General features: G+C 53.6%; 49 protein-coding genes. 35 read left to right on the top strand and 14 right to left on the bottom strand.

The window, feature by feature from the left end; all coding sequences use genetic code 11:
* Positions 1–81: 81 nt before the first annotated feature.
* On the bottom strand, positions 82–1,191 hold the full coding sequence (locus AAAH10_RS09460) for an S-(hydroxymethyl)glutathione dehydrogenase/class III alcohol dehydrogenase (protein ID WP_343562867.1): 1,110 nt from the start codon (positions 1,189–1,191) through the stop codon (positions 82–84).
* Positions 1,192–1,557: 366 nt separating this feature from the next.
* On the opposite strand from AAAH10_RS09460, the gene AAAH10_RS09455 reads away from it, so the two are divergent.
* On the top strand, positions 1,558–2,379 hold the full coding sequence (locus tag AAAH10_RS09455) for an alpha/beta hydrolase (protein WP_343562865.1): 822 nt from the start codon (positions 1,558–1,560) through the stop codon (positions 2,377–2,379).
* Positions 2,380–2,403: 24 nt separating this feature from the next.
* Positions 2,404–3,189 carry a DUF4197 domain-containing protein gene (locus AAAH10_RS09450; protein ID WP_343562863.1) on the top strand — a complete coding sequence of 262 codons (786 nt, stop codon included), beginning with the start codon at positions 2,404–2,406 and terminating at the stop codon, positions 3,187–3,189.
* Between the two features lie 30 nt (positions 3,190–3,219).
* Here the strand turns inward: AAAH10_RS09450 and AAAH10_RS09445 are convergent, their stop codons facing one another.
* The 7 genes from AAAH10_RS09445 to AAAH10_RS09415 form a co-directional block, all read right to left on the bottom strand.
* Positions 3,220–3,864, bottom strand: coding sequence for an HAD family hydrolase (locus AAAH10_RS09445; RefSeq protein WP_343562862.1), 645 nt, complete (start codon positions 3,862–3,864; stop codon positions 3,220–3,222).
* Entirely contained in the window at positions 3,861–4,328 is a 468-nt protein-coding gene (locus AAAH10_RS09440) for an SRPBCC family protein (RefSeq protein ID WP_343562860.1), read from the bottom strand. Before AAAH10_RS09440 ends, AAAH10_RS09445 begins: the two co-directional genes overlap by 4 nt.
* A 120-nt stretch (positions 4,329–4,448) precedes the next feature.
* Positions 4,449–5,813 carry a TRAP transporter large permease gene (locus AAAH10_RS09435; RefSeq protein WP_343562858.1) on the bottom strand — a complete coding sequence of 455 codons (1,365 nt, stop codon included), beginning with the start codon at positions 5,811–5,813 and terminating at the stop codon, positions 4,449–4,451.
* Positions 5,813–6,352: a TRAP transporter small permease gene (locus tag AAAH10_RS09430; protein WP_343562856.1), complete on the bottom strand. Its 540-nt coding sequence runs from the start codon at positions 6,350–6,352 to the stop codon at positions 5,813–5,815. The genes AAAH10_RS09435 and AAAH10_RS09430 overlap by 1 nt, the downstream gene beginning before the upstream one ends.
* Before the next feature lie 126 nt (positions 6,353–6,478).
* A complete protein-coding gene (locus AAAH10_RS09425; RefSeq protein ID WP_343562854.1) occupies positions 6,479–7,474 on the bottom strand; it encodes a TRAP transporter substrate-binding protein in 996 nt (331 codons plus the stop codon).
* Between the two features lie 239 nt (positions 7,475–7,713).
* Positions 7,714–9,135 (bottom strand): sigma-54-dependent transcriptional regulator, encoded by a 1,422-nt coding sequence (locus tag AAAH10_RS09420; RefSeq protein WP_343562852.1) that lies wholly within the window; start codon positions 9,133–9,135, stop codon positions 7,714–7,716.
* A complete protein-coding gene (locus AAAH10_RS09415) occupies positions 9,128–11,137 on the bottom strand; it encodes a sensor histidine kinase (protein WP_343562850.1) in 2,010 nt (669 codons plus the stop codon). Before AAAH10_RS09415 ends, AAAH10_RS09420 begins: the two co-directional genes overlap by 8 nt.
* Before the next feature lie 391 nt (positions 11,138–11,528).
* Between AAAH10_RS09415 and AAAH10_RS09410 the strand changes: the two genes are divergently transcribed.
* The 8 genes from AAAH10_RS09410 to AAAH10_RS09375 all read left to right on the top strand — a co-directional run bounded on the left by AAAH10_RS09410 (position 11,529) and on the right by AAAH10_RS09375 (position 19,431).
* Complete coding sequence (locus tag AAAH10_RS09410) at positions 11,529–12,965, top strand: sodium:proton antiporter (RefSeq protein ID WP_343562848.1); 1,437 nt, start codon at positions 11,529–11,531, stop codon at positions 12,963–12,965.
* 150 nt (positions 12,966–13,115) lie between these two features.
* The gene (proS, locus tag AAAH10_RS09405; protein WP_343562846.1) at positions 13,116–14,432 is read left to right on the top strand and encodes a proline--tRNA ligase; all 1,317 of its coding nucleotides are present in this window, start codon (positions 13,116–13,118) and stop codon (positions 14,430–14,432) included.
* A 236-nt stretch (positions 14,433–14,668) separates the two neighbouring features.
* On the top strand, positions 14,669–15,331 hold the full coding sequence (locus AAAH10_RS09400; RefSeq protein WP_343562844.1) for a peroxiredoxin: 663 nt from the start codon (positions 14,669–14,671) through the stop codon (positions 15,329–15,331).
* A 208-nt stretch (positions 15,332–15,539) separates the two neighbouring features.
* Positions 15,540–16,091, top strand: a complete 552-nt coding sequence (locus AAAH10_RS09395) for a TetR/AcrR family transcriptional regulator (RefSeq protein WP_343562842.1) — start codon at positions 15,540–15,542, stop codon at positions 16,089–16,091.
* A gap of 35 nt (positions 16,092–16,126) precedes the next feature.
* The gene (locus AAAH10_RS09390) at positions 16,127–17,230 is read left to right on the top strand and encodes a mandelate racemase/muconate lactonizing enzyme family protein (protein ID WP_343562840.1); all 1,104 of its coding nucleotides are present in this window, start codon (positions 16,127–16,129) and stop codon (positions 17,228–17,230) included.
* Positions 17,231–17,244: 14 nt separating this feature from the next.
* Entirely contained in the window at positions 17,245–17,976 is a 732-nt protein-coding gene (locus tag AAAH10_RS09385) for an SDR family NAD(P)-dependent oxidoreductase (protein ID WP_343562838.1), read from the top strand.
* Positions 17,973–18,707 carry an SDR family NAD(P)-dependent oxidoreductase gene (locus AAAH10_RS09380; RefSeq protein ID WP_343562836.1) on the top strand — a complete coding sequence of 245 codons (735 nt, stop codon included), beginning with the start codon at positions 17,973–17,975 and terminating at the stop codon, positions 18,705–18,707. The genes AAAH10_RS09385 and AAAH10_RS09380 overlap by 4 nt, the downstream gene beginning before the upstream one ends.
* Positions 18,708–18,822: 115 nt before the next feature.
* Positions 18,823–19,431 carry an HAD family hydrolase gene (locus AAAH10_RS09375; RefSeq protein ID WP_343562834.1) on the top strand — a complete coding sequence of 203 codons (609 nt, stop codon included), beginning with the start codon at positions 18,823–18,825 and terminating at the stop codon, positions 19,429–19,431.
* A gap of 80 nt (positions 19,432–19,511) precedes the next feature.
* Here the strand turns inward: AAAH10_RS09375 and AAAH10_RS09370 are convergent, their stop codons facing one another.
* Positions 19,512–19,907: a VOC family protein gene (locus AAAH10_RS09370; protein ID WP_343562832.1), complete on the bottom strand. Its 396-nt coding sequence runs from the start codon at positions 19,905–19,907 to the stop codon at positions 19,512–19,514.
* 227 nt (positions 19,908–20,134) lie between these two features.
* On the opposite strand from AAAH10_RS09370, the gene AAAH10_RS09365 reads away from it, so the two are divergent.
* The 24 genes from AAAH10_RS09365 to lpxB all read left to right on the top strand — a co-directional run bounded on the left by AAAH10_RS09365 (position 20,135) and on the right by lpxB (position 47,951).
* On the top strand, positions 20,135–21,529 hold the full coding sequence (locus AAAH10_RS09365; RefSeq protein ID WP_343562830.1) for a cytochrome ubiquinol oxidase subunit I: 1,395 nt from the start codon (positions 20,135–20,137) through the stop codon (positions 21,527–21,529).
* Positions 21,526–22,563 (top strand): cytochrome d ubiquinol oxidase subunit II, encoded by a 1,038-nt coding sequence (locus AAAH10_RS09360; protein WP_343562829.1) that lies wholly within the window; start codon positions 21,526–21,528, stop codon positions 22,561–22,563. Before AAAH10_RS09365 ends, AAAH10_RS09360 begins: the two co-directional genes overlap by 4 nt.
* A 141-nt stretch (positions 22,564–22,704) precedes the next feature.
* The gene (locus tag AAAH10_RS09355; RefSeq protein WP_343562827.1) at positions 22,705–23,952 is read left to right on the top strand and encodes a lipoprotein-releasing ABC transporter permease subunit; all 1,248 of its coding nucleotides are present in this window, start codon (positions 22,705–22,707) and stop codon (positions 23,950–23,952) included.
* Entirely contained in the window at positions 23,945–24,652 is a 708-nt protein-coding gene (locus AAAH10_RS09350; protein WP_343562825.1) for an ABC transporter ATP-binding protein, read from the top strand. The genes AAAH10_RS09355 and AAAH10_RS09350 overlap by 8 nt, the downstream gene beginning before the upstream one ends.
* A 200-nt stretch (positions 24,653–24,852) precedes the next feature.
* Positions 24,853–25,377, top strand: coding sequence for a LexA family protein (locus tag AAAH10_RS09345; protein ID WP_343562823.1), 525 nt, complete (start codon positions 24,853–24,855; stop codon positions 25,375–25,377).
* Between the two features lie 4 nt (positions 25,378–25,381).
* Positions 25,382–26,716, top strand: a complete 1,335-nt coding sequence (locus AAAH10_RS09340) for a Y-family DNA polymerase (protein WP_343562821.1) — start codon at positions 25,382–25,384, stop codon at positions 26,714–26,716.
* Positions 26,717–26,818: 102 nt separating this feature from the next.
* On the top strand, positions 26,819–30,328 hold the full coding sequence (dnaE, locus tag AAAH10_RS09335) for a DNA polymerase III subunit alpha (protein WP_343562819.1): 3,510 nt from the start codon (positions 26,819–26,821) through the stop codon (positions 30,326–30,328).
* Positions 30,329–30,565: 237 nt separating this feature from the next.
* Positions 30,566–31,297 (top strand): response regulator transcription factor, encoded by a 732-nt coding sequence (locus AAAH10_RS09330; RefSeq protein WP_343562817.1) that lies wholly within the window; start codon positions 30,566–30,568, stop codon positions 31,295–31,297.
* Between the two features lie 44 nt (positions 31,298–31,341).
* Positions 31,342–32,811: a sensor histidine kinase gene (locus AAAH10_RS09325; protein WP_343562815.1), complete on the top strand. Its 1,470-nt coding sequence runs from the start codon at positions 31,342–31,344 to the stop codon at positions 32,809–32,811.
* A gap of 212 nt (positions 32,812–33,023) precedes the next feature.
* On the top strand, positions 33,024–33,809 hold the full coding sequence (gene rpsB / locus AAAH10_RS09320; protein ID WP_343562813.1) for a 30S ribosomal protein S2: 786 nt from the start codon (positions 33,024–33,026) through the stop codon (positions 33,807–33,809).
* Between the two features lie 247 nt (positions 33,810–34,056).
* Positions 34,057–34,980: a translation elongation factor Ts gene (tsf, locus tag AAAH10_RS09315; RefSeq protein WP_343562811.1), complete on the top strand. Its 924-nt coding sequence runs from the start codon at positions 34,057–34,059 to the stop codon at positions 34,978–34,980.
* Positions 34,981–35,156: 176 nt separating this feature from the next.
* Positions 35,157–35,900 carry a UMP kinase gene (gene pyrH / locus AAAH10_RS09310; protein WP_343562809.1) on the top strand — a complete coding sequence of 248 codons (744 nt, stop codon included), beginning with the start codon at positions 35,157–35,159 and terminating at the stop codon, positions 35,898–35,900.
* Positions 35,901–35,921: 21 nt separating this feature from the next.
* Positions 35,922–36,464, top strand: a complete 543-nt coding sequence (frr, locus tag AAAH10_RS09305) for a ribosome recycling factor (RefSeq protein WP_343562807.1) — start codon at positions 35,922–35,924, stop codon at positions 36,462–36,464.
* Positions 36,465–36,634: 170 nt separating this feature from the next.
* Entirely contained in the window at positions 36,635–37,354 is a 720-nt protein-coding gene (uppS, locus tag AAAH10_RS09300) for an undecaprenyl pyrophosphate synthase (protein WP_343562805.1), read from the top strand.
* Positions 37,341–38,174: a phosphatidate cytidylyltransferase gene (locus AAAH10_RS09295; protein WP_343562803.1), complete on the top strand. Its 834-nt coding sequence runs from the start codon at positions 37,341–37,343 to the stop codon at positions 38,172–38,174. Before uppS ends, AAAH10_RS09295 begins: the two co-directional genes overlap by 14 nt.
* A complete protein-coding gene (locus AAAH10_RS09290) occupies positions 38,171–39,343 on the top strand; it encodes a 1-deoxy-D-xylulose-5-phosphate reductoisomerase (RefSeq protein ID WP_343562800.1) in 1,173 nt (390 codons plus the stop codon). The genes AAAH10_RS09295 and AAAH10_RS09290 overlap by 4 nt, the downstream gene beginning before the upstream one ends.
* Before the next feature lie 92 nt (positions 39,344–39,435).
* Positions 39,436–40,539 (top strand): RIP metalloprotease RseP, encoded by a 1,104-nt coding sequence (gene rseP, locus AAAH10_RS09285; protein WP_343562798.1) that lies wholly within the window; start codon positions 39,436–39,438, stop codon positions 40,537–40,539.
* A 103-nt stretch (positions 40,540–40,642) separates the two neighbouring features.
* Entirely contained in the window at positions 40,643–42,934 is a 2,292-nt protein-coding gene (gene bamA, locus AAAH10_RS09280) for an outer membrane protein assembly factor BamA (RefSeq protein ID WP_343562796.1), read from the top strand.
* Between the two features lie 16 nt (positions 42,935–42,950).
* Positions 42,951–43,565 carry an OmpH/Skp family outer membrane protein gene (locus AAAH10_RS09275; RefSeq protein WP_343562794.1) on the top strand — a complete coding sequence of 205 codons (615 nt, stop codon included), beginning with the start codon at positions 42,951–42,953 and terminating at the stop codon, positions 43,563–43,565.
* A gap of 19 nt (positions 43,566–43,584) precedes the next feature.
* The gene (gene lpxD / locus AAAH10_RS09270; RefSeq protein ID WP_343562792.1) at positions 43,585–44,625 is read left to right on the top strand and encodes a UDP-3-O-(3-hydroxymyristoyl)glucosamine N-acyltransferase; all 1,041 of its coding nucleotides are present in this window, start codon (positions 43,585–43,587) and stop codon (positions 44,623–44,625) included.
* Positions 44,618–45,088, top strand: a complete 471-nt coding sequence (gene fabZ, locus AAAH10_RS09265) for a 3-hydroxyacyl-ACP dehydratase FabZ (protein ID WP_343562791.1) — start codon at positions 44,618–44,620, stop codon at positions 45,086–45,088. The genes lpxD and fabZ overlap by 8 nt, the downstream gene beginning before the upstream one ends.
* Positions 45,088–45,873, top strand: a complete 786-nt coding sequence (lpxA, locus tag AAAH10_RS09260) for an acyl-ACP--UDP-N-acetylglucosamine O-acyltransferase (RefSeq protein ID WP_343563298.1) — start codon at positions 45,088–45,090, stop codon at positions 45,871–45,873. Before fabZ ends, lpxA begins: the two co-directional genes overlap by 1 nt.
* Positions 45,874–45,891: 18 nt before the next feature.
* Positions 45,892–46,782: an LpxI family protein gene (locus tag AAAH10_RS09255; RefSeq protein WP_343562789.1), complete on the top strand. Its 891-nt coding sequence runs from the start codon at positions 45,892–45,894 to the stop codon at positions 46,780–46,782.
* Complete coding sequence (gene lpxB, locus AAAH10_RS09250) at positions 46,779–47,951, top strand: lipid-A-disaccharide synthase (RefSeq protein ID WP_343562787.1); 1,173 nt, start codon at positions 46,779–46,781, stop codon at positions 47,949–47,951. The genes AAAH10_RS09255 and lpxB overlap by 4 nt, the downstream gene beginning before the upstream one ends.
* A gap of 88 nt (positions 47,952–48,039) precedes the next feature.
* Here the strand turns inward: lpxB and AAAH10_RS09245 are convergent, their stop codons facing one another.
* Together AAAH10_RS09245 and gltX are read right to left on the bottom strand one after the other, a co-directional pair.
* Entirely contained in the window at positions 48,040–49,344 is a 1,305-nt protein-coding gene (locus AAAH10_RS09245; RefSeq protein ID WP_343562785.1) for a citrate synthase, read from the bottom strand.
* A 168-nt stretch (positions 49,345–49,512) separates the two neighbouring features.
* Positions 49,513–50,931 carry a glutamate--tRNA ligase gene (gene gltX / locus AAAH10_RS09240; protein ID WP_343562783.1) on the bottom strand — a complete coding sequence of 473 codons (1,419 nt, stop codon included), beginning with the start codon at positions 50,929–50,931 and terminating at the stop codon, positions 49,513–49,515.
* A 218-nt stretch (positions 50,932–51,149) separates the two neighbouring features.
* Here gltX and AAAH10_RS09235 point away from each other — a divergent pair, with 218 nt between their 5' ends.
* Positions 51,150–53,369, top strand: coding sequence for a ComEC/Rec2 family competence protein (locus tag AAAH10_RS09235; protein WP_343562781.1), 2,220 nt, complete (start codon positions 51,150–51,152; stop codon positions 53,367–53,369).
* Positions 53,370–53,381: 12 nt separating this feature from the next.
* Here the strand turns inward: AAAH10_RS09235 and lexA are convergent, their stop codons facing one another.
* The 3 genes from lexA to rnd all read right to left on the bottom strand — a co-directional run bounded on the left by lexA (position 53,382) and on the right by rnd (position 56,439).
* Positions 53,382–54,083 (bottom strand): transcriptional repressor LexA, encoded by a 702-nt coding sequence (gene lexA, locus AAAH10_RS09230; protein WP_343562779.1) that lies wholly within the window; start codon positions 54,081–54,083, stop codon positions 53,382–53,384.
* A gap of 123 nt (positions 54,084–54,206) precedes the next feature.
* Entirely contained in the window at positions 54,207–55,307 is a 1,101-nt protein-coding gene (locus tag AAAH10_RS09225; protein ID WP_343562778.1) for a M23 family metallopeptidase, read from the bottom strand.
* Entirely contained in the window at positions 55,288–56,439 is a 1,152-nt protein-coding gene (gene rnd / locus AAAH10_RS09220) for a ribonuclease D (protein ID WP_343562776.1), read from the bottom strand. The genes AAAH10_RS09225 and rnd overlap by 20 nt, the downstream gene beginning before the upstream one ends.
* Positions 56,440–56,789: the final 350 nt, after the last annotated feature.

Raw genomic sequence — 56,789 nt, 5'->3', positions numbered from 1 at the left:
TTTTTTTTTTTTTTCTATGTTTTTTTGGGGGGTGTTTTTTTTTGCCCGTGAAAAAAAAACCACGCTCCCTCTGAGCAGATTTTAGTAAAGCACGACAGAGCGGATGGATTCACCGCTGTGCATCAGATCGAAGGACTTGTTGATGTCGTCCAGCGGCATTGTGTGGGTGATGAGATCATCGATGTTGATCTTGCCATCCATGTACCAGTCAACAATTGTCGGAACATCTGTACGTCCGCGCGCACCACCAAAGGCTGTGCCTTTCCAGACACGTCCTGTGACCAGCTGGAACGGACGTGTTGAAATTTCCTGGCCGGCACCGGCCACACCAACGATGACAGAAACGCCCCAGCCCTTGTGGCAACACTCAAGAGCCTGACGCATGGTTGTTACGTTACCAATACATTCAAAGGAGTAATCTGCACCGCCATTTGTCAGATCCATGATGGCCTGTACGACATCACCGTCAATTTCCTTGGGATTGATGAAGTCGGTCATGCCGAACTTCTCAGCCAGGGCCTTGCGGTCGTTGTTCAGGTCAATGCCGATGATCTTGTCAGCGCCAACCATGCGCGCGCCCTGAATGACGTTCAGGCCGATCCCGCCGAGACCGAAGACAACGACATTGGAACCGGGCTCAACCTTGGCTGTGTTGACAACAGCACCGACACCCGTGGTGACACCACAGCCGATATAGCAAACCTTGTCGAAAGGTGCATCCTCGCGGATTTTCGCCAGCGCGATTTCAGGCAGAACGGTGTAGTTGGCAAAGGTGGAGCAGCCCATGTAATGGTGCAGCATCTTACCATCCATGGAGAAGCGGCTTGTGCCGTCAGGCATGAGGCCCTGGCCCTGTGTCGTGCGGATTTTCTGACAGAGGTTTGTTTTCGGGTTCAGGCAGTATTCGCACTCGCGGCATTCAGGCGTGTAGAGCGGAATAACGTGATCGCCCTTTTTCAGGGATGTGACACCGGGGCCCACGTCGACAACAACACCGGCACCTTCGTGCCCGAGGATTGTCGGAAAGAGACCTTCCGGATCAGCGCCGGACAATGTGAAGTAATCTGTGTGACAGATACCGGTTGCTTTAACTTCAACCAGAACCTCACCAAATTTTGGGCCTTCCAGTTGAACGGTTTCGACGGTGAGTGGCTTCCCAGCTCCCCAGGCTACGGCGGCGCGAACATCCATTGGGATTCTCCTTATTTGCCTATTTTGATTGTTATAACGGCGGTTCATCATATAGCAGTTTTTTACGGATTTGTGGACCTGTTGGCGGTTTTTGTCCAGCCCCGGAAAAGCTCTTTGCTGATGAAAAATGCTTTTTTTCCTTTTATGACTTAGCTCTGATCATGCCCGAACAAGATGACTTTATTTTGGGTTGTTCCGTCCCGCTTTTTCACATTCGCGTCATCATCCTGCTTTGTTCGCCGGACTTTTCCGATTCAGGTTGTCATCTGACGCAAAAAAGACAAAATGCTGAAGCACTCTGGCACCGACTCAACAGATTGGGATGGGGGGATGTCATTGACCAATCGTTTGAAGGGGAAAAGATTCTTGTCCTGGCTTTTGCTGCTACCGGCTTTGTATCTGCTTCTGGCGCTTGCGCTGTATCTTTACCAGGACCGTTTGCTGTATCCGGGTGGTCGCGAGCGACCTCCGCTGGAAAGCTACGAGTATATCGAAGGCAGTCAGAGGCTTTCTGAAGTCTCCCTTTTGCATTCCGGAAATGTAGAACTGGTTCACTGGTTTGCTCCACCGCGTGATCCGGCCAAGCCGATTGTCGTGTCCTTTCACGGCAATGCGGGACATACAGGCGACAGGCTCGAAAAGCTGGTCTGGCTGCTGGAACAGGGCTATGGCCTTTTCATGGTTGAATATCGCGGTTATGGCGGTATGCCGGGGCGGGCCAGCGAGGCCGTTTTTCGCGATGATGCGCTGACCGTTCTGGACTGGCTCGAGGAACAGGGGTATCCCGCCGGGCGTCTGGTGACCTATGGCGAATCACTTGGAACCGGCCTGGCGACATGGGTTGCGGCTCAGTTTCCCGTTCAGGCTGTTGTGCTGGAGGCACCTTATGATTCCATCCTGAGCCTTGGCATGCGTCGCTATGGCTTTTTTCCGGTGAAATGGTTGCTGCGCGACCACTGGAGAAGCGATGTCTGGGCCGCTGATGTGACAGCGCCTGTTTTGATACTTCATGGCTCAAGGGATCGCATTATTCCGATTGAGCATTCCCGTCATCTGTTTGAAGCCTTTGCCGGTCCCAAGCAGATGGAGGTTTTTGAAGAGGGGCAGCATATTGATCTCTATGATCATGGTGCTGAAGCGGTTGCAACCAAATTTCTGAACACGCACCTGAAAGCCTTTGCAGGCTGAAGACCGATAGAAAAAGAGAGTAGAATGAAACTGACCAAAACCGCCGTACTGTTTCTTGGCATCGCTTCCGTTTCGCTGACAGCCCCGGCCAGTGCACAAAGCTGGCTGAACAAGGGCCTTGATACCCTGGAAACCCTCTCGGGTTCGGATAACTCCGGGGAGAGTTCAGGGACTTCGTCTTCTGCAGGTTCCGTTCTGGGCGCAGCCCTGAGTGATGGCCAGATTGTTGACGGCCTCAAGCAGGCTCTGGAAGTTGGCACCGATACGGTTGTCAGCCAGATTGGTGTTGTCGGGGGCTATTTCAACGATGACAACATTCGCATTCCCCTGCCGGGATACTTACAGTCTGCCCAGAAGGTGATGCGTGTCACCGGTTTTGGCCAGTATGCGGATGAACTTGAACTGAAGATCAATGAAGCGGCTGAACGGGCTGCACCGGAGGCACGCGACCTGTTTGTTGACGCCATTTCAGGCATGTCGCTGGAAGATGCCCGCAACATTCTCAATGGTCCGGATGATGCGGCAACAGCCTATTTCCAGCGTGTCATGACGCCTGCGCTGACGGAACGTTTCACGCCGATTGTCGAGCAAAGTATGGCCGAGGTCGGTGTTGTTCAGGCCTATGATGAAATGACCGCAGCCTATCAGGCTGTTCCGCAGGTTCCCGATGTGAAAAGCGAACTGTCTTCCTATACCGTTTCCAAGGCTCTGGAAGGGCTGTTCTATTATGTGGCCGAGGAAGAAGCCAAAATCCGCGCCAACCCGGCAGCACGGACAACGGATCTTTTGAAGACTGTCTTTGGCAGTTAGGCTGATTGTGATCGCAGTTGGTTTATGACCTTATGACATAAGCGCTGCCAGACGGGAAATCCTGTCTGGCAGTGAGTCGTAATGGTCAAAATCGTGCGGGCAGTCCAGCGATGTCGGTCCGGAAGGATCAAAGACAAGGGGAAACATTCCCGCAGCCTGTGCGGCAATCAGGCCGGGTTCACTGTCCTCGATGACGAAACAGCGGTCCGGTGTGACTCTCATGCTTTCTGCTGCTGTCAGAAAAAGCTGTGGCTCGGGTTTCCAGGCCCTGACGTCATAGGCACTGAAAAGCCTGTCGGCAAAAAAGCGATCCAGCCCTGTGAGCTTCGTCAGACGCTCCAGCTTTTCCGTGGGCGCATTGGATGCCAGACAGATCGGGTAATCGGAGGAGAGTGTCTCCAGAGCTTCAAAAACGCCCGGAAAAACCTCCAGTTCGGTTTCATAGAGGCTGTTGAGGATCTCTCTGTATAGCGGCACGACCTGATCGGGAATGTCCTTGCCATAGCGGGAGGCCATGTCTGTGAAAATATCACTGACCTTGACGCCCCGATAACGTTTGGCCAGTTCGGTTTCGGATACCGGGAAGGGGCCGAGCAGCTGGACAAAGGCCTTTGCGCAAAGCTTTTCACTGTCCAGAAGCGTGCCGTCCATGTCGAAAATAATACCGATGGTCATGAGATGTTTTGCGCGTCTTTGAGTTCTGTCATCACGTTGTCCAGACGACTGAAAAAATCATTGGCCAGTCTGTCTGCTGTCTTGGTGACCAGTTTGGCTGCCAGCTGGGCGAGTGGGCCGTCAAGAGCACCGCTGGCCTGGAACGACAGTTCGGTCAGTCCCTGATCTGTTTCTGCCAGAGTGACACGGGCCCGGCCAGCGGCCATGTCTGCGAGCTTGCCGGTTCCCTTTGCTGTCATGACATAGCTGTCGGGTGCCTGAACCTCTGAAAGTGAAATATGGCTTTCCAGCCTGAGAGGCAGAATCCCCAGGCGAAACGAAAAAACAGCTCGAAAGTTTGTGTCATCAAGACGGAAGGCATCCTCGCACTTTGGAATGGCCTGCTTCAGGATTTCCGGATCGGTGATGGCGCGCCAGACCTGATCCTTGGGATGAGACAGAGTGTATTGACCAGTGTACTGCATGGATGCCTGTGCGTTCTTTTTGATGAAGTCCCATTCTATATAGGCGCAAGGTCAGGTGGAATCAAAAAAGGCTCTCGCATCTGTTTTGCGAGAGCCTTTTTACGGGAACCTGCGGATGGATTATTGCAGGCTGAGATCAGGACCGTAGACAAAATCCGGCAAGGTCGTTGAAATCGCAGGGATATAGGTCACGAGGATCAGGAAGACCAGCAGGATCATCAGCCAGGGCAGGGCGGCCTTGACCACGTTGAGGATCGACATGCCGGTAATTCCGGCCGTGACAAAGAGGTTGAGGCCGACCGGAGGTGTAATCAGGCCGATTTCCATGTTCACCACCATGATGATGCCGAGATGGATGGGATCAATACCCAGCTCCAGCGCAATCGGGAACAGGATAGGAGCCATGATCAGCAGGATCGCGGACGGTTCCATGAAGTTGCCGGCAACCAGCAGCAGGATGTTCACAACAATCAGGAACATCCAGGGTTCAAGACCGGCGTCCAGAATTGCGTTTGTAATGGTTTGCGGAATGCGCTCTGAAGTCAGAACGTGGGCAAAGAGCATTGCATTGGCAATGATGAACAGCAGCATGATGGTGACTTTTGCCGCTTCAAGAACTGTCCTGTGAATATCGGCATCAAAAATCGACTGGGGCAGAACTGTGATGTAATTCACAGCGCCAAGACCATCACGATCCTTGAGAGGCCCCATGTCACGGTAGACAAAGACAGCAATGAACCATGCGTAGACGGCTGCAACGGCTGCGGCTTCTGTCGGAGTGAAGATGCCGCCGTAGATGCCTCCCAGAATAATCACGATCAGGAGCAGTCCCCAAATGCCGTCCTTGAACGCTTCGCCCAGTTCGGCTGCCGTTGCCCGGGGCATGGAAGGCAGGTTTTTGATCCGTGCGGTAATGTAGATGCCAATCATGAGCATGACGCCGGCGATAATGCCGGGGATCACACCTGCCATGAACATGCGGCCAACGGAAACATCCGTTGCTGCGGCGTAGACAACCATGACAATTGAGGGCGGGATCAGAATGCCCAGTGTGCCGGAGTTGCAGATTACACCGGCTGCGAATTCCTTGGAGTAACCGGCCTTGACCATCCCGGCGATGACGATGCTCCCGATGGCGACCACGGTTGCCGGGGACGATCCGGAGACTGCGGCGAAGAGCATGCAGGCCAGAACGGAAGCCATGGCCAACCCGCCACGGAGGTGTCCGACCGTTGCTATTGCAAGACGGATCAAACGGCGTGCCACTCCGCCTGTGGAGAGAAAGGCGGATGACAGAATAAAGAAGGGAATGGCCAGCAGTGTGTAGTGCTCCATTGTCTCAAAGAGAGTCAGCGCAATGGAGGCCAGAGAATCGTTCGAGAAAAAGAGGATTGTGACAAGGCTCGCCAGTCCCAGGGAAACCGCGATCGGTGTGCCAATGAGCAAAAGAACGAAAAGCGTGATGAAGAGTGTTGCAATCGCCATTATTTCTCGTCCTCTTTTTTCTCATCCATGAAGCTGTCGATGGCTTCCTTGCTTTCATCTCCAAGGATGGAAACAGTTTTTTCATCAGCAATAATGTGCCACCCGGCCTGCAGAAGGCGGATGATCAGCAAACCGAAACCGACGGGAAGAATGGCGAGGGGAACCCATTGTGGAACTGGCAGATCCTCTGCCTCGATTCCAATGCGGAAAATTTTGTAGACGTAATCATAACCGCCATAGACCAGCAGACCGCCGTAGGTCAGACAGGCGAGTACGACCAGAATCCCGAACAGCTTTTGCCCTTTTCTGTTGAAGAGCTTTACAAAGGCGTCAACACCAATGTGTGCATGAACACGCACGCCATAGGAAATGCCGAAAAGCACCAGCCAGGCGAAGAAATAGGTTGTCAGTTCAAGAGCCCAGATGGCCCCGCTGTTGAAGATATAGCGCGCAACAACCTGTGAGAAGGTCACAAGCGTCATGGCTGCCAGCAGAAAGGAAATGAAGATTTCCTCTGCCTTGTGAAAAAGTAGGCTCATTTGAGAAGCTCCCCTGAAAGAGCGCACGTCCCTGCGAACACACGTTTTTTTGGGTGTCAGGTAATGTAGGAGATGTAGAAAAAGGGCAGGCTGTTCAACAAAGCCTGCCCTTTTGGTGCTCAAATCCTATTCGGACTGGTTGGATGCAATTGCAGCATCCAGAACATCCTGACCGATATCATCAAGAAACTTGTTCCAGACCGGAGCAACCGCTTCACGCCATGCAGCCTTTTGCTCTGGTGTCAGTTCACGGATGGTGCCGCCTGCTTTCAGGATCTTGTCCCGGTTTGCAAGGTTGATGGACTCGGAAATCGCATTCCGTTCCTGGGAAACTTCGCGCAGGATGCGCTCCAGATCGGTGCGGATGTCGTCCGGCAGGCCGTTCCAGAACTCGGCAGAGGTTACGACCATGTAGTCAAGGACACCGTGGTTGGACTCTGTGATGCCGTCCTGAACCTCGAAGAACTTCTTGGTGAAGATGTTTGACCAGGTGTTTTCCTGACCATCGACAACCCCCTGTTGCAGGGCGCCGTACACTTCAGAGAAGGCCATTTTCTGTGGGCTGCCGCCAAGCTGTTCGAACTGGGCAACCAGAACGTCGGAGGTCTGAACACGGAATTTCAGGCCATCGGCGTCTTCCGGTTTGATCAGGGGCTTGTTGGCAGACAGCTGTTTCATGCCGTTGTGCCAGAAGCCGAGACCCAGCAGGCCCTTGTCTTCCATAGCACGCAGCAGGTCCTGACCGGTTTCACTGGATTGGAAGCGGTCAACAGCCTGAATGTCGTCGAACAGGAACGGAAGATCGAAGACACGGTATTTTTTTGTAAACTTTTCAAACTTGGAGAGGGACGGAGCTGCCATTTGCAGGTCGCCCAGCAACAGTGCCTGAAGAGCCTTGTCGTCATTGTAAAGTGAAGAGTTCGGATAGACCTCGACAACAACCTTGCCGGCCATTTCCTCGTTCACACGATCAGCAAAAAGTTTTGCTGCCTCACCTTTGGGGTGACCGGTTTCCTTGGTCACGTGACTGAGTTTGATCACAATTGGCTCGGCTTGTGCAGCGCCAGCCATTGCAGACAGTGCCAGCGTTGCTGCTGTCACCATAGCCAGATATTTTTTCATTCTTGCCTCCACTAGGGGTAACCATGGCCTGTTTTCAGACTTCTTTGCCTGAGATCAGGCCTCTTTGCTTTCACATCCCTGAACCAGACAGACTGTCCGGGACAGGGATCATTCCTATAGAGCAAGGAACGGGCCAAAAGGAAAAGTGTTTTTTATGAGTGGTTTAGCGGGATGCGAAAGAAGGCTTTGAGCGGATTTATGCCGACAGGACGAGAGTGAATAAGCGGAAATCCGCCGATCTATCCTGTGTGCTCGTCCTTTAAAAAGCTGTCCCGTTTCAGGTCGTAGCGCTGCATTTTTTCATTGAGCGTCCTTCGGGGAACAGCCAGCTCTTCCATGACGGCTGAAATATTGCCTTTGTGTCTGATCAGGGAATCTTCGATCGTCCGTCTTTCAAAAAACTGAACCTGCTCCTGCAGGGAGCTCGATGTGTCCTGTTCGATCGGCAGTTTTTTGCCGAAGAGGATATCGGAGCGCTGTTCTTCGGGACGTGAGGACAGGAGGTAGCGTTCAGAAAAGTTCCTCAGCTCCCGGACATTGCCCGGCCAGTCGTAGTCCCGCAACTGTTGGAGAGTGCCTGACGAAATCTGTTCCGGCAAGGGGCGCCCGAAGGTTTCGCTGGCCAGACCGAGGAAATGTCTGAAGAGCAGAATGGCGTCGTCTCCCCGTTCGCGCAGGGGGACGATTGGAAGGAAGACGGTGGAAACCCTGTAGTAGAGGTCCTTGCGCAAGCGCCCGCTTGAAAGGGCATCCTGCGGGTCTTCCTGTATGGCCGCGACCAGTCGGAAGTTCAGGGTACGGGCCTTGTTGCTGCCCAGTGGTGTCACCTGTCGTTCTTCCAGAACGCGCAAGAGCTTGGCCTGGCTGTCCAGAGGCATGGAGGAAAGCTCATCAAGAAACAGGGTGCCTTCGTTTACGGCTTCCAGCTTGCCGATGCGTTTGCTGTGCGCTCCGGTAAAGGCGCCCTTTTCGTGCCCGAAGAGTTCACTTTCCAGCATTTGCTCGGGAATGGCCGCACAGTTCAGGGCGACAAAGGGACCATCAGCGTGTCGGGAGTGGGCGTGCAGGCTTTGGGCGACGACCTCCTTGCCTGATCCTGTTTCTCCCTGAAGAAGCACGGGGGCCATTGTCGGAGCAATGTCCATGATTTCTTCCTTGAGGAAACGCATGGGAACACTCTGGCCGATCAGACGGGCATCCAGACCTTCAGCGGCTGCGAGGGTCCTTCGCAGAGTACGGTTGCTGAGGACCAGAAGACGCTTTTCCAGTGCGCGTGAAATCTGTTCCAGCAGACGCTCCGGTTCGAAGGGCTTTTCAATAAAGTCGTAGGCTCCCTGTTTAAGGGCATTGACTGCCATGGGGACATCGCCGTGCCCGGTCATGAGAATAACCGGGAGGTCCTCGTCCATTTCCTGAAGTTGTTCGAGGAGCTGCAGGCCGGATGTTCCCGGCATTTTCACATCGGATACAAGGGTGACGTAGGCCTGTCTGAGCTCGGAGACGGGCCAGCTTTTCAAAAAGTGATCGGCCGAGGAAAAGGCTTCGACAGTGTAGTCGGAAAGTTCCAGCCACTGGCGGGTTGAATCCCGCAGGGACTGTTCATCATCAATCAGGATGACAACAGGGGAACGGGGAGAGGGCGTATCGGAGTGATCAGACATTTTGGTCGTGTTGTTCTTCTGGAGAGTGCAGGGGAAGGACGATTCTGAAGACAGCACCGCCGCTGCTGTGGTTTTCGGCTAGGATATCGCCCCTGAGATCCTTGACAATACCGTAACTGATCGAAAGGCCGAGGCCGACACCTTCGCCAACAGGCTTTGTTGTAAAAAAGGGGTCAAAAAGATTTTGTCTCGCCTCGTTGCTCAGGCCGGGGCCGTTGTCGCGAATGGTGATCTGGACCTGTTCCGGATCCTTCAGTTTCAGATTGACCCACACCTTTCTGTCCGTCTTTTCCTGAAGGGCGTCGATCGCATTCCTGATAACGTTGATAAAAACCTGTTCCAGCCGGACTTCATCCCCCAGAACGGTGACGGGTTCGCTGAGGGTTGACCCCGTATCCATCATGACAATCAACTGGGTGTCATTGTTGCGGGCATAGGGACTGATCAGGGAAAGGGCACGATCCAGGGGGATGTGCAGATCCACCGGACCGAAATGTGACGGGGCTTTTCTTGCAAAGGTTTTCAACTGACCGGTGATGGACCCCATCCGCTGTGTCAGATGCCTGATTTCCGAAACAGACTGAAGGGCGGTCTCGACACGGTCTTTTCTGAGTAACAGCTCTACAGAGGCAGCATAGTTCCGGATTGCAGCAAGGGGCTGGTTGATTTCGTGCGCAATGGCTGCTGACATCTGTCCGAGAGCGGCAAGCTTTCCGGTCTGGACAAGTCCTTCCTGGGTGTTGCGAAGTTCTTCCTCTGTCCGCTTTCGCTCCTCGATCTCCCTTTCAAGCCTTTGATTGATCCTGCGCACCTGTTCCGTTTCCTGTCTGGCGATCAGGGAAGCCCGTTTGAAGCGGCGGGCCCGGACAAAGAACAGAAGACTGAGAATGGCGATCAGGATCAAAACGGCGAAAAGACCTGTTCTGGCCGTTGATGCATCGATGGGTTTGACGGGGGAGGCATAGTGAAGGACCCAGCCTTTTGAACCGATCGGTCTGCTGTCCAGCAGGAAAGAGGACTTGTCGATCTGATAGAGGGTTGTCCTGTCCAGATAGCGTTTTGTTGTAACCGGCAGGGGAGACAGCGCTGCCTGACCATACTGCCGGAACGAGCGGATCAGGTTCTTTTGTTCATCATGCAGGGGAGTCAGTGTTTTGTAGAGCCAATCGGGATTGCTGGAGAGGAAAATGACGCCATAGGCATCTGTCATAAAGACGGTTTCCTCGCCCTGTTGCAGGAAATCCTGCAGGGAGGAAATGTCAACTTTGACAACTGTAACGCCAAGAATATAGGGGCGCGAGGAACTGTCGGCTTGCTCCTTTTCATAAACAGGGTGGGAAAAGTAAAAGCCCGGTGTCTTTGAAACGGCACCGACGGCAAAGAACTGTCCTTCCCGCCCTTTCATCGCATCCTTGAAAAAGGGTCTGTAGGAGTAGTTGTGACCAACAAAGCTCCGGTCCGTTTGCCAGTTGGAAGAGGCAAGAGTTGTACCGTTGGGTGACATGACATAAAGCGCGCTGCTCTTTGCCTTTCTGTTGGTGTCGTTCAGCAGGGAACTGACTGCAATGGAGCGTTCCGGCAAAAGGGAGAAGATTGAATCGGGAGAGGTGTTTTCCGGATGGTCCAGTCTGGTTTCCCCACGGCGAATGTCTTCGAGCAGGGAAATCACATCCTCGTTTCGCGAGAGGATATAGGGCAGATAGGTGTATTTGTTCAGGGTGTTCAGGAGGGCATCCTGATAGAAAACCAGTCGATGCTGCGCGCTTTGCCGGGTTTGCTGGACAGAGTCCAGCTTGACCCACTGGATCAGGGACCAGGTTGCAAAACCATAGAGAGCCAGAAGGGACAGCCAGATGACAATACGCCATGAACGCGCAGGTGGAATTCTGTCATTGGTCCTGCCCGTCTCCTGCTCGTTATGAGACTGTCCGGCTGGCTGCTCCCCGGGTTGGGATGCCTGTTCTGCTCCGGAATGATCTCGTTCAAAGGGTTCGGCTGTCATCAGGTGGGTTACTTTATTTCAAAACAATGAGCTTTTTAATTTAAATTCCCGATCACGAAGATATCAACGCCTAATAAAAAAACACGATATTACAAAGAGTTTCGGGGTTTTTGTACGATATTTCCAAAAGGGAAGCCTGCGTTCGTCATGAGTTTTCGACAAGGCTGGCTTGTGTTTCTTGCAGTTCCCCGTTAAAGAAAGGTAAAGATCCAGAGCGCTTTTTCGTGAAATCATTCTGTCACAAATATGGAATACATGGAAAGCGTGACAATAAAATAAGGCTGGTGTTTCAATGGCTTTTCGACTTGGGGCTTTCTGCCGGAGACCCTCTCTTTCTGGCAGTCCGTTGAGCGGGAATAGAATTTCCTTTCCATGTTTCTCCAAAGTTCTGATGGCTCTTGTCTTCGCGTTTGTTGCAGGTCCTGCAATGGCGGCGGGGGCAGGTGCGCCTCATCTTGAGGGTTCCGAACTTGGGCTGATCTGGGTTATCCCCTTTGCGGGGATGTTGCTGTCCATTGCGATCTTTCCTCTTATTGCGCCACATTTCTGGCATGACAATTTCGGAAAGATTTCTGCTTTCTGGGCTTTGATGTTCTTTGTGCCCTTTACCCTGCTCTTCGGATGGGAACTGGCTCTTTACGAGGCCCTGCATACTCTCATTGGCGAGTATATCCCCTTTATTATCCTGCTTTACAGTCTCTTTACCGTTGCGGGTGGTATTCGTGTGACGGGATCGCTGGTGGGAACGCCACAGCTCAATACAGGAATCCTTTTGATTGGAACAGTGATTGCCAGCTTCATGGGCACGACCGGGGCGGCGATGCTGCTGATCCGTCCGCTGCTGAGAGCCATCGAGGTGCGACGTCACAAGGTGCATGTGATTGTCTTCTTTATCTTCCTCGTGGCGAACATCGGGGGTTCCCTGTCTCCACTGGGTGATCCTCCGCTCTTCCTTGGTTTCCTGAAAGGGGTTTCTTTCTTCTGGCCAACCACGCATCTTTTTGTACCGATGGTTCTGGTGTCTGTCATCCTGCTGGTCCTGTTCTATGTTGTCGACAGCTGGCTTTACAGAAAAGAGGGCGGAAAGTTCGGTATTGATCAGCATACAAAAGAGATGGTTGCGCAGGGCAAGCTGGAGCAAACAGATGAAAAACTCGGACTGGAAGGAAGCTTCAACCTTCTGCTGCTCTGTGGTGTGATTGGCGGGGTTCTGCTCTCCGGTTTCTGGAAGCCGGGCGTTTCCTTTGAAATCTTCCACGTGCATGCCGAGCTTCAGAATATTGTGCGCGATGTGATCCTTCTGGCGCTGGCCTGGCTTTCTCTGCGTCTGACCAACGATGAAAGCCGTAAAAACAATGGCTTTAACTGGTTCCCCATTCTGGAGGTGGGCAAGCTCTTCATCGGTATCTTCGCAACAATTATTCCGGCGATTGCCATACTCAAGGCCGGAACAGACGGAGCGCTGGGAGCTGTTGTCAGTTCGGTCAGCACGGAAACGGGTGAGCCGATCAATCTCATGTACTTCTGGGCCACGGGTATTCTCTCCAGTTTCCTGGACAACGCGCCGACCTATCTGGTGTTCTTCAATACGGCGGGCGGCAATCCGGAAATGCTGATGGGGGATCTGTCCCAGACCCTGCTGGCAATCTCTGCCGGTGCGGTTTTCATGGGGGCCAACACCTACATTGGTAATGCGCCGAACTTTATGGTGCGTTCCATCGCGGAAGAGGGCGGTGTGAAAATGCCGAGCTTCTTTGGCTACATGATCTGGTCCGGCGGTATTCTGATCCCGATCTTTATTCTGATCAGCTTCATTTTCTTCATTTGATCTCCGGATAAAAGAACAGGGAAAAGCCCGGTGCCATAACGGTGTCGGGCTTTTCTTTTGTGCGCAGTACAGGGGCGATGGACAAAGTCCCGCTCTTTGCCTATAGAGGAAGGCAACAGATTGTCTTACAAAGCTCATCAGGACTGAACGATGCGTCTTTCCCAATACTTTATGCCCACCCTGAAGGAAAACCCCAAGGAGGCCCAGATTGTTTCTCACCGCTTTATGCTGCGTGCAGGAATGATCCGTCAGGCCAGCGCCGGAATCTATTCCTGGCTGCCACTGGGTCTTCGCGTTCTGCGGAAAATCGAAAACATCGTTCATGAAGAGCAGGAGCGCGCGGGTGCCCAGAACGTTCTGATGCCGACAATCCAGTCTGCCGACCTGTGGCGCGAGTCCGGTCGTTATGATGACTACGGTCGGGAAATGTTGCGTATCACCGACCGTCATGATCGCGACATGCTCTATGGTCCCACAAACGAGGAGCTGATCACCGATATCTTCCGTGGCTCGGTCAAGAGCTTCAAGGACCTGCCCAAGAACCTCTATCAGATCCAGTGGAAGTTCCGTGACGAGGTTCGCCCGCGTTTCGGTGTGATGCGTGGTCGCGAGTTCCTGATGAAGGACGGTTACTCCTTTGACATTGACTACGATGCGTCCCAGGCAACCTACAACCGCGTGTTTGTGTCCTATCTGCGGACCTTCACCCGCATGGGCCTGCGTGCGATCCCGATGGCGGCGGATACAGGACCGATTGGCGGCAAGCTGTCCCACGAGTTCATCATTCTGGCCGACACTGGCGAGAGTGAGGTCTTCTGTCACGAAGACTATCTGAGCAAGCCTGTTCCGGGTGCGGATGTGGATTACAACGGTGATCTGCAGTCCATCGTTGATGACTGGACAAATGAATACGCAACGACAGACGAGATGTTTGACGAGGACGGCTGGAATGCTGTTCCGGCAGACAAGCAGATGAAACGTCGCGGGATCGAGGTCGGGCACATCTTCCACTTCGGTACAAAGTACTCCGAGCCGATGAACGCTGTTGTGTCCAACTCCGAAGGTGCACAGGTTCCTGTCTACATGGGATCCTACGGTATCGGTGTCTCCCGTCTGCTGGGTGCAATCATCGAGGCTTCTCACGACGAGAACGGCATTATCTGGCCGGAAGCGGTTGCGCCTTACAAGGTTGGTCTGATCAACCTGCGCACGCAGGACGAGGACTGCACAAAAGCCTGCGATGATCTCTATGGCAAGCTGCAGAGCGCCGGTGTTGAGGTGCTGTATGATGATCGTGACGGTGGTGCGGGTGCCAAGTTCGCCGACATGGACCTCATTGGTCTGCCATGGCAGCTGGTTGTCGGTCCACGCGGGCTGAAGAACGGTGTGGTTGAACTGAAGAACCGTGCCTCCGGTGAGAAGGTCGAGTTGTCTATCGAAGATGCACTGGCAAAACTGGTTGGTTAGCCTCCCGTTTGTTTGCCGGAAAAGCGACAGGATGAAGCCGGAGCTTGAGTGCTCCGGCTTTTTTGTTGCCCGGGGAGGAGGTCGCATCCGAAAATATCTATTCATTTATGTTTTTGAATGCTTTATCAATTTGTCCTATGGCTTTCGTCACTTTGAAATAAAAAGATCTGTAGCACTTGTGGTAGCCTGTGCGGATACCCAGATCTTGTTCTGAATTCATGAAAAGGAGAATGGCTGTGTCTTTGAGAATCAATGATGTTGCTCCGGATTTTACGGCGGATACAACAGAGGGAAAGATTTCCTTCCACGACTGGATTGGGGACGGCTGGGCTATCCTCTTTTCTCACCCCAAGAACTTTACACCTGTCTGCACCACTGAACTGGGTTACATGGCGGGACTGGAAAAGCAGTTTGCCGCGCGCAACTGCAAGATCATCGGCCTGTCTGTTGATCCGGTAGAAAGCCACGAGGGCTGGGTTGGTGACATCGAGGAAACACAGGGCAACAAGGTGACCTATCCGATGATCGGTGATCCGAACCTTGAGGTTTCCAAGCTCTACAACATGCTGCCTGCTTCCGAAGAGGGGACATCAGAAGGGCGCACAGCCATGACCAACGCCACAGTGCGCTCGGTCTTCATGATTGGCCCGGACAAGAAAATCAAAATGATGATGACCTATCCGATGAGCACAGGCCGGAATTTTGATGAAGTGATGCGGGTTCTCGAAAGCTGCCAGATGACTGCGGAACACCAGGTTGCGACACCTGTGAACTGGAAATCCGGTGAGGATGTGATCATTGTTCCGGCCGTTTCCAACGAGGAAGCTGCGAAGAAATATCCGGAAGGCTGGCGTGAGTTGAAGCCATACCTGCGCTATGTACCGGACCCGACAAAGTAAGTCCGGTATCCTGCAAAGCATAAAAGGCAGAGGTTTTTGACCTCTGCCTTTTTTCTTTCTGCCCACTGGGCAGTGCGGAACCGGGGTGTCTCTTTTTGATGAGACTTCCTGTTTATGTATACATAAAAAATACATTTTGTCTCCCCTGAGAATGCCAGGGCCGTTTTTTGAACAGTCGGGGTAGAGTGATCATTCTACCCTGTTGGTTATGACAGACACAAAACAGCAGATTGCGAAAAAGCTATATTATCTTTTTATCGGGACAGGCTTTGCGACCCAGGGGGTGGAAGCCCTGCGGGCAGAGGCAGATGTCTCCCTGCGGACGCTCTACAAGTACTATCCGTCCCGCGAAGCCATGATCATTGGTGCGCTGGAATACCGGGAAGGGCTTTATTGGGACTGGATTGAGGAAGGCCCGGAAAACGGGGTGGATCATCTGCTCTATCCGCTGGTGCGGTTGGGAGACTGGCTGGAGCAGGTCGGAAATACAGGCTGTCTTTTCATGAACGCCCTGTCGACCTACCCGGAGAGTGAGGCCATTCGCAAAGCTGTGGAAGCACACAAGGAACGCCTGAGGAATGTCTTTGTCAGGCGCCTTGAAACCGTTGCGCCTGATTGTGAGGTCGGGGCTTTGGCTGACAGGCTTTTTCTCTTGCACGAAGGGCTGACGGATGTGGCTCGCTTGCGGGGTGTACAGACCTCGACAGCAGCAGCACTGGAGGCAGCCCGGGCGCTGCTGGCCCGTGAAGGCATACACTGAATTCTTATACTCAACAGGGAAAAGTGGAGGCGCAGATGCGCATCAAGGAAATCCATATCTATCAACATGATCTGCCGGTCAGGAATGGCCCCTATACCATGGCGAATGCCGAGGTCTGGGCTCTGGACACGACCCTGGTCAAAATCGTGTCTGACAGCGGTGTTGTTGGCTGGGGTGAAACCTGTCCGGTCGGGCCGACCTATGCCGAAGCGCATGCTGGTGGTGCACGGGCTGCCCTGCTGGAAATGGCGCCGGGGCTTGTCGGTGCGGAAATGCAGCCACTCGCCATGCGTCGCAAGATGAACAGTCTGCTTAACGGACACAACTACGCCAAGGCCGCTGTGGATATTGCAACGCATGATGCCATCGGCAAGGCTCTGGGTGTGAATGTTGCCGATCTGCTGGGTGGGGCTGTGACTGACCGTGTTCCGTCCTATTATGCAACCGGGGTCGGAGCACCGGATGATATTGCCCGTCTGGCGAGGGAGAAAATGGATGAAGGTTATCCGCGCCTCCAGATCAAGGTGGGGGGACGTCCGGTGGAACTGGATATCGAAACCATCCTGAAGGTTTGGGAGGTTGTTAAAGGCTCCGGTATGCGTCTGGCGGTTGATGGCAACCGGGGCTGGACAACGCGCGATGCCCTGCGTGTCAGCCGTGAATGTCCCCATGTGCCATTTATTATGGAACAGCCCTGCAACACCATTGAAGACCTGAAAAAAATTCGGGGACAGGTCTCTCACGGGATTTACATGGACGAAAACTCTGTGGATTTGAACACCGTGATCTCTGCAGCGGGAACAGGCTTGGTGGATGGTTTTGGCATGAAGCTGACGCGTATTGGCGGATTGCAACAGATGATGGCATTCCGTGACATTTGCGAAGCGCGCAACCTGCCACACACCTGTGATGATTCCTGGGGAGGGGACATTATTGCTGCGGCCTGCACACAGATCGGTTCAACGGTGCGTCCACAGCTTCTTGAAGGGGTCTGGCTTGCGGCGCCCTATATCGAAGGCAACTATGACAGCCAGAATGGCATTTCCATCGAGGGTGGACATATCAGACGCCCCACAGGACCGGGCCTCGGGATCATTCCTGACGAAAGCCTCTTTGGCGGCCCGCTTGCCTCGTTCTAAAAGGGAGAATTCAAATGCGTTTTGAAGGAAAGAAGGTTCTGATTACCGGAGCAGCGGGAGGCATTGGTGCAGAGATGTTGACCCGCTTCCGGGCGGAAGGTGCAAGGGTTGCTGTTGCAGATCGGGAGACCGGGGGACTTGAGGCCGATGCCCTGCTGCCGGGTGACCTGCTGGATCATGCCTATGCGGACAGGCTGCCCGGGGAGGCTGCAAAAGCCTTGGGAGGACTGGACATTGTCATCAACAATGCAGGTGTGATCACAAGGGGAGCAGTGACAGAAACGTCGGATGAGGACTGGTCGCTGTCTGTCGGTGTCAATGTGGAAGCTCCCTTTCGCATCTGCCGGGCCGCCATTCCGATCATGGAGAAGACGGGTGGCGGAGCCATTGTCAACACGGCATCCTGCTGGGGGCTGCGTCCCGGTCCCAATCATGCCCTGTATTGCATGACAAAGGCGGCCATAGCCTCCCTGACGCAATGCATGGGAATGGATCATGCCCACCAGGGGATCCGGATCAATGCTGTCTGTCCGAACGAGGTCAACACACCGATGTTGCGCTCAGGCTTTGCCAGGCGGGGGTTCGATCCTGATTCTGCGGTTGCCGAACTGGGTCGGACTGTTCCGCTGGGGCGCATTGCAGAGCCTGCGGACATTGCCGATGTGGTGCTGTTCCTTGCTTCTGATGAAGCGCGCTATGTTTGTGGTACGCTTCTGGAGGTCAACGGAGGAAAACCGGTATCATGAAACGCTTTGAGGGAAAGGTTGCGCTCGTGACAGGCGGGCGCAGCGGTATTGGTCAGGCGATTGCCAGCCGTCTTGAAAACGAGGGCGCCCGTGTCTTTACTGCACAGCGTGGTGAAGATGACCTTTTCGAAGCCATTCCGGCTGATTTCACGGACCCTTCTGTTCCACAGCAGGTTGTCGATACTGTTCTGGAAAAGGCCGGTCGTCTTGATGTTCTGGTTAACAACGCGGGCATGATGCAGGAAGTTGCTATTGAAGACATGTCTGTTGAAGACTGGCAACGCAATCTGACAGTCAACCTGACCGCACCTTTCCTGATGATCAGAGCAGCTCTGCCTGCCTTGCGTGTTCGGGGTGGTTCCATTGTCAATACCGGGTCTATCGAAGGACTGGGGGCCAATCCGAACCACGCGGCTTACTGTGCCTCCAAGGCGGGTTTGCATGGTTTGACCCGGGCGGTTGCGATTGATCACAGCCATGAGGGCATTCGCTGTAACGCAGTGGCTCCGGGCTGGATTGATACGGAACTCAATATGGATTTTATCGAAGCCATGCCTGATCCGGACGCGTTCAGAAGGGACATCGGGCGTATCCACCCTGTTGGACGTACGGGCAAGCCGGAAGAGGTTGCAGCTCTGGTTGCCTTCCTGTCCGCAGAAGAGAGCGGCTTTATTACGGGGCAGGTGCTTACGGTCGACGGGGGGCGTATGGCCAAGCTCTCCTTGCCCTGAGAAAAACGAACAGCCCCGCAAATGTGAAATATTCTGTAACGGGTGAAACAGTTCTTTTCATGCTCTCTTTTGAGTGTCACAACTTTGTTCAGGTAGAACTTTCAAAAGAGTCATCATGTCTGGCATCCAAAACGTTATTTTTGATATCGGCAATGTTCTGGTCAAATGGGATCCCTATCAGGCCATGACGGACCTGTTTGAGGACAGGGGTGCCATGATGCGGGCCTTGCAGGAGATTGGCTTCTTCGTCTGGAACCACGAGCAGGACCGGGGGCGCAGCTGGGAAGAAGGACTGGCCTGGGCAGAACAGAACCGGCCGGAGCATCTGGAAATCTTCCAGGCCTATGCAGGCAATATCGCAAAAACGTTGCAGGAGCCGGTCGATGGATCGGCAGAGCTGGTACAACGCCTGCTGGCCCGGGGCGTTCGGGTTTTCGGCCTGAGCAATGCACCCCTGATGGCTTTCGATACCATGCTGGAAACGGCACCGGTTCTTTCCAAAATGGAAGATGTTCTCGTTTCAGCACGGGAGTTTATGGTCAAGCCGGACGCAGAAATTTTTGAACTGCTGCTTCAGCGAAATGGCCTTGCTGCCTCGGAGTGTCTTTTTATTGATGACACGGCTGTCAACTGTGAAGCTGCCGAAAGGATCGGGATCAGGGCGCATCGCTTTACTGTCGCCGCTCAGCTGGAAGCTGTGCTGGATGAGCTTGATCTGCTCTAGGCTTTCCTGACAGTTACACGCGATCAAAAACAGAGGCCAGAGAGCCTCTGTTTTTGTATCTGTTGTGGAGTCCTTTGCCCTTACTGGAACCGGCCACCGCGCTGAATGACTTCAATTTTGTAACCGTCGGGATCGGTTGCAAAGAAGAAGCGTCCAACCAGTTCTCCGTCGGGTGCAAAGTCGATGATTTTACCGACATCCAGACCTTTTTTGACCATGTCCGTGTGATGTGCGTCGACATTCCCGACCACCAGCGCCAGATGTCCGTAGCCTTCTCCGAGATCATAGGGTTCCGTACGCCCCTTGTTGAGTGTCAGTTCCAGTTCGAACCCTGTTTCACTGTTGGAGAGGTAGGTGAGGCGAAAGCTTTCAAAATCAAGCTGTTCCGCAACCTCCAGTCCAAAAGCCTTTCTGTACCAGTCAATTGAAGCCTGATCGTCAAGGACGCGGATCATGGAATGCACCATTTTGCTCATATCTGTTTCCTGTTCAAAACAAGTCGCCTTGTCAGATGACACTGCCTTTTCATGTCTGTGTCAAAGACATCAGCTGGTTGGTGGTTTCTTCTCTGCCCAGGGATAAAACCGGAATGTCTGACCCCTGAAGTCAACTTTTTGTCGCAGGGGCTGCCTGTCGCAGGGTAAAATACCCATATCCGTTTTATATAAGTCTGAGAAAAAGGTTCACAAGTCAGGACGGAACCATGGACGCACTTTTGCTGTCGCGCATTCAGTTTGGCGCGAATATATCCTTTCACATTCTTTTCCCGACCATCACCATTGCTCTGGGTTGGGTGCTGCTGTTTTTCAAGCTGCGCTTCAACGCAACAGGTCATGAAAAATGGATGGCAGCTTATCGTTTCTGGGTGAAAATCTTTGCCCTGTCCTTTGCGATGGGAGTTGTCTCCGGTATCACGATGTCGTTTCAGTTCGGGACCAACTGGCCCGGTTTTATGGAAACGGTCGGAAACATCGCCGGACCACTTCTGGCATATGAGGTTCTCACAGCTTTCTTTCTGGAGGCTGTTTTCCTCGGGATCATGCTGTTCGGCTTTTCCAGGGTGCCGGGCTGGCTTCACACCTGGGCGACAGTGCTTGTGGCCTTCGGGACGACCATGTCGGCTTTCTGGATACTGGTTTTGAACAGCTGGATGCACACGCCTGTCGGGTTTGAAATGCGCGATGGTGTTGCCCACGCAACAGACTGGCTGGCAATCATCTTTAATCCTTCCATGCCCTATCGTCTGTCCCACAAGCTTCTGGCCTCCGGCCTGACAGTGGCTTTTCTTCTGGCCGGGATTTCCGCTTTCCGCCTGTTGTTAAGGGACCGCTCGGAGGATGTCAGAGCCGCCTTGAGAACCGGACTGGTGCTGGCAGCCCTGTTGATACCGGTCCAGATCGTTGCGGGTGACATGCACGGCCTGAACACTCTGGAGCACCAGCCCCGGAAAGTTGCTGCGATGGAAGGGAACTGGCAAACTGGCCCGAACAAGCCATTGCTTCTTTTTGCAGTGCCGGATGAGGCGGAGAGAACGAACCATCTGGAGCTCGGTATTCCAAACGGGGCTTCCCTGATCCTGAAGCATTCTGCTGAAGGGATCATTCCGGGGCTTGATGACTTTGTCGCAGAGGACGGCACAGTCCTGCATCCGCCCGTTGCACCTGTTTTCTGGAGTTTCCGTGTCATGGTCGGGACCGGTCTGGCCATGCTGATTGTCAGTTGGGGTGCTCTGTGGCTGCTGTATCGTCGTCGTTCTGTTGAAGAGGGCCTGTCAAAGCCGTGGCTCTACGGGCTTGTGGGCATGACCTTTTCCGGCTGGGTTGCAACGCTGGCAGGCTGGTACACAACCGAAATAGGACGCCAGCCCTGGCTTGTTGATGGTGTGCTCAGCACAGCCGATGCTGTCGGGTCTGTTTCCGGAGGGCTGGTCCTTTCGACCTTGCTGGCCTATCTGGTGATCTATGCCCTTTTGCTGACGGCCTATATTTCCGTGGTCTTTTATCTGGCCCGCAAGGCTGCGACGGGTGATGTTCCCGAAGACACAACTCCACGATCCGTTATCGAGACAGCGCCAAGAGCAGCAGGAGAAGTTCAATGACTGAAGCCCTGATTTTCCTGACGGATCTGTTCGGTGTTGAACCAACGGTTTCCCTGCCGCTGATCTTCGCTGTTCTGCTCGGTATTTCGATCCTGATTTACGTTGCTCTGGATGGCTTTGATCTGGGAGTGGGGCTTTTAAGTCCCCTGGTGCCGGAAGCGGACAGGGATCGCATGGTGGCTTCGATCGGTCCCTTCTGGGATGCGAATGAAACCTGGCTGGTTCTGGCGGTTGGGCTCTTGCTTGTTGCCTTTCCGGCAGCGCATGGGACCATTCTGACGGCCTTGTATCTTCCGGTAGCTGTTTTGCTGATCGGTCTGATTTTGAGGGGAGTTGCCTTTGAATTTCGTGCAAAGGCGCCGCATCATCTCAAGGCACGGTGGGACAAGGCCTTTTTTGCAGGGAGCCTGATGGCTTCCCTGTCCCAGGGGTTCATGCTGGGGCTTTACATCATGGGGCTGGAGTTCACACTTGAAACGGTTCTGTTTGCCATGCTGACAGCGGGAACACTGGCTGTGGCTTACAGCTTCATCGGGGCAACCTGGCTGATCCTGAAAACAGACGGAGCCCTGCAAAGACAGGCTGTTGAGTGGGCTGGTCGGGGGCTCTGGGGCATGGTGCTCGGTTTCGGGGCAATCTCTCTGGCAACACCTCTGGCTTCTCCGCGAATATTCGACAAATGGTTTTCCTTCCCCGAAGCCCTGCTTCTGGCGCCTTTGCCACTGATGTCTGTTGCGATTATTGCCATTCTCTGGCTGGCTCTGAAGCGTTTGCCGTCTTCCACGGACAGCTGGTCGTGGGCACCCTTTGCAGGAGCTGTGATGCTTTTTGTGCTGTCCTTTACCGGGCTTGCCTATTCTTTCTATCCCTATGTCGTGCCGGAGAAAATGACGATCTACGAAGCGGCCTCCTCACCGGAGAGTCTGCTGATCATTCTGGTCGGAGCGCTTTTTGTCCTGCCGGTTATTCTGGGCTATTCCATCCTGTCCTTTGTGATCTTTCGGGGAAAGGCAACCGAACTGCGTTATGATTGATCTGTCAGGGAAAGGGATGACGGGAGCCGGACTCTTTTGTCTCTCTTCACCTTTCCCCTTTCTTTTGCCTTGTTTCTGCTGCACAAGAAGAAACTGAACTTTACATTCGCTGATTTTCAGAAGGCAAAAGGCTGAAATGGCATGATTTTTGGTGCATTTGAGCGCATGGTTGCGGGACGCTATCTGAGGTCCCGACGCAAGGAAGGCTTTATTTCCGTGATTGCCGGGTTTTCGCTGGTCGGGATTGCCCTTGGTGTGGCAACCCTGATCATCGTTATGGCTGTCATGAACGGTTTCAGGCAGGAGCTGCTGTCCCGTATTCTGGGAGTGAACGGGCACCTCGCGGTTTACGGTGTGGCGGGCGAACTGACCAGCTATGAGGATATTCGCGCGCGTGTTGCAGCCATACCCGGAGTTGTTTCTGCAACGCCACAGGTGCAGGGGCAGGTGATGGTGACAGCATCCGGCAAGGCCAATGGTGGTCTCGTGCGGGGAATGTCTCCGGAAGACCTGCGCAGCCGTGCCGTTATTGCCGACAAGATCGATCAGGGAAGCCTTGTGAATTTCGAAGGCGATGATGCGGCTGTGATCGGTTACCGCCTTGCCCAGAGCCTGCGTGTCCAGGTGGGCGATACCATTCGTCTGGTGTCCCCGCAAAGCAATGTCACGGCCTTTGGTTCCGTTCCCCGTTTGAAAACCTTTACCGTCGTTGCAACCTTTGATGTCGGGATGCACGAGTATGACAGCAGCTTCATTTATATCCCGCTGAGTGCTGCGCAGAAATTCTTCCGTCTGCCGGAACGCGTGAACACCGTCGAGGTGTTCCTCAGCGATGCTGATCTGACCTATCCGGTGCGCCGTGCCGTTTCAAAGGAATTCGGGCCTGCCATTCGTACGCTGGACTGGCAGCAGAGCAATGCGAGCTTCTTCAATGCCATCCAGGTTGAGCGCAATGTCATGTTCCTGATCCTGTCGCTGATTATTCTGGTGGCGGTTTTCAACATTGTGTCCGGCCAGATCATGCTGGTGAAGGACAAGGGGCGTGATATCGCCATCCTGCGAACCATGGGAGCAACCAGCGGGATGATCCTGCGGATTTTCTTCCTGTCCGGTGCATCCATCGGGGTGATCGGCACGCTGGTCGGTTTCGGGCTGGGTCTGGCCTTTGCCGAGAACATCGAGACAATCCGCCAGTTCCTGCAGGGGTTGACGGGCACCGAGCTTTTTAACGCGGAAATCTATTTCCTGTCCCAGCTGCCTGCCGAGGTTGATCCGGCCGAGGTGGTGCAGGTTGTTGGCATGTCACTCTTTTTCTCGTTCATTGCACCCATTTTCCCGGCACTGCGTGCTGCACGTCTCGATCCGGTGGAGGCCCTGCGCTATGAATAGGATTGCAGAGAAAGGAAAGGCTGCTGTTGCCGGGCTTGAGCTGGTGGATGTCGTCAAGACCTATCAGCAGGGCAAGAGAACCCTTCACGTTCTGGACAAGGTCAACCTGTCACTTGAGAGCGGTCAGGCCGTTGCTCTGATCGGTCCTTCCGGTGCAGGCAAGTCGACACTCCTGCAGATCGCCGGTCTGCTGGAACAGCCTGATGCCGGGGAAATCCTGGTCAAGGGTGTTGCTGTGTCCGGAAAAGGGGATGCCCATCGCACGGCCCTGCGCAGAACGGGGATCGGGTTTGTCTATCAGTATCACCATCTTCTGCCGGAGTTTTCCGCACGGGAAAATGTGATCCTGCCCCAGATGATCAACGGGAAAAGCCGCAAGGTTGCGGGGGAGCGTGCAGACTATCTGCTGGACCTTGTTGGTCTGGCCGAGCGTGGAAGCCATCGCCCTGCAGAGCTTTCCGGGGGAGAGCAGCAGCGGACTGCCATTGCGCGGGCCCTTGCAAATGATCCGGCTGTGTTGCTGGCGGATGAACCGACAGGAAACCTTGATCCGGAAACCTCGGAACGGGTGTTTGATCTGCTGATGAAACTGGTCCGCACAGAAGGTCTGTCTGCCTTTATTGCCACACACGATCACACCCTTGCCAGACGTATGGACCGCGTTTTGCATTTCGAGGGTGGCAAAGTGGTTGAGGGCTAGAAGACTGGAAGTTCGGGTAATCCGGATGCATCATTCCTTTTCTGATCCCTTTGAGAGAGTCCGGATTTCCGGGCTCTTTTTTGTTTCTCCCTATCGACAAGTCGAATATTCAAGTTGCACTATTTAACAAATGTTCCTATTTTGTTCCCGTTGTGCGTTGCGGCCTTCCAAGGCCATTGGGAGAGAAGAGGAATAATCTGATGTCAAGCTTGCTGGTGGTGTCAGAAGGTTCTGTTCCGGCGGGTTTCCCGTCTCCGTCGGATGACTATCTGGAAACCCGTCTGGATTTGAATCAGCATCTGGTTGCGCATCCTCATGCGACCTTTTTGCTGCGTGCTTCAGGCGAATCGATGATGGGAGCGGGCATTATGCCCGGCGGTCTGCTTGTGGTGGACCGTTCTGTCGAAGCCCGTCACGGTCATGTTGTGGTCGCGGTTGTGGACGGGCAGTTTACGGTCAAGCGCCTGTGGCGCAAGCCTTGCCTCAGGCAGCCGCAATGGCCGCAGGGCGATATCAGGACAGCTTTGCGAAAGGGCGTCGATCTGGACGGTCTTGCCTCGGATGCCTTTGACCCGGATGGGGGAGAGGAGCGCGGCGCTTCGCTGGCCGAGGAAATTCGCCTGATGCCGGAGAATTCCAATTTTGATCCGATTGAAATTTCGGACGCTACAGCCCTGGAAATCTGGGGCGTGGTGACGTATGTCATCAATGATCTGTCGAGGTAAGGCCATGTTTCGGGAGGAAGGCACTTACAGGAAGCGGGCCGAACGCTGGATTGCGCTGGTTGATGTGAACAGCTTTTACGCTTCCTGCGAGCGCCTGTTTCGCCCTGATCTGAAAGGCAGGCCCGTGGTGGTCCTGTCCAACAATGATGGTTGCGTGATTGCCCGCTCGGCAGAGGCCAAAGCGCTTGATATCCCGATGGGAGCACTTTACCACGAATGGAAGGCTGATTTCCGGCGTTTGGGAGTGTCGGTCTTTTCTTCCAACTATCCCCTGTACGGTGATCTTTCCGACCGTGTGAACGATCTCTATCGCCTCTTTACCCCTTCTGTGGAGACCTATTCGATTGACGAGAGCTTTCTGGATCTGGGGCAACTGCCCTTTACGGGAGCGGGACCGCGTGCTCTGGGAGCAGAAATCAGGGGGAAGGTTGCGCGGGATGTCGGATTGCCTGTGTGCGTTGGACTGGGGCCGACAAAAACACTGGCCAAGATCGCCAACCGGGTTGCAAAGACCACACCCGCATTGAACGGAGTGGCCGTTTTGCGGGCCGCAGAGGACTGTGAGCAGACCCGTGTCATTCTCGATCGCATGAGCCTGCAGGAGGTCTGGGGGATCTCCTTTGGCCTGAACAAGAAGCTTGAAGGTCTGGGGCTTTGGTCCGCGCTTGATCTGGCGCAGGCAGACCCGCGGATGATACGCTCCCGCCTGGGGGTGGTGATGGAGCGTATGGTGCGGGAACTGAACGGACTTCCGTGCCTGCAGCTGGAGCAGATTGCCCCTCCACGCAAGGGGATCAGGGTCTCCCGCGGTTTTGGCAAGCGTATCACTGAGCTGGAACCCCTGCAGGCTGCGGTGGCCAACTTTGCAACGCGGGCAGGGGAAAAACTTCGGGCCGACAGGCGGGCGGCTTCCGTTTTGTCTGTCTATCTGCGCACCAGTCCGCATGAGGGGCTGGATCAGTATCGCAGAGCGGCCTCGGTCGGCTTTCCCGAGGCAACCAGTGACACAGCCCGCTTGATACAGGCTGCCCAGCACTGTCTGTCACAGCTTTACAAGCCGGGGCTGCGCTATCAGAAAACAGGGGTTTTTCTGCATGAACTGGTCGACCAGAGTGCGATCCAGCACAACCTGCTTTCTCCGGAAAACACACTGGTGCGCTCTGAGACACTTCGGAACCGCGAAGGTTTGATGCTGGTTCTGGATCAGATCAACAACCGCTTTGGGCAGGATACCCTGCGCTATGGCAGTTCGACCTTCAATGATGCCTGGCGCATGCGCCGCGCACTGGTTTCTCACGCCTGTACAACGCGTTGGGACGAGTTGATCGAGGTGGATTAGAAGAGGAGAAAATACGAACAGGGCAGACCGTTGAAACACGATAACGCCTTGTCACCGTTCGCACCTCTTTGTAGAACAGAGTGAGAAGAACAAGAGGCATCCATGGGTTATTCCAATTTCGTACATCTGCGCGTGCACACGGCTTACTCTCTGTCGGAGGGGGCGATCAAGGTCAAGGATCTGATCAAGGCCTGTGCGGAACAAAAGATGCCTGCGGTTGCTGTGACCGACAGCAACAACATGTTTGGCGCGATGGAGTTTGCCTCGACGGCTGCCGGCGAGGGTGTGCAGCCTGTTATGGGCACACAGTTGATGGTCGCTGCAAAGGAGCGCTCGGCCAGTACTGCGGGGTTGCCCGGGCAGTCCAGGCAGGTTGCCGAGCAGTTGATCCTGCTGGTTCAGAGCGAGAAGGGCTATCAGAATCTGATGGTTCTGATTTCCCGTGCCTTTATGGAAACCGAGCCGGGAGAGACGCCCTATGTGCTCCTTGATGCCCTGGCGGAGCACAGCGAGGGGCTGATCGCCCTGACTGGCGGTCCTGCAGGCGGTGTGGGAACGCGTCTGCTGAACAATCAGGACGGGGAAGCGGAGAGCTTTTTGCTGCGCCTGAAGGACATCTTCGGGGATCGTCTCTATGTCGAGTTGATGCGCCACGGTCTGCCGGAAGAGCAGGAGATTGAGGAGCGCCTGCTGGACCTGGCCTACAAACATGACATTCCGCTGGTGGCGACAAACGAGGCCTTCTTTATGGACGAGGGGATGCACGTTCCCCACGATGCCCTGATCTGTATCGCGGAAGGCACCTACATGTCGGTGGGCGATCGTCGTCGTCTGACACGGGAGCACAGTTTCAAATCCGCACAGGACATGACACGGCTGTTTGCCGATATTCCGGAAGCCATTCAGAACACACTGGTGATTGCGCAGCGCTGCAGCTGGTTTATCGAGCCGATCGCCCCCATTCTGCCACCCTTTGACTGTGAGGGCGGGCGAAGCGAGGTGGATGAACTGCGGGCCCAGTCGGAGGACGGTCTGCGCAACCGTCTGGAAGCCCATGTCTTCACGCCGGATATGGACGAGGCCAAACGCGAGGAAGTGGCAAAGGCTTACTGGGATCGTCTGGAATATGAGCTGGGTATCATTGTTCAGATGGGCTTTCCCGGTTACTTCCTGATCGTTGCGGACTTTATCAAGTGGGCCAAGGAGCATGACATCCCCGTCGGTCCCGGCCGTGGTTCCGGTGCGGGTTCGGTTGTGGCCTGGGTTCTGACCATCACCGATCTTGATCCCCTGCGATGGGGGTTGCTGTTTGAGCGCTTTCTCAATCCCGAGCGTGTGTCCATGCCCGACTTTGATGTCGACTTCTGCCAGGACAACCGGGAAAAGGTGATCAACTACGTTCAGAAAAAGTACGGGCACGACAAGGTGGCCCAGATTATTACCTTTGGTAAGCTGCAGGCCCGTGCGGCCCTGCGTGATGTGGGGCGTGTCCTGCAGATGCCCTATCCGCAGGTGGATCGCCTTTGCAAACTGGTTCCGAACAATCCGGCAAAACCAACGCCTCTGCATCAGGCGATTGCCGAAGAGGTGGGGCTGAGAGAGGCGGCGCGGCAGGATGAAGCCGTGGCAAGCCTGCTGGATATCGGTCAGAAGATCGAGGGTCTCTACCGCCATGCCTCCACCCACGCGGCAGGGGTGGTGATCGGAGACCGTCCGCTGGATCAGCTTGTTCCCCTGTATCGTGATCCGCGTTCCGATATGCCCGTGACGCAATACAACATGAAGTTTGTCGAGCAGGCAGGACTGGTCAAGTTTGACTTTCTGGGGCTGAAGACGCTGACAGTGCTGGAGCGGGCCTGCAAGTTTATCCGGGACAGCGGCACCGAGATGGACCTGAGCACGGTGGCACTGGATGATGTCCCATCCTACGAACTGATGGGGCGTGGTGAGACCGTGGGAGTGTTCCAGCTTGAATCCACGGGGATGCGGGATGTTCTGCGCCGGATGAAACCGGACCGTTTCGAGGATATCATTGCGGTGGTCTCGCTCTATCGTCCGGGACCAATGGAAAATATTCCAAGCTATGTGCGTCGTAAAAAGGGCGAGGAAGTTCCGGATTACATGCACCCTCTGATCGAGGAAATTCTGAAGGAAACCTACGGCATTATCATCTATCAGGAGCAGGTGATGCAGATTGCCCAGACACTGGCCGGCTATACGCTGGGTGGTGCGGATCTGTTGCGCCGTGCGATGGGTAAGAAAATCCAGGCCGAGATGGACAAGCAGCGCGTTATCTTCGAGGAGGGCGCGGCAGCCAATGGTGTGGATGCGAAGAAATCCAACGAAATCTTCGATCAGGTGAACAAGTTCGCCGGCTATGGTTTTAACAAATCCCACGCAGCGGCCTATGCGCTGGTGGCCTATCATACCGCCTATCTCAAGGCCAACTATCCGGAAGAGTTCATGGCTGCAACCATGACCTACGATATGGCCAACACCGACAAGTTGAATATATTTCGTCAGGAACTTCAAAGGCTTGAGATTCCTCTTTTGCCACCTGACATTAACAAATCCTTTGCCGAATTTACCGTTGAGGTGAACGGGGAAGGTATCAAGGGTGTGCGCTATGCGCTGGCCGGGTTGAAGAATGTCGGTGAGGCTGCGATCAAGACCATTACAGAAGAGCGTGAAGCCAATGGCCCTTTCCGGGATCTTGTTGATTTCGTTTCCCGCGTTGATCCTCGTTCGGTGAACAAGCGTCTGGTTGAGAACCTGGCCAAGGCTGGTGCCTTTGACGAGTTGAACGGCAACCGCCAGCAGATCTTCATGGGCGCGGAGAACATTGTCAGAAACATTTCGACCGCAGCTCAGGAACGCAATTCGGACCAGGTTTCTCTCTTTGGCGGAGGTGGCGGGGAGTCCATGGTGAAACTGGCCCTGCCAAAGGTCAATGACTGGCCGGATCTGGACCGGTTGCGTCAGGAGTTTGATGCCGTCGGATTTTATCTGTCAGCCCACCCGATTGACACCTATGGTCAGGTCATTCGACGTTTGAAGGCGATCTCTGTCGAAAAGATTGTCGAGGAGGCAAAAAAGAAGCGCTCCTGTTCGGGCAAGGTGGCTGCGATTGTTCTCGGGCGTCGGGAGATGACCTCCAAACGGGGGTCCAAGTTTGCCTTTGTGCAGTTCTCCGATGCGACGGCAAGCTTTGAAGCCATGATGTTTTCTGAAATCCTGCTGCAATCGCGTGAACTGCTGGACAGTGGGCAGCCGGTTTTGCTAACTGTAACCGGAGAGATGAAGGGGGATGCCGATGAACCCCGTTTTCAGGTGCAGGCCATCACCTATCTTGATGAGGCGGCTTCGAACACCGATGTTGGTTTGAGCATTTCCCTGACGCAGACAACGCCGGCAGGAGCCGTTTCCTCATTGCAGTCCATCAAGGATATTCTCGACAAGTATGCGGTTCCTGGCAAGGGGCGTATTTCGGTGACGGTGGTGACAGAGCAGCAGGAAACCGTTGAGCTTGAGCTGCCCAAGTCCTATTCGATTTCCCCGCGTCTGAGGCAGGCGATCAAGGCACTTGATGCCATTGAACTTGAGGAAATCTGAAGGGATTTCTCCTCCCGGTGGAAACAGCAGCAAACAGAATTTCGACCAGCTCTTTTTCGGGAGAGTAAGTATCACTCTCAATTTGTTTAAGCAAATTGAGCTAAAAAAGTGATGTATTATGCTGTATTAATTTGTTTTTTTCAGATCGGTCGTTTGAATATCCTGTTTTTGTAATATAGACTGGCTCATAGTTTTCTTTTGGGGACACCGGAATATCGGTGAAAAGGAATGGTAGCTATGAATGCAAACAAAGGGGCCGTGGCCATTCTGGAGGATGACCATGGTTTGCGTCGTGACCTGAATGATTTCTTCCGCTTGCGGGGAGTCGAGGTTTTTGCCTGTGACAACGGTACAGACTTCAGCAGGATTGTGCTGGAGCGACAACCGGAAGTTTTGATTGTTGACGTCCTGCTTGGAGAAGAGAACGGCCTTGATATCGTCAGGGATCTTCGTTCGGATGGCTATGAAGGCGGGATTGTCGTCCTGACGGCTCTGGATGACACGCAGACTGCCGTTGCCGGTTACAACAGCGGCGCAGACATTTATCTGAGCAAGCGATCCGATCTTCTGGTGATTGAAGCCTGCTATCGCCGTCTGGTGAGCCGTAGCGCCGAACATCAGGGCATCAGGGAGGAAAGGGTGGACTGGGTTCTGGACATCCTAGCACGCGAATTGCGAACACCTGCCGGAGCCTCTGTCAGTCTGACAGGAAAGGAACAGGAGGTTCTGCTGTGCCTGATGGACAAGCCCGGCGAGGTTATCGAACGGCAAAATCTGGTGGCTGCCGATGTTCGCTATCTGACACCGGCAATTGAACGCCGCGTGGATTCTGTGATTTGCAGATTGCGCAAGAAGGTAAAATCCCTGTCCGGGAATGATGTGCCGGTTGAAAAGGTTTACGGGCGTGGCTATTCCTTTGCCAGCACGGCGAAGGTTGTTGGCATACTTGACGTGGCAGCTGCTGAATAGCAGGATGCCAGCTTGCTGATGTGAGGACCGGAGCCCTTGAATAGATGTTGAACCTGTGGCTGGATTTGGGGGTTTCGGCGGTTATCCTCGTTTTTGGAATTGTGCTGCTATATGCCTGCTACAGCTTCCTGACGATGTTGCGGGGGCAGGCCGATGAACCCTCTATTGTGTGGTGGCTGTCCAGCTTTGCGACACTGGCTGTGGGATGCTTTGCCATTGTTGGTCGTTACGAGTTGATACCCGAGAGCTTCTCTGTTGTCCTCACAAATCTGGGGCTTCTGTTCGCCCCGGCATTCTACTGGACGGCTGCGCGGGTCTTCTTCAGAAAGAAAACATCTCCGTGGCTGACCTTTGGCGTGCCTGCCCTTTTCATGATCCCCGTGCTTTATTTCACCTTCTGGGTGCCCTCAATCTATCATCGCAGTTTTCTGGATCATCTTGTTCTGTTGATCTTTTCCTGTGCTCTTGTTTACGAGTTTATGCAGCCGGCGAACCAGAAGCTGTTGCCCCGGGGTACTGATTTTACGGTTGTTCTGCTTGTCCTTTTCATGGTCCTGCTGTCTGCCTTTCTGGCGGTGTACTGTGTCGTTCTGCCCTGGGATATTTTTTCGGGAACTCTGGCCGAGCATGAAGCCTACCTGTTGAAGGCCAACTGGATTATGGGTTTCCTGGCGATCAGCTTTCTGGCTTTCTCCATGATTGGCCTGATTTTTGGCCGTCAGCAGGAAAAGCTCTCGGACTTGCTGAAGAAGGAACAGGAAACCCTGCGGGAAAAGAGAGCGCTTTTGCTGACACTCTCCCATGAAATCCGGAACCCTCTGGCCGCAATTGACCGCTCTGCCCAGTTGATGGAGTTGCGCGACGAGATGGAGCAGGGACAGGAGGAGAGCAGACAGGGGCGTCATCTCAGGCCTTCGCTGATGCAAATCAGGGAAAGAGTGCTCCATCTTCATGACCTGATGGACAGCCTGCTGAAAAAGGAACGTCTGGAAAATGCGAATTCCGGAAACTCTCCGGCGACTGTGACACTTGAAGAGCTTTGGGAAAAGGTCAGGCTGGATATCAGGGACAGCCGGGATTTGCAGCGGGTTCGTTTTCTGGCCGAGGCAAGCAGGGCGACCGAGATTGTCTGTTACCGGACGGAACTGGTTCTGGCTTTGGCAAACCTTTTGAAAAATGCACTGAAATATTCTGATGATGATCAGGAAGTGCGTCTGGATTTCTTCGAGAACGAGACCTACTGCGAGTTTACGGTTCTGGACTACGGTATCGGTATTCCCGAAGCTGATGTGCCCAATGTTTTCCGGGAATTTTTCAGGGGAGGGAACACCCGGACGATCGATGGTACAGGGCTGGGGCTTTCTGTCGTTGCCTGGGTTGCGCGCCTTCACAAGGGAAGCGTGGATTGCCAGAGTGAAGAGGGGCAGGGAACTGTCTTTTCAATCAGGTTCCCCAAAAGCACGCCGGAACAGTTGGTCCGGGACGGGGAAATCCTGATGGAGGCGACAGCCTGAAGCTGATCCGGCCGGGAAGTGTAAAGAGAGATCCCGATGGATAAAAAAGGCTTGCAATCCGTTTGCTGAAAGGGTAAGACCCGCACATTCAAAACACACGCAAACCTGTGATCCTGCCGAAGGATCATGATTTCGGTGTTGCTCCTGGTCCCCGGGACTGGAAGCAATATGTGGTTTGCGGAGGTTCAACCGGAAGAAAAAGGCATAGAGAAATGGCACTTCCTACATTTACAATGCGTCAGCTGCTTGAAGCTGGTGTTCACTTTGGTCACACAACACGCCGTTGGAACCCGAAGATGGCTCCGTACATCTTTGGCGAGCGCAACAACGTACACATCCTTGATCTGCAACAAACTGTTCCTCTGCTGCACAAAAGCCTGACTTTCGTGCGCGAGATCGTTGCCGGTGGTGGCCGTGTTCTGTTTGTCGGTACAAAGCGTCAGGCTTCCGAGCCTCTGGCTGAAGCTGCAAAACGTTGTGGTCAGTACTACGTGAACCACCGTTGGCTCGGCGGTATGCTGACCAACTGGAAAACTGTTTCCAACTCTATTCGTCGTCTGCGCGAACTGGAAGAAATTCTGGACGGTGACCAGTCCGGTCTGACCAAGAAAGAACTGCTGAACCTGACACGTTCCCGCGACAAGCTGGAGCTGGCTCTGGGCGGTATCAAGGAAATGGGTGGCATTCCTGATGCGATCGTTGTGATCGACACAAACAAGGAACACCTCGCAATTGCAGAAGCTGTTAAACTCGGCATTCCTGTTGTTGGCATTCTTGACTCCAACTCTGATCCTGCAGGTGTGACATTCCCGGTTCCGGGTAACGACGATGCCGTTCGCGCGATCGCGACCTATTGTGATCTGTTCGCTGATGCCGTTATCGACGGTCTGCAGGCTGAACTGACCGCTTCCGGTGCCGATCTGGGTGAAGCGGAAGATGCTGGTGAGCAGCTGCCTGCTGCGGAAGAAGCTTCTGCTGAAGAAGCTGCCCAGGCTTAAGGTCGCCAAATGATTGCCCGGACATATCACATGCACGGGTGAGCACAGGTTTTTGAAACGGCGACTTTCCATGAAGGTCGCCGTTTTGTTTAAAGTCGTATGCAGGAAGACAGGGCTCCGGGACTGGTGGTTCCAATAAAAGGCTCCCTTGTCGATTTTTCGTAAGAAAAAACCTGTAAGAGATAGGGCAGAGTGACCCCGGTGTATGAGGGGCTCTGTTGTAACGTCTATTTGAAGAGTGAAAAGAATGGCTCAGATTACTGCTGCTCTCGTTAAGGAACTGCGTGAGAAATCCGGCGCAGGTATGATGGATTGTAAAAAGGCTCTGGCTGAAGTCGACGGCAACATTGAAGAAGCTGTTGACTGGCTGCGCAAGAAAGGTCTTGCGACTGCTGCGAAAAAAGCGGGCCGTGTTGCTGCTGACGGTCTGGTTGCCGTTGCTTCCGAAGGCACGAAAGGTGCTGTTGTTGAAGTAAACGCTGAAACTGACTTCGTTTCCCGTAACGAACAGTTCCAGGGCTTTGTTTCCAAGGTTGCTTCCCTGGCTCTGTCCACAGGTGGTGATCTGGATGCGCTGACAGCTTCCGAATACGAAGGTGGCAAGTCTGTTGCAGACACACTGACAAACCTGGTTGCGACAATCGGCGAGAACATGAGCATCCGTCGCACTTCCGTTCTGGAAGTTTCCAGCGGTGCCGTGGCGTCCTACGTTCACAATGCAACTGCTCCTGGCCTGGGTAAAATCGGTGTTCTGGTTGCTGTTGAGTCAACCGGTGACGCTGCGAAGCTGGAAGCGTTCGGCAAGCAGGTTGCAATGCACGTTGCCGCTGTGAACCCGCTGGCTCTCGACCGTGATTCTGTCAGCGCCGAAGAGCTGGAGCGCGAGCGTCAGGTTCTGATCGATCAGGCTGTTGCTTCCGGCAAGCCGGAAGAAATTGCAAAGAAAATGGTCGAAGGCCGTATTCGCAAGTACTACGAAGAAAACTGTCTGCTGGAGCAGACATTCGTAATCGATGGCGAAAACGCTGTTGGCAAGGCTGCTGAAAACCTCGGCAAAGAGCTGGGTGCAGAGGTGAAAATCACTGGTTACCTGCGCTTCCTGCTGGGTGATGGTATCGAGAAGAAAGAAGAAGACTTCGCTGCTGAAGTTGCTGCTACTCTCGGTCAGTAAGGCATTTGCAAAAGGCCGCGTTTCGGAACGTACTTCCGTGCGCGGCCTTTTGCGCGTCTGCTTTTTGGAGTATTAAGGCAAAGAGCAGTTATAAAGTTATTTGTTTGTAGATCGCGTCCTGTTTGATCTGCTGTCCGGCTGGGCAGCCTGTGAGGAAATGAATGAAGGAGCTGACCGTGTCAGACGTGCAAAACTCTCAAGAACCCAAAAAATACAAACGTGTTTTGCTGAAGCTTTCCGGTGAGGCCCTGATGGGATCCGGTCAGTTCGGTGTCGATCCGGAGACGGTCAACCAGATTGCCGAGGATATCAGGGAAGTGGTCGACAGCGGGGTGCAGGTTTGTGTCGTCGTTGGTGGCGGCAACATTTTCCGCGGACTGTCCGGTGCGGCGTCCGGTATGGAGAGAACCACAGCGGATTATATGGGCATGCTGGCAACCGTAATGAATTCCCTGGCCATGCAGAATGCTCTGGAGCAGCTGGATGTCCCCACGCGCGTCCAGTCTGCCATTCCGATGGATACTGTGGCCGAGCCCTACATCCGCCGTCGCGCAGAGCGGCACATGGAAAAGGGGCGTGTTGTTATCTTTGCGGCCGGTTCCGGGAATCCCTATTTCACAACGGACACTGCCGCAGCGCTTCGCGCCTCTGAAATGAAGTGCGAGATGCTGCTGAAGGGAACAAAGGTTGATGGTGTTTACACAGACGATCCTGTGAAGAACCCGGATGCCAAGCATTACGATCATCTGGATTACAAAAAAGTCCTGACCGATGATTTGCGTGTCATGGATACATCTGCTATTGCCTTGACGCGAGAGAACAATATACCGATAACTGTCTTTTCAATTTACGAAAAAGGGTCTTTTGGCCGCGTGCTGCGCGGTGAGGGCCGGTTTACAACAGTTCAGAGTGAGGGCTAACCCGTGTCTTTCAAGGAACAGATGAGTGACATCAACCGTCGTATGGACGGTGCTATCGAGGCGGTCAAAAAGGATTTTGCCGGTTTGCGGACTGGCCGGGCGTCCACAGCTCTTCTGGAGCCTGTTATGGTTGAAGCCTACGGTTCCTCAATGCCAATGACTTCTGTTGGCACAATCGGTGCTCCTGAAGCGCGTATGCTGACTGTGCAAGTCTGGGACAAGTCGATGGTTGCTGCTGTGGAGAAGGCAATCCGCAACTCCGGTCTGGGGCTGAACCCGTCGCCGGATGGTCAACTGATCCGTTGTCCAATTCCTCCGCTTTCCGAAGAGCGTCGCCAGGAAATGGCAAAAATCGCCGGAAAATATGCCGAGCAGGCACGTGTTGCTGTTCGCAATGTTCGCCGTGATGGCATGGATGAACTCAAGCGTCTTGAGAAAGATGGCGAGATTTCCAAGGACGAGCATCACAGCCTCAGTGACGATGTACAGAAGGTAACGGACGAGCACATCAAGATGATTGATGAGCAGCTCGCCAAGAAGGAAGAGGAGATCATGCAGGTCTGATTCTGCAGGATCACCGGTATTGCGTTAGAGGCTGAGGCTCGTTACATCGTTGCTTCAGCCTTTTCTTCACAAAAGTGCCTCAGGCTATCATCAAAACACCCATTTTGACTTACAGGTTTGTCTGGACTGGTTGTACCGGTCAAAATCCGTGACAGATCAAAGGTTGGAAAATGTCTGAAACTTCTATCCCGAAGCATATTGCCTTCATAATGGACGGCAACGGCCGTTGGGCAAAAGGCCGGGGGTTGCCGCGCGCCATGGGACACCGCAAGGGAGCGGAAGTCCTGCGCGAGGTGATCAGGGCAGGAAGCAGGCTGGGCGTTTCCACCATGACCTTTTACTGCTTTTCTTCCGAGAACTGGAAGCGTCCGGAAGATGAGGTCGAAGGTTTGATGAACCTTCTGCGACGCTACCTCAAAAGTGATCTGGCTGAATTTCACAGCGCAGGGATCAGGCTGAAAATCATCGGCGACCGGGCACCTTTGCCTGAGGATATTGTTCAGTTGATTGAGCAATCCGAAGAGCAAACGGCCGACAATGAAAAGATGACGGTTTGCATGGCGATCAGCTATGGTAGCCGGCAGGAAATCTCTTCTGCGGCGCAGGCTCTTGCCATAAAGGTGCGAGACGGTGTTCTGTCTCCGCAGGATATTACACCGGAAAAAATCGGAGAAGAGCTTTATACTGCAGGGATTCCCGATCCGGATCTTCTGATCCGGACCAGCGGGGAAACGCGGATCAGCAACTTTCTTCTGTGGCAGCTGGCCTATAGCGAAATGGTATTTCTCGATAAATACTGGCCGGAATTCAGCAAGGAAGATCTCTGGTCAGCTGTGGAAGAATATCAAAGACGGGACAGACGCTATGGGGTTGCCCTTGGTACTGCATAATCTCAAAAAAGGCGGTCTTCTGACGCGAACAGCCTCCGCTGTTGTTCTGGCTCCGCTGGCAATTGGCGCACTGTTGCTGGGCAGTCCGTTTCTGGAACTGGTGATCTTTGCAGTTGCCTTTCTGTCCGCCTGGGAATGGTCCGGTCTGTTGTGGGCCTCTGCTCTTGGCCGGACGGCACCCGGGCGGAATGCCTATGCCATGGTAAGCGTTGTCACGTTGACAGTTCTGGCCGGTGTTCTGGGATATTATTCGCAGGCCGTCTGGGTTCTTGCTCTTGGGATTGTGATCCAGATGAGTCTGGCAGCAAACAAGGAAAAGGATCGCGAGCGTTGCAGATGGTATCTTCTGGGTTCTGTCTATATTTCCCTGAGTTGTCTTGCAATTGACTGGCTCAGGGGACTGCCGGAAATCGGTATGGGCAAGGTTATCTGGCTTTTTGCGATTGTCTGGGCGACAGACATTGGCGCTTATTTTGTTGGCAAGACAATCGGAGGTCCGAAAGTTTTGCCAATCATCAGTCCAAACAAAACCTGGGCCGGGCTCTTTGGCGGAATGTTTTTTGCTGCGATCTTCAGCTATGTCATCGGGCGTTACTTTGAGCTGCCGTCTGGAAACCTGGAGCTTCTGGTTATCGGTATGTTGCTTGCCATTATTGCGCAGGCTGGTGACTTCTTTGAATCCTATCTGAAACGCAAGAGTGACAAGAAGGATTCAGGACGTTTGATCCCGGGGCATGGCGGTATTCTGGACCGGATTGACGGGCTGATGGCTGTGTCCATTGTCGTTGCTGCCCTGCAGATTTCGGAACAGCTCCCATGATGCAGAATTCCGGGTGTGTTCAGCGGTCCATTACTGTGCTGGGGGCGACGGGGTCCATCGGAACCAGCACTCTCGATATTGTTGCGCGTCATCCTGAGCGTTTCAGGGTGGAAGCGCTGACCGCCAATGGAAATGCCCGGAAGCTGGCTGAATTGGCTATACGCTTTAATGCGAGCTATGTCGCGCTGTCTGATCCGGCACATTTTTCGATCCTTCAAGAGGCTTTGAACGGGACCGGAATTGAGTGTGCAGCAGGTGTCGAAGCTGTGACAGAAGCTGCACGGCGAAACAGTGACATGGTGATGTCTGCCATTACCGGTTCGGCCGGTTTGGCGCCGACCATGGCAGCGATTGAGCGTGGTTCAAAAATTCTTCTGGCGAACAAGGAGGCTCTGGTTTGTGCCGGTGAGCTGATGAAGAAAGCTGTTCTGGAAAACAGGGCGGTTCTTCTGCCGGTTGATTCCGAACACAGTGCCATTTTCCAGGTTTTTGATGACAAGGGTCGTTCCGGTATTCATTCTCTGGTTCTGACTGCATCCGGCGGACCTTTCCGCGGCTGGACTGCGCAGCAGATGAAGGCTGTGACGCTCAAGGAGGCGCTCAATCACCCGAGATGGTCCATGGGGGCCAAGATCACGGTTGATTCGGCGTCCATGATGAACAAGGGGCTGGAGCTGATCGAGGCTTCCTATCTTTTTGACATGCCTGAAGACAGAATTGATGTGGTGGTGCATCCGCAATCCATTGTGCATTCCATGGTCAATTATATTGACGGCTCGGTGCTTGCCCAGTTGGGAGAGCCTGACATGCGAACACCCATTGCCTATGCGATGGGATGGCCCGAACGGCTCAGAACCCCGGTTGAACCCGTTAGTCTTGCGCGTTTGGGACAATTGACCTTTGAAGAGCCTGATGAGAAAAACTTCCCCTGTCTTGCGCTTGCCAGACAGGCTCTGCGTGCTGGTGGCTCCGCATCCGTTGTCCTGAATGCAGCGAATGAAGTGGCTGTGGATGCATTTTTGAATGAGAGAATTCACTTCCTTGATATTGCCTCATTTGTCGAAGATGCTCTCGCCTCAATACAGCCGGGGGCGTGTTCTTCCATTGATGAAGTAATTTCGTTGGATCGTGAGGTGCGAAACAGCGTGAAAGCATGTATAAAGGCCTGAGACCTTCATAACGAATTGCCTCAGCAGCTGAGGCCACGCGGTGGTTTTCAATTGTTCCGGTGAATTGGTATTTTAAAAGGCAGAATGTTCGAATGGATCTTGTTTCAATTCCAGCCTTCCTCGTTTTGATAACGATACTGGTTTTTATTCACGAGTTTGGTCATTTCTGGGTCGCCAGAAAATGCGGGGTCAAGGTTATGACCTTCTCCGTCGGTTTCGGACCCGAGCTTTTCGGGATGACGGACCGGCACGGGACGCGCTGGAAGTTTGCCGCGATTCCTCTCGGCGGCTATGTCAAAATGTACGGAGATGGCAACGCCGCAAGCGCCGATGCTATTGATCCGGATGATCCTGCGCGGGATATCGACAATCCTGAAGCGGCATTTCGGACCAAAACGGTCTGGCAGCGTTTCGCTATCGTTGCAGCCGGTCCCCTGGCAAACTTTCTGCTCGCCATTGTCCTGATTACCGGGCTTTTTTCGGTTTTTGGTCAGCCTTATGCTCCTGCGAGGGTCAATTCTGTCGTTGAAGGATCTCCGGCAGAGGTCGCAGGTTTTCTTCCGGATGATCTGATCACGGCTGTTGATGGCAAGCAAATCGACAGTTTTGATGAACTGCGCCGGACCGTTCAACTCGGTGATGGCTCTGCTTTTGTGTTCACTGTTCTCAGAGACGGTTCAACACTGGAACTGACCGTTGTTCCCGAGGTAATCCGTGGCACAGATCCGCAGGGGCGGGAAACAGTTCGCTATCAGATTGGAATCGGCAGCGTCAGTCTGGAGCGCAGACAGCTGGGATTTGTCGAGGCCTTCAATGCCTCTCTCGTTGAAATCTGGTCTGTAACAACAGGCTCTTTCAAGGCCGTCAAACAGATTATCGAAGGCTTTCGTCCGGCATCGGATCTGGGAGGTCCCATCCGGATTGCACAGATTTCCGGAGAGGCGGCGCAAAACGGTTTGCCCAGCTATATCTGGACGATGGCTCTCTTGTCGATCAGTCTGGGTGTTCTGAATCTTCTGCCAATCCCTGTTCTGGATGGGGGGCATCTGCTTTTTTATATTATTGAGATAGTTAAAGGCAGTCCTCTTTCGCTGAAAACACAAGAATACTGTTTTCGAATAGGGCTGGCTCTGGTATTGAGCTTAATGGTCTTTGTAACCTGGAATGACACCTTCTATACGTTTTTGACGAACTAGACGTGGCATACGGGTTCTGTTTGATTTTATCGATACGCTGTTCGATGCGTTTCGGGGGGTAACAAAAAGAATGTTAAAACCTGTCCGGGCTTATTTTTCTGGGGTGAGTTTTTCCAATTGGCTGGCTGCCTTTGCGCTTGTGGTCGGAATGCAGGTGACGGGTTTGATCCCGTCTGCTTCCCTGGCGCAGAATCTGGCGTCCAATCAGCCCATTCAGCAGATTGTTGTTGAGGGAACCCAGCGTATCGAACCTGAGTCTGTTCGGTCCTATCTGACTGTCAAACCCGGGGATGTTTTTGATCCGATCGAGTTGAACCAGTCGCTCAAGGCCATCTTCTCGACCGGGCTTTTTGCAGATGTCTCGTTCCGCAGGGAAGGAGCAACCCTGGTTGTGAACGTTGTCGAGAACCCGATTATCAACAGGGTCGCCTTTGAAGGCAACCGCAGCCTGAATGATGAAGTCCTTGGTGCGGAAGCCACATTGCGTTCCAGATCGGTTTACACGCGGACCAAAGCCCAGGCAGATGCGCAACGCCTTCTCCAGCTCTATCGCCGTTCCGGACGTTTTGCAGCATCTGTGGAGCCGAAAATCATTCAGCTCCCGCAGAACAGGGTTGATCTGGTTTTCGAGATTTCCGAGGGTGAAAAAACTTTTGTGAATGCGATCAACTTCATCGGAAACCGTGCTTTTGACGATGACGATCTGCGCGACGTTGTTTCAACCTCTGAAACTGCATTCTACAAGTTCCTGAGTTCCTCTGATTCCTATGACCCGGACCGGCTGACCTTTGACCGTGAACTCCTGCGCCGTTTTTACCTCAAGAACGGCTATGCCGACTTTGATGTCCTGTCTGTGGTTGCAGAGCTGACCCCGGATCGCAAGGCCTTTCTGGTGACCTTTACTCTCGAGGAAGGCAACCGTTACCGCTTTGGTTCGATTGAGGTGGAAAGCAGCCTGAAGGATTTCAATGTTGCGGATGTACAGGATGATATCCTTACAGTTGATGGTGAATACTACAACGCGAACCTGGTTGATGACACCGTTTCCGTTCTGACCGACAGGGTCGGTGAATTGGGCTATGCCTTTGTGAACGTTAATCCCCAGCCTGATGTCGATAAGGAAAACAGGTTGATCAGCCTGCTTTACTCGATTGATGAAGGTCCCCGTGTTTTTGTTGAGCGGATTGATATTGAAGGCAACGTGCGGACTTTGGATCGCGTGATCCGTCGTGAGTTTGAACTGGTTGAAGGGGATGCCTTCAACGCGGCGAAGCTGCGCCGTTCGCGTGAGCGTATTCAGCGTCTTGGCTTCTTCCGTACAGTCAATGTTGACAATGTTGCCGGTTCCACTCCGGACAAGACCATTGTGAAGGTCGAAGTCGAGGACCAGTCGACTGGTGAACTGAGCCTTGGTGCAGGTTTCTCTTCAAGTGATGGCCCTCTGGGGTCCATTGGATTGAGGGAGAGAAACTTCCTGGGGCGTGGTCAGGACGTTCGTATTCGCCTGTCGCTTGCCGGTTCCGGTTCCCAGGCGGACTTTGGTTTCACCGAGCCCTATTTCATGGGCAAGGACATCTCTGCAGGTTTCGATGTCTTCCGTATTGAACGGGACAACGATGAACTCTCCTTCGACGAGGTCAGCACCGGTGGCGCCCTGAGAACAGGCTTTAATCTGTCCGACGATCTCAGACAGCTGGTGAACTACAGGCTTGAATTCACGGAAGTGAGCAATATTGACAGTGATGCCTCGCTTCTGGTGAGAGAGCAGGAGGGGGACACCGTCAAGTCTGCTGTTGGAACATCCCTGATTTACGACAAGCGTGATACAGCCTTCAACACCAAGGAAGGCTATGTTGTTCGTCTCGATACCGAACTGGCAGGTTTGGGTGGGGATGTCAGCCACCTGAGGACAACATTGAGCTCAACCTATTTCACATCCTTCTTTGATGATGAATACACCCTGTCTGTCCGCGGTGAGGTTGGCAACATTATTGGCCTGGCTGAAGACACAAGAATTTCCGAACGCTATTTCCTCGGCGGCAACAGGCTGCGCGGGTTTGAAAATTCCGGTGTTGGACCACGTGACAGCGTGAGCGATGATCCGCTTGGCGGCAAGCAGCTCTACAATGGTTCTGTCGAGCTGAGCTTCCCGCTTGGATTGCCGGAAGAGTTTCCGGTCAAAGGTCGCCTCTTTGCCGATTTTGGTGCAACCTTTAACATCGATGGCAATGAGACAGGGGTCGAGGACGAGAGCACGCCGCGTCTGTCGATCGGTCCGGGGATCAGCTATGACTCTCCATTCGGGCCGTTGCGTGCGGATGTTGGTATTGCAATCCTGAAAGAGGACTTTGATGAAACAGAAGTGTTCAGTTTCAACTTTGGAACAAACTTCTGATCTGGATTGGCTGTGAATGGCTTCTATGACGTCTTTTGCAATGTTCCCGGGTTATCTGCAGCGTGATGGTCTGTTGCGCTGTCTGATGACAGCACTGTATGCGGTCGTCCTGGCTGTTGCATTGCAGCCGGATGCCCGTGCCCAGGAAACCGGGAGTGGTTTGAAAATTGCGATTATCGACACCCAGAAAGTCCTGTCTTCATCAACAGCGATGACCCAGATTAACAGGTCAATTGAAGACAAGAGAGACGCCTTGCAAAACAGGTTTCGCGAGAAAGAACAGCAGCTCATTCGTGCCAGCCGGAACCTTGTTCAGGAAAAGTCCGTTCTTGATCCTTCGGTTTTCGCCCAGCGCAAGGGGGATATTGACCGCGAAGCTGCTTCTGTGCGCAAGCAGGCGAAAGAGTTGAAGGCTGAGTTGAACATCATCTATGCCAACAGCGTTGATCTTGTCCGCAAGGAAATGAACAGGATTATCCTTGAAAGAATCAAGGCGCAAATGTTTGATCTGGTTGTTGAAAAGAGAGCCACAGTCTTTTTCAGAAGCGATCTGGAAATTACAGACCAGATTATTGAAGAGTTAAACCGGGTTCTGCCTCGTGTTTTGGAAGCACCTGAGCAAGTACAATAAAAAGGGATCCTGTCACACAATGGCTGATCAAAACTTTTTTCATCGCTCAGGCCCTTTTACCCTGAAAGAGCTGGCTGGAATTGCCGGAGCCGAACTGCTGCTCAGGACGGAAAACGACATTCTGATCGAAGATGTGGCTCCATTGCAGGCAGCCTCTGACGGGCAGGTTTCCTTTCTGGACAACAAAAAATACCTGCAGGCGTTCAGGGACACCAAAGCTGCTGCCTGTATTGTTGCGCCCGAATTCAAGGATTTGGCTCCGGACACTGTCAGTCTGCTTGTGACCAGCAATCCATACAAAGCCTATGCTCTCGTAACACAGGCCTTTTATCCGGAAGCAGGCCGGATCCCCCGGGAATGCGGGATCAGCCCCCATGCCCATGTTGCAGACACTGCAGACATTGGAGAAGGCTGTGAAATTGCAGCGGGTGCTGTGATTGAAGAGGGGGCCGTTCTTGGTAAAGCCTGTGTTGTCGGAGCGAATGCCGTTGTTGCAAGAAACGTGGAGGTGGGCTCCGGAACCGTGATCGGGCCCAATGCCTCTCTGGAGTATTGCCGGGTCGGTTCAGGCTGCCAGATTCATGCCGGCGCCAGAATTGGAACCAGAGGTTTTGGCTTTACAATGGATCCTGACGGTTTTCTGGATGTGCCTCAAATCGGACTGGTTCTGATCGGCGACGGGGTTGAAGTGGGAGCAAACACGACAATTGACCGCGGGGCCGGACCGGACACCATCATTGGCGATGGAACCCGTATTGATAACCAGGTCCAGGTCGGTCACAACGCAAAGGTTGGGCGGAACTGTGTCCTCGTGGCCCAGGTTGGTGTGGCGGGAAGTGCCGAGCTTGGTGATTTCGTTGTCATGGCTGCCAAATCGGGCGTTGCCGGTCATATCAAAATTGGTACAGGTTCCCAGGTTGCAGCAAAATCGGGAGTGATGAAATCCATTGCTCCGGGACAAAAAATCGGAGGCCATCCCGCCATTCCTTTAAGAGACTGGCTCAAGCAATCGGCCTATCTGAATAAACTTGTGAAAAATAGAGGAAATTCTGATGACTGAACAAAGCGCAAACGACAAAGAGCTGCGCTCGGCTGACATTTTGAAAATCAAGGAAATGATTCCGCACCGTTATCCTTTTCTGTTGATTGACAAGGTCGTTGATATTGCTGTGGATGAAGGCGCTGTCGGCATCAAGAACGTGACAATCAACGAACCCTTTTTTGAAGGTCACTTCCCGCGTCAGCCAGTGATGCCGGGCGTTCTGATTGTTGAGGCCATGGCGCAAACTGCGGCTGTGCTGGTGGTGGAAACGCTCGAGGGTGAAGCTGCCGGAAAGCTGGTTTACTTCATGACGATTGACGAAGCCCGTTTCCGCCGTCCGGTTGTTCCGGGGGACCAGCTTCAGCTCCATGTGACAAAATCCCGTAATCGCAGGAATGTATGGAAGTTTGACGGCGTTGCAAAGGTCGGCGACACTGTTGTAGCTGATGCAAAATTCTCTGCAATGATTATGGATGACTGATTGTGACAATTCACCCCACAGCCATCATTGAAGATGGTGCACAAATCCATGAAACGGCGGAAGTCGGCCCTTATTGTGTGATTGGTCCGAAGGTTCAACTGGAAGCCGGGGTCAAGTTGCACAGCCATGTTGTGATCGTTGGCAAAACATCTGTCGGGGAAGGCACGGAAATCTATCCTTTCTCTTCAATTGGGCAAATTCCACAGGATCTGAAATTCTCGGGCGAGGATTCAGAGCTGGTGATCGGAAAGAACAATCGCATCCGGGAATATGTGACCATCAATTTGGGCACCAAGGGTGGCGGCATGGTCACCAGGATTGGTGACAACTGCCTGATTATGGCTTCCGCTCACGTGGCACATGATTGTCAGATCGGCAACAATGTTATCCTCGTGAACAATGCAACTCTTGCAGGGCATGTCGAAGTTGGTGACTTTGCCATTGTCGGCGGCCTTTCGGCTGTTCATCAGTTTGTCCGGATCGGCCAGCACGCCATGATTGGTGGCATGTCCGGTGTCGAGAATGATGTAATCCCCTATGGCCTTGTAATGGGTGAACGCGCACGTCTGAGCGGTCTGAACCTCGTTGGTCTGAAGCGCAGAGGCTTTGAGCGCAAGGATATCAGCGATCTTCAGGCCACGTTCCGGCAGATTTTTGCAGACGAGGGCACAATGGCCGAGCGTCTGGAAAAGGAACAGTCCGAAAACCGGCAGGGTCTTGCCAGGGACGTTCTGGATTTTATTGGCTCTGATTCATCCAGGGCTCTTTGTCAGCCGAAAGACTGATTGGACAGCAGAGGCATCATGACGATGAATTCCTTGTCTCAATCTGATGCAGGACAGACGCTTCCCAAGCTTGGTATTCTTGCTGGCTCGGGGCCGTTGCCCAGAAAACTGGTCGAACTTTGCCATCAAACAGGCCGTCCGGTCTTCGTCATGGCTTTTGACGGGCATACCGATCAGGAAACTGTCGAGGGTGTGGATCATGCCTGGTCCAGGCTGGGGGCGGCCGGAACTGTCATAAAGACCCTGAAGGCGAACGCGGTTCAGGAAATGGTGATGATCGGGCCAATCAAACGTCCTTCAGTCAAGGAATTGCGACCTGACTGGCGGGCCATGCAGGTGCTGGCCAGGGCTGGGATGAAAAGTCTTGGCGATGATACGCTGTTGCGTGGGGTCATTGACACTCTCGAAGAGGAAGGGTTCCTTTTCCGGGGGGTGGATGACTTCCTGCAGGACCTCCTGATGCCATCAGGGCCTCTTGGCGAATTTGGTATTGATGATCCGGAAACCGTCTCGGATGTTCGCAGGGGAGTGGAGGTTGCCCGCGCTCTTGGTGCTGTTGATGTGGGGCAGTCCGTTGTTGTTCAGGACGGGCTGGTGCTGGCTGTCGAGGGTATTGAAGGCACGGATGCGCTGATCCTGCGGAGCAGAGAGCTGAAACGTGAAGGCAGGGGAGCTGTTCTGGTGAAGCTGAAGAAACCGGAACAGGATCGCCGCGCTGATCTGCCAACGGTAGGGCTGACCACTCTGGCCAACGCTGTTGCGTCCGGCTTCAGGGGGATTGCCCTTGAGGCAGGAGGCAGTTTGCTGGTTGACCGGGAACAGGTTGTCCGGAAAGCCAATGAAGCCGGTGTGTTTGTTTGTGGTATCCATCCCTCTGATTTCATGGAAGAGCAGGAAACGGAACAGTGAGGGAAAAACCTCTTGTTTACATCGTGGCAGGTGAACCGTCGGGGGATCTGCTTGCTGCTCGCCTGATGGCTGCGCTCAGGCGAAGAACATCGGATCAGGTCGAGTTCGTCGGGATTGGTGGCAGCAACATGCAGGCTCAGGGGCTGAGCAGCCTGTTTCCGATGAAGGAACTCTCGGTGATGGGCTTTGCGGAAGTCCTGCCCCATATCCCCCATTTTCTGCGCCGGATTGGACAAACTGTTGAAGACGTGAAGCAGAAAAAACCGGATGTCTATATTTCAGTGGATGCGCCCGGTTTTTCCCTGCGTGTCAGCAAACGTTTGAAGAAGACCGGAATACCGCTTGTTCACTACGTTGCCCCTTCTGTGTGGGCCTGGAAGCCTAAGCGGGCCAAAAAGATATCGGCCTATCTTGATCATCTGCTGGCTTTGCTCCCGTTTGAACCCCGGTATTTTACCCGCCACGGACTGGAGACGACCTTTGTTGGTCACTCTGCACTGGAAGATCAACCCAGGGGACTGAACAGGGAAGAATGCCGGGAAGAACTGGGGCTTGATCCCGGTTGCACAACGATTGTTGTCTTGCCGGGAAGCAGGGAAAGCGAGATTTCACAGCTTGGCAGTATTTTCAGCCAGACGCTCAGCAATCTGCATGCCTCCTACAGGGACAGTCTGCAGATTGTTGTTCCTTGTGTGGATCAGGTTTCTGATTCTGTTCAGCGGCTTGTTGAGCGCTGGCCGTTTAAGACTGTTGTGTGTCATGGCAAGGATAACAAGTACAGGGCCTTTGCCGCAGCGGATGTGGCTCTGGCAGCTTCCGGTACAGTCTCTCTCGAACTTGCGATTGCTTCGGTTCCGACTGTCGTGGGCTATCGTGTCAAACCGCTCTCGGCCTGGATCATCAGGCGTTTTATCAAGACGCGCTATTATTCCCTGCCCAACATTCTGCTGGACGAGGAGTTGCAGCCTGAACGCATTCAGGAGTGTTGTCGTCCGGATATCCTGGCGGCAGATCTCAAGCTTTTTCTAAGAGACCCGGCCATGTGCAGGGAGTCTGATGAAGGCTGTGCCCGAATAGTGGAGATGCTTTCTCCGGAGGAGGGAACCCCAAGCGACAAGGCGGCTGAAGCTGTGCTTGAGGTGATCCGGAAAAATCAGCAATCCGGTTAAATCCGTGACATTTTGCGACAGATCGTAAAAAAGAGGCTGCCGGATGGGCAGCCTCTTTTGTTGTATCCGCTATGAATGATGGATTGCCTTATTTGCGTTGGTCCATCGGGACAAAATCGCGTTTGTCTTCGCCCAGGAAAAGCTGGCGAGGGCGGCTGATTTTCTGCATTGGATCCTCGATCATCTCGTTCCACTGAGCGACCCAGCCGACAGTCCGGGCAAGAGCAAAGAGAACGGTAAACATGGAGGTCGGGAAACCCATGGCCTTGAGAATAATGCCGGAATAGAAATCCACATTCGGGAAGAGTTTCTTTTCCTTGAAATAGGGATCGGAAAGCGCGATGCGCTCCAGCTCCATCGCCAGTTCCAGCAGTGGATCGTCTACATTGAGTTCTGCGAGAACCTCGTGGCAGGATTCACGCATGACGGCCGCGCGTGGATCGTAATTCTTGTAAACGCGGTGACCGAAGCCCATCAGACGGAAGGGATCATTCTTGTCTTTCGCGCGCTCGATAAACTCCGGAATGCGATCCTTGTGACCGATCTGCTGAAGCATTTGCAGGACGGCTTCGTTTGCACCACCGTGCGCAGGACCCCAGAGCGAGGCGATGCCCGCAGCAATACAGGCAAAGGGGTTCGCACCGGAAGAGCCGGCGATCCGGACTGTGGATGTTGAGGCATTTTGCTCGTGATCGGCGTGGAGAATGAAAATGCGATCCATTGCACGCGCCAGAACCGGGCTGACCTTGTATTCCTCTGTCGGTACAGAGAAGGTCATGTGCAGGAAGTTTTCCGAGTAGCTGAGATCGTTGCGGGGATAAACAAAAGGCTGGCCGATGGAATACTTGTAAGCCATCGCTGCCAGTGTCGGCATTTTTGCAATCAGACGATGAGAGGCGATCAGTCGCTGTTGCGGATCACGTACATCGGTTGAGTCGTGATAAAAGGCTGAGAGCGCGCCAACTACACCCACCATAACAGCCATGGGGTGGGAATCGCGACGGAAGCCGCGATAGAAATTCATGACCTGTTCATGAAGCATGGTGTGATAGGTGATCTTCTTGGAAAAGTCTTCCTTTTCCTCCACATTGGGCAGTTCACCGTTCAGCAGCAGGTAGCACACTTCCATAAAGTCACTTTTGGATGCGAGCTCTTCAATGGAATATCCCCTGTGGAGCAGGACACCCTTGTCACCATCAATATAGGTGATGGAGGAATCACAACTCGCGGTGGAGGTGAAGCCGGGATCATAGGTAAAACAGCCAGTCTGGGCATAGAGACGACGCACATCAATAACAGAAGGGCCAACCTTTCCATCCATCAGGGGCATTTCGAAGCTTTCGCCCGTTCGGTTGTCCGTTAGTGTGAAAGAGTTCCTTTTGTCAGCGCTCATGTCTTTTACCTTTTGTTTTTTTGTTAAAAGTCCCTTTGCGCCAGCATAATGGTTAAAGGCTTAAACATCAATTACAGAACGCATTTTCTTCAATGAAGGCTTCGGGAAAAAACAAAAGCCCCTGCCGGGGGAGACAGGGGCTTTCAGACGCTCGTGCTCTGGCAGGGGTCAGAGAGCCTGATCCCCGATACGGCCAAGGGATTCTTCCTTGCCCAGAATTTCCATCACTTCAAAAACACTCGGGGAGACATTGCTGCCTGACAGAGCGGCCCGTACAGGCTGTGCGACCTTTCCAAGTTTGAGTTCCTGGCTTTCAGCAAAGCTTTTGAGCAGCTGTTCGATTTTTTCAGCTTCCCATTCCTGAAGGGTTTCCAGTTGGGCGTGGAGGAGGGAAAGTCGGGAGCGGGCCTCATCATCCAGAAGTTTGGCGGCCTTTTCATTCAGTTCCAATGGGCGAGGGTGAAGATAAAAGGCAGCAGAATCAGCCAGTTCCAGAAGGTTTTTTGCACGCTCTTTCAAGCCGGGCATTGCTTTTTTCAGCAGTGTTTTCTGCGCATCGCCAACCTGCAACTCCTGACGGTTTGCCAGAAGCGGGGCGACAAGCTCCACCAGAGCTCTGTCCTGGCTGTTGCGGATGTAGTGACCATTGAGGTTGTCCAGCTTCGCAAAATCAAAGCGCGATGGGGCCTTGCCTACAGCATCAATGTCGAACCATTCGACAGCCTGTTCTGTTGAAATGATTTCCTCGTCACCCTTGCCCCAGCCAAGACGCAGAAGGTAGTTGCGCAGTGCTTCCGGAAGATAACCCATCTCGTCGCGATAGGCTTCGACGCCAAGAGCACCGTGACGTTTGGAAAGCTTGGCACCATCTGCTCCGTGGATCAGCGGGATATGGGCAAACTCGGGAATGTCCCAGCCCATGGCAGCATAGAGCTGATACTGGCGGAAGGCGTTTGTGAGGTGATCATCTCCGCGGATGACGTGGGTAATGCCCATGTCGTGATCGTCGACAACAACAGACAGCATGTAGGTGGGTGTGCCATCTGCGCGCAACAGGATCATGTCATCGAGCTGGCTGTTTGGAACTGTCACATCACCCTGAACGAGATCCCGGATTGTGGTTTCTCCGTCCTGTGGCATCTTCAGACGCACGACAGGCTTGACGCCTTCGGGAGCCTCGGATGCATCACGGTCGCGCCAGGTGCCATCATACTTGATCGGGCGTCCTTCTGCCTTTGCCTTTTCCCGCATGGCTTCCAGTTCTTCGGGCGAGCAATAGCAATGATAGGCCTTGCCCTGTTCCAGAAGACTGTTGGCCACTTCTGCATGCCGGTCACGCTGTGCGAACTGGTAAACAACGTCTCCATCGTGGTCCAGTCCAAGCCAGGAGAGACCATCCAGAATGGCATCAATCGCTTCGGGGGTGGAGCGGGCACGATCCGTGTCTTCAATACGCAGTGTGTAGCGGCCACCGTGGTGCCGGGCGAAAAGCCAGTTGAACAGTGCTGTTCTGGCTCCCCCGATATGAAGAAAACCGGTTGGGGAAGGTGCAAAACGTGTCACGACTTGTTTGGCAGATGCAGACATTGCAAAGGGCTCCATAACGGCTTGTCTGTTTCAGTGAACGATCTCCGTTTCGCCATTCCTGTGAACGGCTTGCAAGGAGGGTCATTCTTCTTTCCGGCTGATGTATCACAGCTCTTGAGGAGTATCAAATGCCGGGAAGGGGGAAAGACGTGGAAAAAGGGAGGGGCTGTAAGTTATGATGGAAAAAGAGCAATGGATAACAAGGCGCTTTTCCTGAAATGCTGTGGGATCGTTTGATTGTTGAGGGGCGGAATCTGAATCGCAGGCTCGGGAAAAGCGGTTTTCTGGACAGGGCCTTTTCCAGGATCCGTCTGTTTTACCTGTGTGTTCTATGCTTTGGTTTGGGAATTGCCACCTATTTTCTGCCGGATTATGAACCTCCCGAATGGATATGGCTTGCGATCATCGGAGCCTTGCCGGCCACTCTGATTCTTTCAGCAGGATTGATGTCCCTGACACGGTTTGTCCGGTTCGGCGCAGTTCTTTTGCTTGCCGGATTGTTTTTCTGCGGGTTCGGGTTCATCAAGTACAGGGCCGAAAACGCAGGAACAGTGATGCTTGAAAGAGAACTGTTCGGAGCACCTTTCAAGGGATGCGTTGCCGAAATCGAGCCCCATCGGCAGGGTGCCCGTCTGACATTCAGGGAGGTAGAGGTTCCCTGGCTGGGAAACGGGAAAACACCATCGGGTCTCAGGCTCACAACCCGGCAGGAGGATGTGTTTGATATTGGCGACTGTATAGAAGGCAGGGCAGCGCTTCTTCCCTCTTCCGGGGCCCTTCATCCTGATGGGTACAATTTTGCAAGGCAGAACTATTTCAGGGGGATTGGTGCTTCGGGCTTTATGATGGGAGATGCCGAAAAGATCGACGCCGGTGGGGCTCTTGTCCGGGGCAGTTTGACGGAAGCATGGACAAGGCTGTGGAATGGTCTCCGGCTGGATTTGATCCGCTCCATCAAAGCGTATCTGCCAGAGGACGAGCAGGCGTTGGTGATTGTTTTCCTGACAGGCCAAAAGGGCAAGCTGACGGAACAGCAACAGGAGAGTATGAGGCAGTCCGGTCTGGCTCATCTTCTGGCCATTTCCGGTCTGCATATGGGATTGCTGGCAGGAATTCTCTTTGGGGGAACGCGTTTTATGCTGGCCCTCTGGCCTGCGCTGGCCTTGCGCTATCCCATCAAGAAACTGTCTGCCGTTGTTGCCTTTGCCGGTTGTTTTCTCTTTCTGCAGCTGATCGGCGCCCCTGTTCCGGCGCAACGGGCCTTTATCATGATTGGTTTTGCCCTTGGTGCAATCCTGCTGGACAGGAATCCCTTTTCCTTCAGACTGGTTTTTGTCGCGGCTCTGGGGGTGATGATTCTGGCTCCGGAAGTTGTTGTCAGCGCCTCTTTCCAGCTTTCCTTTGCAGCTGTTCTCGCTCTGGTTTCCTTTTATCAGACGATTGCACGGGCAGACTGGGTGCATCGTTTGAAAAATGCCGAGCTTGAGGGAAGACCCGGTGCTGTTCTGAGCCTTTTGCCCGGGGCTGTGACCGGACAGGTTCTGTGGTGGCTTTGCAGCCTCTTTCTCTGTTCACTGGTGGCATCCCTGGCAACCCTGCCATTCGTCGCCTATCACTTTCAGAACATATCCCTGATGGGAATTCCGGCCAACATGCTGGCTGTTCCCTGGACAGGTGCGGTTGTCATGCCATTGGTGCTTGTGTGTCTGGTTGCGCTCCCTCTGGGCATGGGGGAGCCTTTCGTGAGAATGCTGTCGTGGTCTCTGGATCAGTTGCTGCTGATCGCAGAGTTCTTTGGTGCCTTTTCCCTGGGGGCAGTTCATGTCCCGCCTCTGGGGGTGGAAGGTTTGCTCCTGCTTCTGCTGATCTTTCTCTGGCTTGTTTTGATCGAGGGTCCACTGCGTTGGGCAGCTTTACTTGTGGTGCCTTTTTGGGCCATCCGGATTGTCGCCCAGCCTCAGCCCGTCATGCTGGTTGATGAGAAGGCGAAGCTGATCGCGTTCAGGGACGAGGAGAGTATTGTTGTTTCAACCCTGCGCAGTGAACGCTTTGCCCGGAACATCTGGAAGGACTATTGGGGAAGCGACCAGATCATTGACTTTCAGAAGGCTGCTGTGACTTCTGAGCGGATCAACTGCGATCCGTCAGGATGTCTTGTTCATTTTGACAGTCCGGAGCAGGAAGAAGCGTTTGACGTTGCCTTGTCCTTCTCGCCGAATTCCCTGAGGCAGGATTGCAGAAACGCAGATTTGGTGATTGCACGCTATCCTGTTTACCGCTTTTCCTGTGAGGTTCCTCTTTTCGACAGGAGAGTTCTGGGAAAAACGGCGGGCATCGCGCTCTGGCCGGAGGATACGGGACACTCCGGATACAGCATTACAGCTCTGAACGGCAAAGCTCTTGAACCATCAGGAGAGAAGCGCCCCTGGGAGAGATAGGCACAGACAGGATCAGTGATAGTTTCTGACCAGTCCGACCAGACGTCCCTGAATCTGCACGTCACTGGCATGAAAGTGCTGGGCCGTATGTGTGGCGTTTGCCGGCTCCAGAATGACTTCCTGTCCCTTGTGATAAATGCGCTTCAGGGTCGCTTCTTCACCGTGGACAAGAGCAACAGCAATGGTGCCGTTTTCGACGCGGCTTGTGCGTTCCAGAACAATGGTATCACCATCCAGAATACCCGCTTCGATCATGGAATCCCCGTCAATTGTCAGGGCGTAATGCTCACCGGAACCGACAAGGTGCGGAGGAACATCCACAAAGTTTGAAGGATCACTGATGGCTTCAATGGGCGTTCCGGCAGCAATCTTTCCATAAAGGGGAAGCTGTGCCGATGGTGTTTCACCTGTTTCCGGTGCAGATGCTCCCGATTTAAGCGGGACAACGTTGTTCGCCTGATCCGTTGTCCGGTTTTCCGTTTTCCTTGCAGGGATCATGTCTTCGGGAAGGCGGACAATCTCGACCGCCCGGGCCCGGTGGGCCAGACGACGAATGAAACCTCTTTCTTCCAGTGCTGTGACAAGACGATGAATACCGGATTTCGATTTGAGATCCAGGGCATCCTTCATTTCATCGAAGGACGGTGGCAGGCCCTTGCTCTCCATGTGAGAATGGATGTAGAGCAACAAGTCACGTTGTTTGCGTGTCAGCACGTTTGTCTCCTGCCGAAAATGGAACAAAGCAAAAACATCTGCTTTTGTTCTACTTTGGTTCTCTTTTTGTGTCAAGACAGAAGAGCTGCGGTTTTCTCTTTAAAACACTGCATTTATCAGGCCTTATGGGACAACGGCCCCACGGGTGATACTGGCCACAACCTTTTTGCCGCGCAGGATTGAAAAAACACCGACATAACGTCCGGAAGCCTGCTGTCCGCTCGGGGGCAAAGGCAGGGTCAGAAAGTGGTATCCGTTCACACGGGATTCTTCTGCAACGGATGAAACACGGGCGATCTGACCGTCCGGCTGATGAATTTCCAGTGTGATGTGATCCCCTTTTTGCGTGCCCCAGTGGCCGGACCAGAAGGTGATCTGCTGCGTTGATGTCAGGGTTTGTGATCTGGAGAGCAACGGTTTTGTCTTGAGATCATCAATTCCTTCAACCCTGTCTGAGAAACCTGCATTGAGAATGCCGACCTTCCGTTTGGTCAGAATGGCCTCTGCTGCTTCTGTCCACAGGCTCTGGCGCGCCGGTTGCTGACAGCCTGCGTCATCTTCCCGTGCCGTAAAGGGATCAATGACACGGTTATTGAACATCACGCCAAAGTGCAGGTGAGGGAAGCTGGTGCTGCCCGAGAGGCCGATTTCGCCCAGAGGCTGTCCGCGCCTGACACGTTGTCCCTTTTTGACTGCAACTGTCCCCTTTTTCAGATGGCCGTAAAGACTGTACCAGTTCCGGCTGTGGCGGATCACAACCTGATTTGATTTCAGAACAAGGCCACTGTTGGTCAGAAACTCGTTGACTTCCCTTTGATTGAGCGCCCGGTCCGTGACGCCGTCACGCACAATAATGACTTCACCCTCGGCAGCGGCAATGACATTGACCCCCTGTTCCATCTGCTCAAGGGTGGTGGTCCGGATGTCAATGCCACGGTGATTGTTGTAGGTCAGGCCTGAGCAAAAGTGATCCTGGGTGCGTGAGCCGGGACCATGGTCAAAATAGTGTTGAACAAAGCAGGTTGTATCAAAGTCGCAATCAACAGGAACAGAGAATTCCGGCGCTTCAGCGAGCTGTTCTGCTGTCAGTTCAATGCCGCCACCAACAGCCTGGGCCTTCGGATTTGACTGAAGGCTGAAAAGCGCAACGGTTATAAGCGCTACGCTTTTTGCAAGGGAAACCAATTGCGCCGAAAGCCGGTTTTCACCGGGTGTTGATAACAAGCTGTCCGTTCTCCAGATGCAGGGAGAGTTCACCCTTTTTGAGTTTCTGGGCGACTTCCCCGAAAACTTCGTAACGCCAGCCGTGCATGGCGGCGATGTCACTGTCCTGATCAGCGGCAATCCGGTCCAGATCCTGGCTGTTACAGATCAGTTTCTGTGCAACATTGAAGTCGTCGCAACGCTGTTTGAGCAACACTTTCAGAAGGTCTGAAACGGCACCACGACCGGCGGGAACCTCGATGCGTTCCTTTGGAATGGCCTGCTGGTCCTTTGGCAGTGACAGGGCTGTTTCAACAGCCTCCAGCAGGGCCTTGCCAATGCGCCCCCGGGCCATGTCTTCCGAGATACCCCGTGTTTTCGCCAGCTCCTTCGGAGTGCGGGGACGTTGGGCCGCGATGTCAAAAAGCTGTTCGTCCTTGAGCACTCTGCCGCGCGGCATGTCCTTGCGCTGGGCTTCAGCTTCACGCCAGGCAGCCAGTTCGCGCAAAACAGTCAGATAACGCTTGTCATTGGAACGGGTTTTCATGCGCTTGTAGGCATCTTCCGGCTGGGTCACATAAGTGGCCGGAGATTCAAGGATGGCCATTTCTTCTGTCAGCCAGTGTTCCCGTCCGGCACTGGAAATCTGCTTTTGCAGTTTTTTATAGATGTCCCGGAGGAAAGTGACATCCGAGAGGGCATAGTTGATCTGCTTTTCAGTCAGAGGTCTTTTTGACCAGTCTGTGAAACGCGCTGACTTGTCAATTTCCACATTGATCAGTTTACGCGCCAGATTGTCATAACCAACGGAATCTCCAAATCCACAGACCATTGCAGCAATCTGTGTATCAAAGAGCGGTGCGGGCAGATCTCCGCCCATCAGCAGATGAAATATTTCCAGATCCTGGCGTGCAGAGTGGAACACTTTCAGCACGGCGCTGTTGCGCATCAGGTCAAAGAGAGGAGTAAGGTCAATACCTTCTGCAAGCACATCGACAGCCGCGAAGACGTCCTCGTTTGCCAGTTGAACAAGGCAAAGCTTTGGCCAGTAGGTGCTCTCCCTCAGAAACTCCGTATCGACGGTGATATAGTTGGATTGGGCGAGCTGTTCGCAGAAAGAGGTGAGTTGGGCTGTATCGGTAATCATTGTCATGAGGCGCACTATAAAGTGCTGTTTTCCAAAAAAGAAGCATCAAATCGGTCTTGTTTGAAGAAAAGCCCGGATCAGGCGCACGCAGGACAGCAGGAAAGAGGCCGGAGAATATGCCGGGGAAAATGAGACCGGGACGCATACTGCAAAGCCCAGGCAGCTTTGCTGAAAAGCCTCTTGCGATCACTTTGGTTCGTGCTTTGTCCGGAAGTTCCAAAAAAATGCCTTTCCACAAGAGTTTTTAAGCTCCTGCCTTGACAAACAGCAGGCAAAATGTGTTTTTCCAAAGCGAATTGTTTTGTCAGGTCCGGATCAGTGAATCGGACCTTCTCATTTGGGTGTTCAAACGCGCC

The organism is Carbonatibacter coralli, from assembly GCF_039592655.1.
Lineage (GTDB): Bacteria > Pseudomonadota > Alphaproteobacteria > Kiloniellales > Kiloniellaceae > Carbonatibacter > Carbonatibacter coralli.
Note: the sequence above shows the minus strand (reverse complement) of the source record. Positions and strands in the feature narration are given on the sequence as shown.

Coding starts and splice junctions, on each gene's coding strand:
- AAAH10_RS09345 (WP_343562823.1), top strand. CDS start 24,853: ATGTCAAGCTTGCTGGTGGTGTCAGAAGGTTCTGTTCCGGCGGGTTTC.
- AAAH10_RS09420 (WP_343562852.1), bottom strand. CDS start 9,135: ATGTCTGATCACTCCGATACGCCCTCTCCCCGTTCCCCTGTTGTCATC.
- AAAH10_RS09370 (WP_343562832.1), bottom strand. CDS start 19,907: ATGAGCAAAATGGTGCATTCCATGATCCGCGTCCTTGACGATCAGGCT.
- rpsB (WP_343562813.1), top strand. CDS start 33,024: ATGGCACTTCCTACATTTACAATGCGTCAGCTGCTTGAAGCTGGTGTT.
- AAAH10_RS09445 (WP_343562862.1), bottom strand. CDS start 3,864: ATGACCATCGGTATTATTTTCGACATGGACGGCACGCTTCTGGACAGT.
- AAAH10_RS09275 (WP_343562794.1), top strand. CDS start 42,951: ATGGCTTCTATGACGTCTTTTGCAATGTTCCCGGGTTATCTGCAGCGT.
- AAAH10_RS09355 (WP_343562827.1), top strand. CDS start 22,705: ATGATTTTTGGTGCATTTGAGCGCATGGTTGCGGGACGCTATCTGAGG.
- AAAH10_RS09290 (WP_343562800.1), top strand. CDS start 38,171: ATGATGCAGAATTCCGGGTGTGTTCAGCGGTCCATTACTGTGCTGGGG.
- AAAH10_RS09365 (WP_343562830.1), top strand. CDS start 20,135: ATGGACGCACTTTTGCTGTCGCGCATTCAGTTTGGCGCGAATATATCC.
- AAAH10_RS09410 (WP_343562848.1), top strand. CDS start 11,529: ATGGCTCTTGTCTTCGCGTTTGTTGCAGGTCCTGCAATGGCGGCGGGG.
- rnd (WP_343562776.1), bottom strand. CDS start 56,439: ATGACAATGATTACCGATACAGCCCAACTCACCTCTTTCTGCGAACAG.
- AAAH10_RS09255 (WP_343562789.1), top strand. CDS start 45,892: ATGACGATGAATTCCTTGTCTCAATCTGATGCAGGACAGACGCTTCCC.
- AAAH10_RS09415 (WP_343562850.1), bottom strand. CDS start 11,137: ATGACAGCCGAACCCTTTGAACGAGATCATTCCGGAGCAGAACAGGCA.
- AAAH10_RS09235 (WP_343562781.1), top strand. CDS start 51,150: ATGCTGTGGGATCGTTTGATTGTTGAGGGGCGGAATCTGAATCGCAGG.
- AAAH10_RS09430 (WP_343562856.1), bottom strand. CDS start 6,352: ATGAGCCTACTTTTTCACAAGGCAGAGGAAATCTTCATTTCCTTTCTG.
- AAAH10_RS09390 (WP_343562840.1), top strand. CDS start 16,127: ATGCGCATCAAGGAAATCCATATCTATCAACATGATCTGCCGGTCAGG.
- tsf (WP_343562811.1), top strand. CDS start 34,057: ATGGCTCAGATTACTGCTGCTCTCGTTAAGGAACTGCGTGAGAAATCC.
- AAAH10_RS09325 (WP_343562815.1), top strand. CDS start 31,342: ATGTTGAACCTGTGGCTGGATTTGGGGGTTTCGGCGGTTATCCTCGTT.
- AAAH10_RS09380 (WP_343562836.1), top strand. CDS start 17,973: ATGAAACGCTTTGAGGGAAAGGTTGCGCTCGTGACAGGCGGGCGCAGC.
- AAAH10_RS09340 (WP_343562821.1), top strand. CDS start 25,382: ATGTTTCGGGAGGAAGGCACTTACAGGAAGCGGGCCGAACGCTGGATT.
- AAAH10_RS09460 (WP_343562867.1), bottom strand. CDS start 1,191: ATGGATGTTCGCGCCGCCGTAGCCTGGGGAGCTGGGAAGCCACTCACC.
- AAAH10_RS09375 (WP_343562834.1), top strand. CDS start 18,823: ATGTCTGGCATCCAAAACGTTATTTTTGATATCGGCAATGTTCTGGTC.
- AAAH10_RS09435 (WP_343562858.1), bottom strand. CDS start 5,813: ATGGCGATTGCAACACTCTTCATCACGCTTTTCGTTCTTTTGCTCATT.
- frr (WP_343562807.1), top strand. CDS start 35,922: ATGAGTGACATCAACCGTCGTATGGACGGTGCTATCGAGGCGGTCAAA.
- AAAH10_RS09245 (WP_343562785.1), bottom strand. CDS start 49,344: ATGAGCGCTGACAAAAGGAACTCTTTCACACTAACGGACAACCGAACG.
- AAAH10_RS09385 (WP_343562838.1), top strand. CDS start 17,245: ATGCGTTTTGAAGGAAAGAAGGTTCTGATTACCGGAGCAGCGGGAGGC.
- AAAH10_RS09330 (WP_343562817.1), top strand. CDS start 30,566: ATGAATGCAAACAAAGGGGCCGTGGCCATTCTGGAGGATGACCATGGT.
- dnaE (WP_343562819.1), top strand. CDS start 26,819: ATGGGTTATTCCAATTTCGTACATCTGCGCGTGCACACGGCTTACTCT.
- fabZ (WP_343562791.1), top strand. CDS start 44,618: ATGACTGAACAAAGCGCAAACGACAAAGAGCTGCGCTCGGCTGACATT.
- AAAH10_RS09450 (WP_343562863.1), top strand. CDS start 2,404: ATGAAACTGACCAAAACCGCCGTACTGTTTCTTGGCATCGCTTCCGTT.
- AAAH10_RS09440 (WP_343562860.1), bottom strand. CDS start 4,328: ATGCAGTACACTGGTCAATACACTCTGTCTCATCCCAAGGATCAGGTC.
- lpxD (WP_343562792.1), top strand. CDS start 43,585: ATGGCTGATCAAAACTTTTTTCATCGCTCAGGCCCTTTTACCCTGAAA.
- AAAH10_RS09350 (WP_343562825.1), top strand. CDS start 23,945: ATGAATAGGATTGCAGAGAAAGGAAAGGCTGCTGTTGCCGGGCTTGAG.
- AAAH10_RS09360 (WP_343562829.1), top strand. CDS start 21,526: ATGACTGAAGCCCTGATTTTCCTGACGGATCTGTTCGGTGTTGAACCA.
- proS (WP_343562846.1), top strand. CDS start 13,116: ATGCGTCTTTCCCAATACTTTATGCCCACCCTGAAGGAAAACCCCAAG.
- rseP (WP_343562798.1), top strand. CDS start 39,436: ATGGATCTTGTTTCAATTCCAGCCTTCCTCGTTTTGATAACGATACTG.
- AAAH10_RS09395 (WP_343562842.1), top strand. CDS start 15,540: ATGACAGACACAAAACAGCAGATTGCGAAAAAGCTATATTATCTTTTT.
- gltX (WP_343562783.1), bottom strand. CDS start 50,931: ATGTCTGCATCTGCCAAACAAGTCGTGACACGTTTTGCACCTTCCCCA.
- AAAH10_RS09425 (WP_343562854.1), bottom strand. CDS start 7,474: ATGAAAAAATATCTGGCTATGGTGACAGCAGCAACGCTGGCACTGTCT.
- uppS (WP_343562805.1), top strand. CDS start 36,635: ATGTCTGAAACTTCTATCCCGAAGCATATTGCCTTCATAATGGACGGC.